Source organism: Curtobacterium citreum (assembly GCF_006715175.1).
Lineage (GTDB): Bacteria > Actinomycetota > Actinomycetes > Actinomycetales > Microbacteriaceae > Curtobacterium > Curtobacterium citreum.
In genome coordinates this window covers 337,378-393,457 of record NZ_VFMQ01000001.1, presented here as the reverse complement: position 1 = coordinate 393,457, position 56,080 = coordinate 337,378, and the positions used below count along the sequence as shown (strand labels likewise).

Annotated in this window: 56 protein-coding genes and 4 tRNA genes (2 of these 60 running past the window's edge); 19 read left to right on the top strand and 41 right to left on the bottom strand. The window is 71.6% G+C overall.

The features are described from left to right. Both FB462_RS01995 and FB462_RS01990 read left to right on the top strand, forming a co-directional pair. A protein-coding gene (locus FB462_RS01995; protein ID WP_141859805.1) for a hypothetical protein crosses the window boundary here: on the top strand, positions 1-78 show its 3' portion. It extends 936 nt beyond the left edge of the window; the window shows 78 of its 1,014 coding nt (coding positions 937-1,014); its start codon lies beyond the left edge, outside the window; it ends in the stop codon at positions 76-78. Next, the gene (locus FB462_RS01990; RefSeq protein ID WP_244289125.1) at positions 75-635 is read left to right on the top strand and encodes a GNAT family N-acetyltransferase; all 561 of its coding nucleotides are present in this window, start codon (positions 75-77) and stop codon (positions 633-635) included. The genes FB462_RS01995 and FB462_RS01990 overlap by 4 nt, the downstream gene beginning before the upstream one ends. A 39-nt stretch (positions 636-674) precedes the next feature. Here the strand turns inward: FB462_RS01990 and FB462_RS01985 are convergent, their stop codons facing one another. From FB462_RS01985 to FB462_RS01960, 6 genes are all read right to left on the bottom strand, one after another. Then, positions 675-872 (bottom strand): LacI family DNA-binding transcriptional regulator, encoded by a 198-nt coding sequence (locus FB462_RS01985; protein ID WP_114850657.1) that lies wholly within the window; start codon positions 870-872, stop codon positions 675-677. A gap of 3 nt (positions 873-875) precedes the next feature. After that, entirely contained in the window at positions 876-1,904 is a 1,029-nt protein-coding gene (locus FB462_RS01980) for a LacI family DNA-binding transcriptional regulator (RefSeq protein ID WP_114850656.1), read from the bottom strand. Between the two features lie 35 nt (positions 1,905-1,939). Then, entirely contained in the window at positions 1,940-2,791 is an 852-nt protein-coding gene (locus FB462_RS01975) for a carbohydrate ABC transporter permease (RefSeq protein WP_141859803.1), read from the bottom strand. After that, positions 2,788-3,741 carry a carbohydrate ABC transporter permease gene (locus tag FB462_RS01970; RefSeq protein WP_114850654.1) on the bottom strand — a complete coding sequence of 318 codons (954 nt, stop codon included), beginning with the start codon at positions 3,739-3,741 and terminating at the stop codon, positions 2,788-2,790. Before FB462_RS01970 ends, FB462_RS01975 begins: the two co-directional genes overlap by 4 nt. 107 nt (positions 3,742-3,848) lie before the next feature. Continuing rightward, on the bottom strand, positions 3,849-5,165 hold the full coding sequence (locus tag FB462_RS01965; RefSeq protein WP_141859802.1) for an ABC transporter substrate-binding protein: 1,317 nt from the start codon (positions 5,163-5,165) through the stop codon (positions 3,849-3,851). Between the two features lie 56 nt (positions 5,166-5,221). After that, entirely contained in the window at positions 5,222-7,321 is a 2,100-nt protein-coding gene (locus tag FB462_RS01960; protein WP_141859800.1) for a glycoside hydrolase family 36 protein, read from the bottom strand. Between the two features lie 202 nt (positions 7,322-7,523). On the opposite strand from FB462_RS01960, the gene FB462_RS01955 reads away from it, so the two are divergent. Beyond that, positions 7,524-10,208, top strand: a complete 2,685-nt coding sequence (locus FB462_RS01955; RefSeq protein WP_229666911.1) for a CBM35 domain-containing protein — start codon at positions 7,524-7,526, stop codon at positions 10,206-10,208. 467 nt (positions 10,209-10,675) lie between these two features. Here the strand turns inward: FB462_RS01955 and FB462_RS01950 are convergent, their stop codons facing one another. The 3 genes from FB462_RS01950 to FB462_RS01940 all read right to left on the bottom strand — a co-directional run bounded on the left by FB462_RS01950 (position 10,676) and on the right by FB462_RS01940 (position 12,235). Further along, entirely contained in the window at positions 10,676-11,062 is a 387-nt protein-coding gene (locus tag FB462_RS01950) for a hypothetical protein (RefSeq protein ID WP_141859796.1), read from the bottom strand. A gap of 20 nt (positions 11,063-11,082) precedes the next feature. Further along, on the bottom strand, positions 11,083-11,604 hold the full coding sequence (locus FB462_RS01945; RefSeq protein ID WP_141859793.1) for a hypothetical protein: 522 nt from the start codon (positions 11,602-11,604) through the stop codon (positions 11,083-11,085). Between the two features lie 541 nt (positions 11,605-12,145). Next, positions 12,146-12,235, bottom strand: a tRNA-Ser gene (locus FB462_RS01940). 141 nt (positions 12,236-12,376) lie between these two features. Between FB462_RS01940 and FB462_RS01935 the strand changes: the two genes are divergently transcribed. Together FB462_RS01935 and radA are read left to right on the top strand one after the other, a co-directional pair. After that, a complete protein-coding gene (locus tag FB462_RS01935; RefSeq protein ID WP_167509966.1) occupies positions 12,377-13,402 on the top strand; it encodes an SGNH/GDSL hydrolase family protein in 1,026 nt (341 codons plus the stop codon). A 10-nt stretch (positions 13,403-13,412) separates the two neighbouring features. Then, complete coding sequence (gene radA, locus FB462_RS01930) at positions 13,413-14,774, top strand: DNA repair protein RadA (RefSeq protein ID WP_114850647.1); 1,362 nt, start codon at positions 13,413-13,415, stop codon at positions 14,772-14,774. A 217-nt stretch (positions 14,775-14,991) separates the two neighbouring features. Here radA and FB462_RS01925 read toward each other — a convergent pair whose 3' ends face one another. Further along, positions 14,992-15,375 carry an SseB family protein gene (locus tag FB462_RS01925; protein ID WP_114850646.1) on the bottom strand — a complete coding sequence of 128 codons (384 nt, stop codon included), beginning with the start codon at positions 15,373-15,375 and terminating at the stop codon, positions 14,992-14,994. Between the two features lie 381 nt (positions 15,376-15,756). Here FB462_RS01925 and cspE point away from each other — a divergent pair, with 381 nt between their 5' ends. Continuing rightward, positions 15,757-15,963 (top strand): transcription antiterminator/RNA stability regulator CspE, encoded by a 207-nt coding sequence (gene cspE / locus FB462_RS01920; protein WP_022904520.1) that lies wholly within the window; start codon positions 15,757-15,759, stop codon positions 15,961-15,963. A 231-nt stretch (positions 15,964-16,194) separates the two neighbouring features. Here the strand turns inward: cspE and FB462_RS01915 are convergent, their stop codons facing one another. Together FB462_RS01915 and FB462_RS01910 are read right to left on the bottom strand one after the other, a co-directional pair. Continuing rightward, the gene (locus tag FB462_RS01915) at positions 16,195-16,881 is read right to left on the bottom strand and encodes a hypothetical protein (protein WP_141859791.1); all 687 of its coding nucleotides are present in this window, start codon (positions 16,879-16,881) and stop codon (positions 16,195-16,197) included. A gap of 64 nt (positions 16,882-16,945) precedes the next feature. Then, the gene (locus FB462_RS01910; protein WP_058742237.1) at positions 16,946-17,488 is read right to left on the bottom strand and encodes an amino-acid N-acetyltransferase; all 543 of its coding nucleotides are present in this window, start codon (positions 17,486-17,488) and stop codon (positions 16,946-16,948) included. Positions 17,489-17,612: 124 nt separating this feature from the next. On the opposite strand from FB462_RS01910, the gene FB462_RS01905 reads away from it, so the two are divergent. Beyond that, positions 17,613-18,065, top strand: a complete 453-nt coding sequence (locus FB462_RS01905; protein WP_141859788.1) for an SRPBCC family protein — start codon at positions 17,613-17,615, stop codon at positions 18,063-18,065. Positions 18,066-18,177: 112 nt separating this feature from the next. Then, a complete protein-coding gene (locus FB462_RS01900; protein WP_141859786.1) occupies positions 18,178-18,981 on the top strand; it encodes a hypothetical protein in 804 nt (267 codons plus the stop codon). Positions 18,982-19,288: 307 nt separating this feature from the next. Here FB462_RS01900 and FB462_RS01895 read toward each other — a convergent pair whose 3' ends face one another. Then, positions 19,289-21,808: an ATP-dependent Clp protease ATP-binding subunit gene (locus FB462_RS01895; protein WP_141859784.1), complete on the bottom strand. Its 2,520-nt coding sequence runs from the start codon at positions 21,806-21,808 to the stop codon at positions 19,289-19,291. A 145-nt stretch (positions 21,809-21,953) separates the two neighbouring features. Between FB462_RS01895 and FB462_RS01890 the strand changes: the two genes are divergently transcribed. Continuing rightward, entirely contained in the window at positions 21,954-22,889 is a 936-nt protein-coding gene (locus FB462_RS01890) for an NAD(+)/NADH kinase (protein WP_141859782.1), read from the top strand. A 156-nt stretch (positions 22,890-23,045) separates the two neighbouring features. On the opposite strand, the gene FB462_RS01885 is transcribed toward FB462_RS01890, so the two are convergent. The 23 genes from FB462_RS01885 to tilS form a co-directional block, all read right to left on the bottom strand. Beyond that, positions 23,046-24,116: a sigma-70 family RNA polymerase sigma factor gene (locus tag FB462_RS01885; RefSeq protein ID WP_141859780.1), complete on the bottom strand. Its 1,071-nt coding sequence runs from the start codon at positions 24,114-24,116 to the stop codon at positions 23,046-23,048. A gap of 346 nt (positions 24,117-24,462) precedes the next feature. Continuing rightward, entirely contained in the window at positions 24,463-24,594 is a 132-nt protein-coding gene (locus FB462_RS17775; RefSeq protein ID WP_257222155.1) for a hypothetical protein, read from the bottom strand. A 63-nt stretch (positions 24,595-24,657) separates the two neighbouring features. Then, a complete protein-coding gene (locus FB462_RS17770) occupies positions 24,658-24,789 on the bottom strand; it encodes a hypothetical protein (protein WP_259550538.1) in 132 nt (43 codons plus the stop codon). Between the two features lie 42 nt (positions 24,790-24,831). After that, positions 24,832-25,035 carry a hypothetical protein gene (locus tag FB462_RS01880; RefSeq protein ID WP_058742233.1) on the bottom strand — a complete coding sequence of 68 codons (204 nt, stop codon included), beginning with the start codon at positions 25,033-25,035 and terminating at the stop codon, positions 24,832-24,834. A gap of 91 nt (positions 25,036-25,126) precedes the next feature. Beyond that, the gene (gene lysS / locus FB462_RS01875) at positions 25,127-26,629 is read right to left on the bottom strand and encodes a lysine--tRNA ligase (RefSeq protein ID WP_141859778.1); all 1,503 of its coding nucleotides are present in this window, start codon (positions 26,627-26,629) and stop codon (positions 25,127-25,129) included. A gap of 139 nt (positions 26,630-26,768) precedes the next feature. Further along, entirely contained in the window at positions 26,769-27,443 is a 675-nt protein-coding gene (locus FB462_RS01870) for a class F sortase (protein WP_141859776.1), read from the bottom strand. Then, positions 27,440-28,567, bottom strand: coding sequence for a non-hydrolyzing UDP-N-acetylglucosamine 2-epimerase (wecB, locus tag FB462_RS01865; RefSeq protein ID WP_229666910.1), 1,128 nt, complete (start codon positions 28,565-28,567; stop codon positions 27,440-27,442). The genes FB462_RS01870 and wecB overlap by 4 nt, the downstream gene beginning before the upstream one ends. Continuing rightward, positions 28,564-30,321: a glycan biosynthesis hexose transferase WsfD gene (wsfD, locus tag FB462_RS01860; protein ID WP_141859773.1), complete on the bottom strand. Its 1,758-nt coding sequence runs from the start codon at positions 30,319-30,321 to the stop codon at positions 28,564-28,566. The genes wecB and wsfD overlap by 4 nt, the downstream gene beginning before the upstream one ends. Further along, positions 30,314-31,162, bottom strand: coding sequence for a septum formation family protein (locus FB462_RS01855; protein ID WP_141859771.1), 849 nt, complete (start codon positions 31,160-31,162; stop codon positions 30,314-30,316). Before FB462_RS01855 ends, wsfD begins: the two co-directional genes overlap by 8 nt. Beyond that, positions 31,162-31,845 carry an exosortase S gene (xrtS, locus tag FB462_RS01850; protein WP_141859769.1) on the bottom strand — a complete coding sequence of 228 codons (684 nt, stop codon included), beginning with the start codon at positions 31,843-31,845 and terminating at the stop codon, positions 31,162-31,164. The genes FB462_RS01855 and xrtS overlap by 1 nt, the downstream gene beginning before the upstream one ends. 1 nt (position 31,846) lies before the next feature. Continuing rightward, entirely contained in the window at positions 31,847-33,205 is a 1,359-nt protein-coding gene (locus FB462_RS01845) for an XrtP-associated glycosyltransferase (protein ID WP_141859767.1), read from the bottom strand. 266 nt (positions 33,206-33,471) lie between these two features. Then, positions 33,472-33,657 carry a hypothetical protein gene (locus tag FB462_RS01840; protein WP_058742264.1) on the bottom strand — a complete coding sequence of 62 codons (186 nt, stop codon included), beginning with the start codon at positions 33,655-33,657 and terminating at the stop codon, positions 33,472-33,474. After that, complete coding sequence (locus FB462_RS01835) at positions 33,657-34,850, bottom strand: PVV-CTERM domain-containing choice-of-anchor G protein (protein ID WP_141859765.1); 1,194 nt, start codon at positions 34,848-34,850, stop codon at positions 33,657-33,659. The genes FB462_RS01840 and FB462_RS01835 overlap by 1 nt, the downstream gene beginning before the upstream one ends. Positions 34,851-35,046: 196 nt before the next feature. Continuing rightward, positions 35,047-35,739, bottom strand: coding sequence for a Rossmann-like and DUF2520 domain-containing protein (locus tag FB462_RS01830; protein WP_229666909.1), 693 nt, complete (start codon positions 35,737-35,739; stop codon positions 35,047-35,049). Beyond that, positions 35,736-37,466 carry a PH domain-containing protein gene (locus tag FB462_RS01825; RefSeq protein ID WP_141859763.1) on the bottom strand — a complete coding sequence of 577 codons (1,731 nt, stop codon included), beginning with the start codon at positions 37,464-37,466 and terminating at the stop codon, positions 35,736-35,738. Before FB462_RS01825 ends, FB462_RS01830 begins: the two co-directional genes overlap by 4 nt. 8 nt (positions 37,467-37,474) lie before the next feature. Next, complete coding sequence (locus tag FB462_RS01820) at positions 37,475-37,996, bottom strand: PH domain-containing protein (RefSeq protein WP_058742270.1); 522 nt, start codon at positions 37,994-37,996, stop codon at positions 37,475-37,477. A 22-nt stretch (positions 37,997-38,018) separates the two neighbouring features. Next, on the bottom strand, positions 38,019-38,507 hold the full coding sequence (locus FB462_RS01815; protein WP_141859761.1) for a DUF3180 domain-containing protein: 489 nt from the start codon (positions 38,505-38,507) through the stop codon (positions 38,019-38,021). Continuing rightward, entirely contained in the window at positions 38,504-39,079 is a 576-nt protein-coding gene (folK, locus tag FB462_RS01810; RefSeq protein ID WP_141859759.1) for a 2-amino-4-hydroxy-6-hydroxymethyldihydropteridine diphosphokinase, read from the bottom strand. The genes FB462_RS01815 and folK overlap by 4 nt, the downstream gene beginning before the upstream one ends. Further along, positions 39,076-39,465, bottom strand: coding sequence for a dihydroneopterin aldolase (gene folB, locus FB462_RS01805; RefSeq protein WP_141859758.1), 390 nt, complete (start codon positions 39,463-39,465; stop codon positions 39,076-39,078). The genes folK and folB overlap by 4 nt, the downstream gene beginning before the upstream one ends. Then, positions 39,462-40,463, bottom strand: a complete 1,002-nt coding sequence (gene folP / locus FB462_RS01800) for a dihydropteroate synthase (protein WP_229666908.1) — start codon at positions 40,461-40,463, stop codon at positions 39,462-39,464. Before folP ends, folB begins: the two co-directional genes overlap by 4 nt. A gap of 6 nt (positions 40,464-40,469) precedes the next feature. Continuing rightward, positions 40,470-42,458: an ATP-dependent zinc metalloprotease FtsH gene (gene ftsH, locus FB462_RS01795; RefSeq protein WP_058742467.1), complete on the bottom strand. Its 1,989-nt coding sequence runs from the start codon at positions 42,456-42,458 to the stop codon at positions 40,470-40,472. A gap of 147 nt (positions 42,459-42,605) precedes the next feature. Then, positions 42,606-43,157, bottom strand: a complete 552-nt coding sequence (gene hpt / locus FB462_RS01790; RefSeq protein ID WP_058742466.1) for a hypoxanthine phosphoribosyltransferase — start codon at positions 43,155-43,157, stop codon at positions 42,606-42,608. Positions 43,158-43,173: 16 nt separating this feature from the next. After that, positions 43,174-44,196, bottom strand: coding sequence for a tRNA lysidine(34) synthetase TilS (tilS, locus tag FB462_RS01785; RefSeq protein ID WP_114850630.1), 1,023 nt, complete (start codon positions 44,194-44,196; stop codon positions 43,174-43,176). 64 nt (positions 44,197-44,260) lie between these two features. Here tilS and FB462_RS01780 point away from each other — a divergent pair, with 64 nt between their 5' ends. Continuing rightward, on the top strand, positions 44,261-44,752 hold the full coding sequence (locus tag FB462_RS01780) for an inorganic diphosphatase (RefSeq protein WP_058742464.1): 492 nt from the start codon (positions 44,261-44,263) through the stop codon (positions 44,750-44,752). A gap of 80 nt (positions 44,753-44,832) precedes the next feature. On the opposite strand, the gene FB462_RS01775 is transcribed toward FB462_RS01780, so the two are convergent. Further along, positions 44,833-46,290, bottom strand: coding sequence for a C40 family peptidase (locus FB462_RS01775; protein WP_114850629.1), 1,458 nt, complete (start codon positions 46,288-46,290; stop codon positions 44,833-44,835). A 28-nt stretch (positions 46,291-46,318) separates the two neighbouring features. Further along, positions 46,319-47,623, bottom strand: a complete 1,305-nt coding sequence (locus FB462_RS01770; protein WP_141859757.1) for a M23 family metallopeptidase — start codon at positions 47,621-47,623, stop codon at positions 46,319-46,321. 256 nt (positions 47,624-47,879) lie between these two features. On the opposite strand from FB462_RS01770, the gene FB462_RS01765 reads away from it, so the two are divergent. From FB462_RS01765 to FB462_RS01755, 3 genes are all read left to right on the top strand, one after another. Next, positions 47,880-47,952: transfer RNA gene (locus FB462_RS01765), tRNA-Glu, on the top strand. A 57-nt stretch (positions 47,953-48,009) separates the two neighbouring features. Beyond that, positions 48,010-48,086, top strand: a tRNA-Asp gene (locus tag FB462_RS01760). Between the two features lies 1 nt (position 48,087). Next, positions 48,088-48,160: transfer RNA gene (locus FB462_RS01755), tRNA-Phe, on the top strand. Positions 48,161-48,333: 173 nt separating this feature from the next. Here FB462_RS01755 and FB462_RS01750 read toward each other — a convergent pair. Further along, entirely contained in the window at positions 48,334-49,344 is a 1,011-nt protein-coding gene (locus FB462_RS01750) for an aldo/keto reductase family protein (protein WP_058741621.1), read from the bottom strand. Between the two features lie 124 nt (positions 49,345-49,468). Here FB462_RS01750 and FB462_RS01745 point away from each other — a divergent pair, with 124 nt between their 5' ends. Then, positions 49,469-50,464, top strand: coding sequence for an SDR family oxidoreductase (locus FB462_RS01745; RefSeq protein ID WP_141859756.1), 996 nt, complete (start codon positions 49,469-49,471; stop codon positions 50,462-50,464). Positions 50,465-50,546: 82 nt separating this feature from the next. Here the strand turns inward: FB462_RS01745 and rocD are convergent, their stop codons facing one another. Both rocD and ddaH read right to left on the bottom strand, forming a co-directional pair. Continuing rightward, the gene (gene rocD, locus FB462_RS01740) at positions 50,547-51,767 is read right to left on the bottom strand and encodes an ornithine--oxo-acid transaminase (protein ID WP_114850626.1); all 1,221 of its coding nucleotides are present in this window, start codon (positions 51,765-51,767) and stop codon (positions 50,547-50,549) included. Further along, on the bottom strand, positions 51,767-52,657 hold the full coding sequence (ddaH, locus tag FB462_RS01735; RefSeq protein ID WP_114850625.1) for a dimethylargininase: 891 nt from the start codon (positions 52,655-52,657) through the stop codon (positions 51,767-51,769). Before ddaH ends, rocD begins: the two co-directional genes overlap by 1 nt. Positions 52,658-52,892: 235 nt before the next feature. On the opposite strand from ddaH, the gene FB462_RS01730 reads away from it, so the two are divergent. The 5 genes from FB462_RS01730 to FB462_RS01710 all read left to right on the top strand — a co-directional run. Continuing rightward, positions 52,893-53,330, top strand: a complete 438-nt coding sequence (locus FB462_RS01730; protein ID WP_058741615.1) for an Lrp/AsnC family transcriptional regulator — start codon at positions 52,893-52,895, stop codon at positions 53,328-53,330. A gap of 10 nt (positions 53,331-53,340) precedes the next feature. Further along, a complete protein-coding gene (locus FB462_RS01725) occupies positions 53,341-53,724 on the top strand; it encodes a hypothetical protein (protein ID WP_141859755.1) in 384 nt (127 codons plus the stop codon). Between the two features lie 3 nt (positions 53,725-53,727). Next, a complete protein-coding gene (locus tag FB462_RS01720) occupies positions 53,728-54,558 on the top strand; it encodes a nitroreductase family protein (RefSeq protein WP_141859754.1) in 831 nt (276 codons plus the stop codon). After that, positions 54,555-55,337, top strand: a complete 783-nt coding sequence (locus FB462_RS01715) for a YqjF family protein (protein ID WP_141859752.1) — start codon at positions 54,555-54,557, stop codon at positions 55,335-55,337. The genes FB462_RS01720 and FB462_RS01715 overlap by 4 nt, the downstream gene beginning before the upstream one ends. A gap of 85 nt (positions 55,338-55,422) precedes the next feature. Next, positions 55,423-56,080, top strand: the 5' portion of a protein-coding gene (locus FB462_RS01710) for a phosphatidylserine decarboxylase family protein (protein WP_167509965.1). Its footprint extends 617 nt past the window's final position; only the first 658 of its 1,275 coding nucleotides appear in the window; the start codon lies at positions 55,423-55,425; the stop codon falls past the right edge of the window.

Below are 56,080 nucleotides of genomic sequence, written 5' to 3'. Positions count from 1 at the left end.
CTCGGGGACGGGGACGAGTACACGGACGAGCTCGACGGGAACCGGTGCCCGGTCACGGGGGCGGTGTGCGGTCCGTGACCGCGCCGAGCGTCGCGCTGCTCCCGGTGGACCTGGCGCACCCGGTCGGTCGGTCATGGCTCGTCGCTTTCCTGACCACGAACCGCTTCCCGTTCCACGTCACGTCGGCCCCGACGCGCAACGAGGTCGAGCGGCGCGTCGCGGACGGGGACTTCTCGGGTCCGGCGCACGCCCTGTTCCGTGTCGAGGCCGACGGCGCGGCAGTGGGGATGGTCGCCCTGGACGACCTGGACGACGGCGCACCGTTGATCGACGTGCGGCTCGCGGAGCGGGCCCGAGGGCGGGGGCTCGGCGTGCCGGTCGTCCGCGCACTCGCCGACACCGTGTTCACGGGGTACCCCGACGTCGATCGGCTCGAGGCGCAGACCCGGGACGACAACGTCGCGATGCGGAAGGTCCTGGTCCGGTGCGGGTGGGTCCAGGAGGCGCAGTACCGGCGGGCGTGGCCCGTCGAGGGCTCGGCGCCGAGGGACTCGGTGGCGTACGGGCTGTTGCGGGAGGACCACCGGACTGGGCGGGTGACGCCGTTCCTCGGACGGTCCGACGCGGGCGAGTGAGTCGGACTGGTCGGAACGCCCCCTGAGACCGACGTCCGTTCAGCGCCGCGGCCGTCGACCGAGTCGGACGGCCTCGGGGCTGCGTTCGTAGCCGAGGTAGCTGATCACGGCCAGGATCCGGGTCCGCATCGCGGGCCGGACGGTCTCCGGACAGTTCAGCACCCGGGACACCGTCTGGTGCGAGACCCCTGCGGCTGCTACGACGTCGTAGATCGTCGGCCGCTCCGACGACGGCATCGGTCAGTCCCGCGGCGCCGCGTCGCGCGGTGCCGCGGTGCTCTCGCGGATCAGGACGGGCGGGTCGACGGTGTCGAGCGCGAGCGGCGCGGCCCCGGTCAGGAGGGCGTCGAGCTGGGCCATGCCGTGCCGGCCGAGCTCGGCGAAGTCCTGGCGGGCCGTCGTCAGGGACGGCAGGAACATCGCCGCGAGCGGGTGGTCGTCGAACCCGGCGACGCTGACGTCGTCGGGGACGCGCTTGCCCGCGTCGTGGAGTCCGCGGATCAGGCCCATGGCGGTCTCGTCGTTGCCGCAGAGCACCGCGGTGACGTCGGACTCCCCGGCGATGGCGACACCGACCTCGTACGCCGAACGCGGGTCCCACGAGACGTCGCGGATCTCGGGCACGGCGATCCCGGCTTCGTTCAGGGCGTGCCGCCACCCGGACGTACGCCCGTCCTCCTTGCCCGACGGCGGGACCCGCACGTGGTGGACGGTGCGGTGGCCGAGACCGAGCAGGTGCCGGGTCAGCGCCGCGGCCGCGTGCGACTCGTCGAGCACGGCCTGCGGGACACCGCTCTCGGGGACACCGGAGAGCGCGACGACGGGGATGTGCGGTTGGAGCGCGGCGAGGGCCGCGACGCCGGGCGGATCGAACTTCAGGACGACGACGCCGGCGGGTGACTGCCGCAGCACAGCGTCCGTCGCCGCGGCCACGTCGTCCTGCTCCGCCGTCTCGACCACGACGATGAAGCTCAGGAACCCGGCCGCGCGCGCGGACTCCTCGACGCCGCGGATCGCCTCGGCGTAGCCGTACCGGGACGTGTTCCCGGCGACGATCCCGATGACGTTCGATCGGCGGGAGGCCAGGGTCTGCGCTGCGGCGCTCGGGCGGTACCCGAGCTCGGCGATCGCGTCGAGGACGCGCGACCGACGACCTTCGCTGACCTTGGCCGCTCCGGTGAGGACGCGGGACACCGTCGGCACGGAGACGCCGGCGAGCTGGGCGACGTCGCTGATGGTGACGGGTTTGTCGCGGCGCGGCGGGGTCATGGTCCCCTCACGATACGACCTGCCGACGATGACGCTCACTTCACCGCTCCGCTGGTGATCCCGGCGATGATCTTCCGCTGCATCACCACGAACGTGACGAGCAGCGGCAGGCTCATCAGGATGATGTAGGCGAAGATCAGGTGCCAGTTCTGCAGGTAGAGCCCGCTCGAGGCGACCTGGTACAGGTTCAGCGGCAGGGTGTCGAGCCGGCCGCCGACGACGAACAGCGCGTAGAAGACGTCGTTCCAGATGTACAGGCAGATCAGGATCGTCGCGGTCGCCAGGGTCGGGCCGAGCAGCGGCAGGATGATCCGCACGAAGACCCGGACCGGTCCGGCACCGTCGACGCGGGCGGCTTCCTCCAGCTCGGCGGGGATGGTCCTGACGAAGCCGGTGACGAAGAAGATCACCGTCGACAGGTACATGCCCATGTAGACGCCGATCATGCCGACCGCGGTGCCCGCGAGGCCGAGCTGGCGGAGCAGCAGCACGATCGTCACGACGGCCGGGGGCAGCACGATGCCGCTGATGCCGAGCGCGTACACGACCGAGATGAGTCGGCCCTTCCGGCGGGCGAGCACCCACGACGCCATCGCCCCGAGGACCAGGACGCCCAGGACCGACGGGACCATGACGAGCATGCTGCCGAGGAACGCGGGGACCATCCGGCCCTGGGTGAGGACGGTGCCGAAGTTCTGCAGCAGCTGCCAGTGTGACGGCAGGGAGAGGTTCGGGTTCAGTGCCTCGGCCTGGTCCTTGCCCGCGGTGACGACGACCATCCAGAACGGCACCCCGAGCAGCGCGACGACGAGCAGTACGACCACGACCGGTTGCAGCCAGCGACTGACCGGACGACGGCGGCGGAAGGCGGGATTCGCGACGGTCATGAGAGCACGTCCTCTCGCTTGCGCAGGAAGAAGATGACGGGGAACGCCAGCAGCGTGACCATCACGAAGAGCGACAGGCTCATCGTGGTGGCCTGCGCGAACAGTCCCTGCCCGAAGGTCCGGAAGATGAAGATGTTGAGCAGCTCGGTGGTGCCGCCGGGTCCGCCGGCGGTGGTGGCCTGGACGATGTCGAAGCCGTTCATCGACCCGAGCAGGGCGGTGGCGACGTTGAACGTCACCGCGGGGGCGAGCAGCGGGAAGCGGATGGACCGGAAGGTGCTCCACCAGCCGGACCCGTCGATGCGCGCGGCTTCCAGGACGTCGCCGGGGATGGTCTTGAGTCCGGCGAGGTAGATGAGCATCGACAGGCCCATCCACTTCCAGGCGTGGATGATCGCGACGACGAGCAGCGTCCAGGTGGTGCTGCCGAGCCAGGCGATCGTGACCTCGTGGCCGGTGAGGAAGCCGAGGATGGCGTTGAGCCCGCCGGCCGGCTTGAGCAGGGCCTGGAAGATGTACCCGACGGCGAGGGCGGACATCACGACCGGCACGAAGAACGCAGTGCGGGCGATCCGGTTGATCCGGGTGTCCGCCTCGAGCACCAGGGCCAGGACGAGGCCGAAGAGGTTCTGGAACACGGCGACGAGGACGGCGTAGACCAGCGTCGTGCGGAGGTCGGTGAGCAGGGTGCCGTTCTGGAACAGCGCGGCGAAGTTGTCGCCGCCGACGAAGGCGATGTCGCTGTGGAAGCTCGACCAGTTCGTGAACGCGTAGACGAAGTTGAACAGCGTCGGGATGAAGAAGAACACGACCAGGACCGCGAGGGCCGGGACGAGGAACCACAGCGGGTGGTCGCTGCGGCGCGGCCGACCGGCGGTCGGCGGATCGGCGGAGAGGGTCGGGACCGGCCGGGACGGCCGGGTCCGACCGGGGGTGAGCTGTGCGGTCATGGGGTCCTCGTGGTGCTGATGGCGCGTTGATCGAGTGAGCGGCTGACGGACGGGAGGCACGGTGCGGGGCCGCCACGCGCCTCCCGTCCGGTGTCGGCCGACTGGGTTCAGAAGCCCGCGGCGCCCTGCGCCTTGGCGAGCTGCGCGAACTGCTGCTGCGTCGCCTGGGTGACCTGGTCCGGGGTCTTGGTGCCCTGGATCATGTCGGCGAGGTAGAGGTACAGGTCGGGGTTCGCGATGGCCTCGGCCTGCATCGAACCGACCGACGACGGCACGGCTGCAGCTGCGTCCTCGAGGGCGGTCGGGACGGTCGAGGGCGTGTCGACGCCCTTCTCGATCGAGACGGTCGACTGGTCCTTCACGAAGTCGGCGTAGCCCTTCCCCATCCAGTACGACAGGAACTGGCGGGCGGCGGCCTCCTGCTTGTCGTTGCCGGACTTGAACGCGACGAGCGCGTTGCTCTGGTCGGGGATGAACGTGCCGGTGTTGCCGGAGGGCGAGATCGGGAAGAAGCCGATCTTCTGGTCGAGCTCGTCGGTCTTCGCCAGGGTCTGCAGCTGGTTGAAGAACGAGTTGACCTGGATCACCATGCCCGCGTCACCGGCGAGGAGCGCCTTGCCCTGGTCCTCGAACGTGGCGGTCTTGATGTCGCTGTTGAACATGCCCTGTTTGATCAGGTCGTCGTACTCGTCGACAGCCTTCTGGACGGTGGCGTCGGTGAACTGCTCCTTCCCGGTGTTGATCTGCTTCCAGAGACCGTCCTTCGCTGCGTCGGCGAGCTGGACCTGCACCCACCACTGGGTGGCCCACTTGTCGCCGCCCATCTCGTAGAACGGGGTGACGCCCTTGCTCTTGAGGGTCTTCGCATCGGCGAGGAACTCGTCCCAGTTCTTCGGCGTCGAGGTGATCCCGGCCTTCGCGAGGACCTCCTTGTTGTAGTAGACGCCCTCGACGGCCGGCGTGCTGACGAGCGCCGCGTAGCGGGTGCCGTCGAGCTTGCCGGTGATGTCGGCGAGGTTCGCGGTGTACTTCGACGTCCACGGCGCGCCCTCGAGCGACTGGAGGTTCTGCTTCGCGTTGAGCGAGGTGAGCTCCGACGCGGTGGGTTGCCAGAACGCCAGGTCCGGCTTGTCGCCCGTCGCGACCTTGGTCTGGACGCCCTGCTCGTAGGGGTCCGGGATGGTGACGACCTTGACGGTCGCGCCGGTGGCCTTCTCGAACCCGCTGATCACCGAGTCGGCGGTCTTGTTCGAGTTCTGCGCGGCCCAGATCGTGAGCGTGGTGCCCTTCAGGTCGGCGGTCTGCGACGGCCAGGTGACCGAGCCGGAGCCGGTCGTGGTGCCGGATCCGGGGTCGCTGCAGCCGGTGAGGAGCGCTGCCGCCACGGCGGCGACGGCGACGGCGCCCTTCCATGCGTGCTTCATGTTCGTCCTTGGTGTGAGGTGTTCGTCGAGTGGGGGTGCTGCGAGGTGTTCGTGTCTCACGCCGACGGCGCCGTCGGAGTGAGGGAGAAGGTCCGAGCCGTCGGGGTGGTGACGGTGGTGCGGACCGACAGGGTGCCGGTGTCGGCGTCCCACGCGGCCTGCCATCCGGGCAGGTCGCGCGGGAAGATCGTGGAGACGGAGCAGGCGTGGCCGGCGAGCGTCGGGAAGTGCAGGACGGTCTCGTCCGGGCCGTCTCCCCGGTCCCAGACGGAGACGACCGTGCGGGACGGGGTGTGCCGGGCGGCCGCGACCCAGCGGTCGGTCCACCCGGGCAGGCCGAGGGGCCAGGACGGCTCCGCGTCGGTGAGGTCCCGGTGGAGGGACCGCGCGGCGTCGACTGCCTCGCGGACCCGGGCCGTCTGGTCGTCCGTCATGCCGTCCAGGTGCCCGGACAGGTAGAACCGTCCGGCGAGCCCGGTGACCAGGGTGAAGACGTTCTGCTCGTCGGACAGGTCCGGCTGCGGGTAGGCCCAGTTCGCCGCCTGCTCGGGCAGCACCGACAGGCTCGCGGATGCTGCGATGGGCGGGTACAGCAGCGGGTCCTGCTGGTCCGACGTCGACTGGAGCTGCGTCCGCGCGAGCACGGCGGGGTCCGCGCGCATCGCGCCGGACGCGCAGTTCTCGAGCACCAGGTCCGGGTGGCGCGCGAGCACGCCCTCGAGCCAGGTGAGGTGCGCCCGGTTGTGTTCGAGCAGTCCGGCGCCGACGCTGTCCGTCGCCCGGTCGGTGCCCGGACCGCCGTCGATGTTGTAGTCCAGCTTGAAGAAGCCGATGCCGAACTCCGCGACCAGGCGGTCCACGACGGCGTCGAGGTGCGCGCGGGCCGCGGGGTGCCGGAGGTCGAGATGGTACCGGTCGTGCTCCTCGACACGATGGCCACGGCGCTGCAGGAACGCCTCGGGTGGCAGGCGGTCGGCGACCGGGCTGCCGACCCCGACCACCTCGGGCTCGAGCCACAGGCCCGGCGTCATGCCGGCGTCCCGGATCGCCTCGACGACCTCGCGGAGCCCGTTCGGGAAGCGGGTGCGCGACGGCTCCCACGCTCCGACGGTGTCCCACCAGTCCGCGGTGTCCGAGTACCAGCCGGCATCGATGCAGAACGTGTCCACGCCGACACGGCCGGCCGCGGCCACGAGGGGCAGGAGCTTGTCGGTGGTGGGATCGCCGTCGAGGGTGTTCATGTAGTCGTTGAAGACGATCGTCGGCACCGTGTTCTCGGCGTGCGGCAGACGGTTCCGCCGCCGGGCTGCGGCCATCGCAGCCGCCGCGGTCGGCAGGTCCCGGCCCAGCGCCACGGTCGCCGGCACCGTCGTGAACGTGTCACCGGGCTCCAGCGACACCGACCACTGGTGGTCGCGGTCCGTCGGCCCGGACACCGCGACGTAGCAGTCGGAGACGTGCTCGCCGACCTCCCACCGCCAGGGACCGTTGTGCTCGACCTCCCACAACCAGGTCAGGCCCGGCGCCGTCAGGCCCGCGACGGGCAGGTGCCCACCGGTCGACCAGGTCCCCGCCGCCGTGCGGGTGACGGCGGACCGGGGCGTGTGGCCCGTGAGTTCCTCGTGGAGTTCCGGCAGGAGGACACCGCGGAGCGGTCGGGTGGTCCAGCGCCCCTCGCCGAGCCAGTCGTTCACACCCTCGATGAGGGACCAGTCCGAGGGGAGCAGTGGGCGCTCGGCACCCGCGTCCCGCCCGAGACCGCTCGCCCAGCTCGTGACCGAGGTGAGCAGGACGGCCTCGGCACCGGCGTTCCGGACCGTGGACACGCACCGCACCGCACCGTCGACCGCGCGGAGCGTCACGTCGACCTCGACGGCCGGCGTGGTGCCCTCCGTGCCGAGGTGTACCACGAGGGTGTCGGCAGCCGGCTCGTCGTGCGAGCGGTACCGCAGTGCGGCGCCGATCGACGTCTGCACGAGTCGGTCGTTGGAGAGTGTGTGCCCGGAGCCGACGGCGAGCACCTCGACGAGGGGCACGTCGTCGCCGAGGCACGCGTCGGCACCTCGGCCGACGAACCGCGTCACCCTCAGGGGACGGTCCTCGTCGTGTCGGAACGCCAGGTGGACGCCCTGCGGGGTCCAGTCGAACTGCGGCAACGCTGCCTCCTCGTCGTGGGGCCCGACGGTGGGCCGTGAGGCGATGATAGCGGTTTCAGTGCGTGATGCAAGAGCAATTGTGAAATCGCTATCTCGACTTGAGCGGCCAGACGATCGCGGTCTTCACCTCTTGTTGAAATCGCTTTCACGACCTAGGGTTCCGATCGTCCCGACTCAGGGGCCCAGTACGAAGGAGTACGAAGTGCCACGTCCTGTCACTCCCGGTCGCCGTCGCGCGCCCGGGTTCGCCGCGGCCGTCTCGGTCGCCGCCCTCACCGCCCTCGGACTCGTCGGGATCGCACCCACGGCGTCCGCTGCCACCGTCGACCACCTCGGCGTCGCGTTCGGATCGTCCACCGGAGCCGTCCGCGGTGGAGCCGGCGGCACGCTCTACGGTCTCGGCGACCTGGGCAACCCGACCCAGGCGCTCGTCGACGGAGCGCACGTCACGAACACGTCGCAGAAGCCGCCGGGAGGCGCACAGCACCCGACCGGCGACGCGCTCCGTGTCGAACCGTCGTTCTTCGCCGGCGCTGGGAAGGACGAGTACGTCTACATGCAGGACCATTACCCGGACTTCCCCTACAACGGCGGCAACCGCCCCGGCGACGCGAACAACGACGGCGTGTGGGACTACCTGCCGATCGTCAAGCAGGAAGCCGAGACGATCGCCACGCAGTCGGCGCACCCGAAGCAGTACGTCTTCATCCCGTTCAACGAGCCCGACCTGGACTGGTACACGAACTGGACGAACGACAAGTCGCAGTTCCTGTCCGACTGGTCCGCCGTGTACACGACCATCCAGCAGGTCTGGACGGCGCACGGACTCGGCCACGCGAAGATCGGCGCGATGGGTGACTCGTCGTTCCACGCGGACCGCACGACCGACTTCCTGACCTACGCCAAGGCGCAGAACCAGCTGCCGGACGTCACGATCTGGCACGAGCTGAACCCCGGCAGCCTCGCGAACTTCCGGACGAACATGTCGACGTACCGCGGCATCCTGTCGAACCTCGGCCTGTCGGCGATCCCGGTGAACATCACGGAGTACGGCAACCCGCGCGACATGGGCGTGCCCGGACAGCTCGTCCAGTGGATCTCGATGTTCGAGGACCAGAAGGTCGACGCCCAGACCGCGTACTGGAACTACGCCGGCAACCTCAACGACAACTCCTCCCGCACGAACAGCGCGAACGGCGGCTGGTGGCTGTACAAGTGGTACGGCGACCTGACCGGCACGACCGCGACCGTCACCCCGCCGCAGCCGAACACGACCGACACGCTGCAGGGTGTGGCGTCGATCGACACGACCGCGAAGAAGGCCACGGTCCTGCTCGGAGGCGGAACGAACGACGTCTCGGTCGACCTGACCGGCCTGTCGAGCAGCGTCTTCGGCAGCTCCGTCGACGTCACGGTGCGCGCGGACCGGCTCAACGGCAAGGAGGGGCTCTCCCAGCAGCCGCCCGTCATCGTCTCGCAGCGCGCGACCGTGTCGAACGGCACGCTCAGCGTCACGGTCCCGAACAGTGACCGTTACGCCGCCTACCAGGTCGAGGTCACCCCGGCGCGGGCCAACCGTCCCGCGGTCGACACCTCAGCGGTCAGCACCGTCGAGGCCGAGAACACCACCCTGACCGACGCGACGGTGTACACGCAGGACCCGTCGTCAGTGAACGGCATGGCCTCCGGCGGGAAGGACGTCGGGGCGTTCGACAAGGCCGACAGCGCCGCGACCTGGACGGTGAACGCTCCGACCGCCGGGACCTACCGACTGACCGTGCTCGGCGGCGCGAACGGACAGCCCGGTCAGCACGCGCTGTTCGTCGACGACACGTTCAACCAGCTCGTGAAGTACTCGGCCGACCAGAGCTGGACGTACCGGGGCACCACCTCGGTGCTCGTGCAGCTCGCAGCCGGGTCGCACACGTTCTCGCTCCGGGCGAGCAAGGACGGCACGAACGTCCTGCCCGGTGCCGACATCACGCTCGACCGCTTCACGGTGCAGAACGTCACGATCGGCGACACCGACACCTACCCCGCGGTCGATGCCCGGCTCGCCGGCTCGGCGACGATGACCTACGGGTCGAGCACGTCGGCGGCCAACGGCGGCGCCACCCTGTCCGGCTCCGGCTCGGCGACGTTCTTCGTCTCCACGCTCGAGTCCGGCTACCAGGACGTCAGCGTCGACTCCGTGACCACCGGCGCTTCGGCGCTGACCCTGTCGGTCGGCGGCCGCAACGTGTCCCTCGGCTCGGTCAGCGGTGCGGGCTCCTGGCGCACCACCGTCCGGCTCTGGCTGCCGCAGGGCATCTCGGAGCTGCGGGTCGGGGCGCCGAACGGGGCGACGGTCACCGGCATCACGACCGTCCGCGGGTCGACGCAGCGCGCCGCCGACACCGCCACCGCCAACGCGGTGCGCGTGCAGGGTGAGTCCCTGACGCTCGCCGGGTCCGCCCGTGCCGTCCAGATCCCGGCATCGGCCGGCTCGAACGGCGACGCGGACGCGAACGGGGTCGTCACGAAGCTCGGGTACCTGGGCAACGGCGCAGGCAACACCGCGACCCTGACCCGTCCGTCGTCCCTCGGCGCCGGGGCGTACGTCCTGACCGTGTCGGCGGCGAACGCCGACCAGTCGTCGAACCTCAACTACAACCCGCAGGTCGTCAACCGGTTCCTCGACGTCACGGAGGCCGGCGGTGCGACCACGCGCGGCACGTTCCGCAACGGGTACTCGTGGAACAGCTTCTGGGACACGAGCATCCCGCTCGACCTGACCACGGCGAGCGGATCCCTCACGCTCGGCAACGCCGGCGCCTACGCACCGGACGTCGACGTGGTCACGCTGGCGAAGCTGACCGCGGGGAGCGCGACCACGGTCGCGCGGTGACCGTCGACAGCGGCGCGTGTCGGGACGCGCCGCTGTCGGCCGGAGGCGGAGGGTCCGGGGCGGAACGGCCTCGGGCCCTCCGCCGTTCGCGCGCTCACGCCGCTGCAGAGATCAGCGCGGCCACCGGGCGGTCGGGGAACGCCACGCAGGGATGCCGTCCGGTTCCGTGAGGAAGGACGTCACCTCGACGCTCGCGAGGCTGCCGTCATCGCCGAAGACGGGCAGCACCTAGACCGATCTCCAGCGGCTCGGCCAGAGAAGAGGGCCCGCCGAAGCGGGGGGGTTCCCGTGGCCGATCGTCACGGTCAGCCCTCGCTCCGCCGGGTCCGGCATCGGCGTCATCGGCCAGTCCGACGGCATGTGGTGGTCGGGCACGACCTACCCGCCGCAGTTGACGACCTCGCCGGCGGCGCTGATCGTGACGCACGGAGCACGCGCGGCGATCGGGCCTGCCCCGAAGAGGTCCGTCAGGAGCTCAGGGTCTCGAGGACGACGAGCACTGCCAGGACAACACCCGCGATGGAAGTGCTGACCCCAAGCACTGTGACCGTCTGCGCGAAGGTGTGGACCGCACCCTGCGCGGAGAAGCGGTCGATGGCCGATGCAGCCAGGATCGTCGCGGCCATCGCCACGGGAACAGTTGCCATCCAGATCAGGGCGAGAGCCCGCCGCGCGGCCCAGACACCCGCTGGCTGAGCGTGCAGGACGCCGCGGAGACGCTCAGGGTCGGCCTCCCACGCCGCGTCGATCGGAGCGAGGCGCAGACAGGCGAGGACGCAGGCGATGGTCCGCGCGATGAGGACGACGAGGGCTGCACTCGGCAGGATCCCTGTCAGCCTCGCGGCGGCGCGCACGCTCGAGCTTCGCAAGGCGCTCACTTGTCGAGGAAGTGGCCGAGGTAGACGTACGAGCCGCCCGAGCAGGCTCCTCCGAGCTGGAGCCACTGGTCGGCTCCGAGTTCCGCCGCTCGATGCACCTCGAGGTCCGTGGGCTGCTTGTCGGACCAGTCGCGGCGTTCCGGGTAGTCGGAGGGTGTGCGCGGGACGAAGCCGTCGGCCTCGGCCGCGTCGAACACTCGCTGCGCCTCCGGCACGCACGCCACCGCCCACGATTCGGACGCCTTGAACATGTCCCGGCTCCCGGAGGAGACGAGTCGTGTTCCTGCCGGGAGCGTGATCCCGACCATCTGCTCGACGGCAGAACGCGAGAGCTGGCTGCACTCACCGCTGAGCGGGCTGCAGGTGCTGCCGTCCGCGGTCCGCGAGGGCCCGAGCGCGTGCTGCGCTGCGGTGCCGACGGTGGCGAGCACGCCGATGACGAGCGCTCCGGCCAGGACCAGCAGGCCTGCGAGCGTGACGAGCAGTCGCATCAGGCTCGGACTGCGCACGTCTTGCACTCGGCCACCGTAAGCGGCGGGGTCGCCGCCGACCACGAGCATCGACCTGCATGTGCCCAACGGACCATGGACCGTGCCATGCGCCGCGGATCTCGCTGGTCTACCGATCGACAGTGGTGCGCGTCCCTCGCCGACGGTGCGCACGCACGTTCACGAACCCGAGCACCACGTCCGCGGCGAGAAGAAGCCAACCGAATCCGCTGCCTTGCGCGATGAGCCAGACGGCGCACCCGGTCAGAACCAAGCCGAGGAACACCAGCACAACTGTGACCGCTGTCCAACGCATGCCTCTGAGCCTACGGGCGGGACTCCCTGGTCCTCAGACAGACGCAGGACCAGGTCACTGCAAGGGGTGTGACCCGCACCGCGGCAATGGCCCGCATCGCAACTCTTCGATCGACGACGCTTGCCGCGGCACGGACCGCACCGTCCGCTCAGCGCCGCGGGGGCCGACAAGCGCGTCTCGCGGGGGTCTGCGCCGAGGACGCACCGTCGGCGCTCCCGAAAACAAGAAAACCCCCGCGTGAACGGGGGTTTTCTGTGGCGGTACCGGTGGGATTTGAACCCACGGTGGAGTTGCCCCCACACATGTTTTCGAGACATGATCCTTCGGCCGCTCGGACACGGTACCGGGGAAGAGTTTACACGATCCGGGAGGCGCGTCGAACCACCGCAGCTCGGCCACCCTCCACAGGCGGTGCTGTCCGACCTCCTGTCCACAGTCCAGCTCGGCCGGAGTCGAGGACGAGCCGGCCCGCGTACCGTCCTCGGCATGAGAACGCGCACCATCGTCGCCCTGCTCACCTCGGTCCTCGGCGGACTCGCCGTCGTGGGGGGTGGGCTCTTCGGCGCCCGTGCCGGGGTCCGCGGGCAGCGCGCCGCTGCGCAGCGGGTGGTCGACATGCTGCCCGTGCACGCGGACTGGTGGCGGGAGCGCCTGCAGCACGATGGCCAGCTGACTTACCTGGCGATCGGCGACTCGGCGGCGCAGGGCGTCGGAGCGACGACGCCGGCACGCGGGTACGTGGGGCTCCTGGCACGCCGGATCCGACACCGGTCGCGGATGTCCGTGCGCGTGGTCAACCTCAGCGTCTCGGGGTCGACGACGTGGGGGGCGAAGAACGACCAGCTCCCGAAGCTCCGGAACCACACCCCGGACATCTGCACGGTGTCGATCGGCGCCAACGACATCGCGGACTTCCACCCGGACAAGTTCGAGCGGAACATCCGGGCGATCTACAGCGCGGTGCCCTCCCACGCGATCGTCGCGGAGCTGCCGTGCATGTTCGTGCCGGACCGGGAGCGCAAGGTGGCGGTGGCGAACGAGATCGTCCACCGGGTCGCCGACGAGCTCGGGCTGACCGTGGCACCGCTGCACGTCATCACGAAGCGCGTGGGGCTTCGTCGCACGTTCTTCAACAGCTACGGCGACCTGTTCCACCCGAACGACCGCGGCTACGAGATCTGGGCGAGCGCGTTCGAGCCCGCGGTGGACGCCCGGGTGGACACGGTGGCGGCGATCCGGCAGTACCTGTCCGCGCGAGAGGCCGAGGACCTCGGGCGCGAGGCCGGCGCGGTCGCCACTGCGCGTGCGGAGCAGGACACAGAGCACGCGGCGGAGCTCGACCACAGCGAGCGACCGGGGCGGGTGGAGCGGCTCCGGCATCGGATGACGGGCTCGATCCCGCTGCCGCACCAGCAGGAGAGCGAGAGCGAGAACGAGGGCAGCACCAGCATCAGCTCCCACTCCGACACCGCCCCGGGCCGGCGGACGGGTGATGTCGGCGGAGCGGCCTAGCCTCGACGTCATGGCGCGCACCCAGTCCCTGTACCGCTGCTCGGAGTGCGGGTGGAGCAGCATCAAGTGGGTCGGCCGCTGCGGCGAGTGCCAGGCGTGGGGCACGGTCGAGGACACCACCGCTGCGGCCGCGAGCTCCCGCGGCACCGCTCCGGTCGCCGTCGCCGGAGCACGGGTGGCCCGTCCGATCACCCAGGCGACCGGCACCGCCGTGCAGCGGTGGAACACGGGCATCGGCGAGTTCGACCGCGTCCTCGGCGGCGGCATCGTCCCCGGCGCAGCCGTGCTGCTGTCGGGCGAGCCGGGTGTGGGCAAGTCGACGCTGCTGCTCGAGGTCGCCTCGCGCGCGGCGGCGACGGGGAAGCGCGTCCTCTACGTCAGCGCCGAGGAGTCCGTCGACCAGGTCCGACTCCGCGCCGAGCGCACGAACGCCATGCACGACGAGCTCTACCTGGCGAGCGAGGTCGACCTCGGCGTCATCCTCGGCCAGATCGACCAGGTCCAGCCCGACCTGGTCATCGCGGACTCGGTGCAGACGATCTCGTCGAGCACCGTCGACGGCATCGCGGGCGGGACCTCGCAGGTGCGGGAGGTCGCGTCCACGCTCATCCGGGTGGCGAAGGAGCGGGCGCTGCCGGTTCTGATCGTCGGGCACGTCACGAAGGACGGCACGATCGCGGGGCCGCGGCTCCTCGAGCACCTGGTGGACGTGGTGTGCCACTTCGAGGGCGACCGCCAGACCGCGCTCCGTTTCGTCCGGGCGCTCAAGAACCGCTTCGGTCCGACCGACGAGGTCGGCTGCTTCGACATGGCCGGCGACGGCATCCACGAGGTCCCGGACCCCAGCGGACTGTTCATGTCGCGCAACGGCACGCCGGTGTCCGGCACGTGCGTCACCGTGGCGATGGAGGGGCGTCGGGCCCTGCCGGTCGAGGTGCAGGCCCTCGTGGTGCCGAGCTCCGCACCCCAGCCGCGCCGCGTGGTCAACGGGGTCGACGCGTCCCGGGTCGCGATGCTCCTCGCCGTGCTCGAACGTCGTGCCGGGCTGAAGCTCTCCGACGCCGACGTGTACGTGTCGACGGTCGGCGGCATGAAGCTCACCGAACCGGGCGCCGACCTGGCGATCGCCCTCGCGCTCGCGAGCGCCGCGCGGGACCGCCCGTACCCGCACACGCTCGCGGCGGTCGGCGAGATCAGCCTCGCCGGCGAGATCCGGCCGGCCACGGGGGCGAAGCAACGGGCGAGCGAAGCCGCACGACTCGGCTTCACGACGGTGCTCGGCGCGGGGTCGGAGCACCTCCGCGAAGCGCTCCGGGTGGCCTTCTCGATGACGCAGTCCGCGCGCGAACGCGAGCTCGACCGGGCGTTCTGACCCGGCGCACGCCAGCCCGGCCACCGGAGGAAGCAACCGGCGGGACGGGGGCGATCCGATCCTCCAGGCCGGAGCGGCCGACTGCCGCAACAGCCGACCCTGCCAACCCTGCCAACCCTGCCGACCCTGCCGACCCTGCCGACTGACGCGACTACCGGACCACCGGACCGCCGCGACCGTCGGACCAGCCGCACTGGCAGGACCGACCCCGACCGCGTCAGGCGCGCAGCGCCGCCAGCAGGTCCGCAGGGGTCGACTGCATCGTGTGCGGCCCGGCGATGTCGAAGAACACACCCTCGAGCGAGTCGAGGTGCGCAGCGAGGAACTCCTCGAGCCGGGGCCCGTCGTAGACCATGACCTGCCTGATCTTCTCGTCCGGCACCATCGCCGTGTACGCGTCCGCGGACGAGAACAGCAGCAGGATCCGCTTGTCGGACCCCTCGCGGCCGAAGACGCGCACCTGCATGTCCTTCTTGCCCGTGACGAGCCGCGGCACGATCACGATGTCGTTGCGCAGGGCAAACGCCACCGCTGCCACGTCCTGCTTTGCGAGGGCCTCCTCGAGCTGCTCGCTCCGGAAGCGCTGTTCCTTGTCTGCCATCGCCTCTAGTCCACCACTTCTGCGGCGCTCCCGTGACCGCACCACGCGCCGCTCGGACGGCGCGGGACTGCGGAAAGCGGCGGTGGAACGCTGTCCTCGTGCACAGATGTCGTCACGGGACTCCCGCTGGGGCCGTTCGGCACGGTAGGTTGGTCACAACCGCCTCGGCGGGAGTCCATCGTTCTTCTGGTGCTCTGCACCTTCGAGCGCCAACGGTCACTGACCCTCTCAGGTCGCCTGGCCCCGAACCCGTTCCGCCGGCCCATGCCCGCGGGGCGCATCGATCTGACGACAATCCGTCGGTGGATCGGCGGCAGTACGTGTCGCCTCGCAAGACAGGCAGCGATATCTCGCCTGGCAAGAAAGTAAGGAAACGCCATCATGGCAACTGGCACCGTCAAGTGGTTCAACAACGAAAAGGGCTTCGGCTTCATCGCTCCGGACGACGGCAGCGCCGACGTCTTCGCGCACTTCTCCGCGATCGCTGGCAACGGCTACAAGTCGCTCGAGGAGAACCAGAAGGTGGAGTTCGAGATCACCGAGGGCCGCAAGGGCCCGCAGGCGGAGAACATCTCCGTCATCGGCTGATCACCTCAGCTTCTCGAACGGGCTCGTCGTCTTCGGACGGCGGGCCCGTTCTGCGTTCCCGGGCGGTCACGGTGCTCGCGCCGCCCGCACCGTCGCCGTGCCGCCGCCGCCGCGCACGGAACCACGGAAGCGACGTCGAACCAGCGGAAGCGCCTGGTTCGACGTCGGAAACCTGGTTCGACGCGCAACGCACGCCGCCGACACGCGACGCCACCGCCGGCCGCCAGCGCCTCAGTTCAGGACGAACTGCGCCGACTTCTCCGACTTCAGGTCCCCCACCGCCACCTGCAGGTGGTAACTCGCACCCCCACCGGTGACCGCCGGACGGGACGAGTCGCACGTGGTCGTCGACGAGCGCGTCCGGTCCCACGTGATCGACGGCGTCGTCAGGGTCTGCCCGGCCTTGATCGTGACGTCCTGGTTCGTGCCGTTCGTCTGGCAGTCCTTCGACGACCAGTACTGCTCGTCACCGGAGCTGATCGTCAGCACCTGCTGCGCCGAGCCGAGGTCCATGTGGCAGGCGTCCGAGCCGGTGTTCGTGATCGACATCGCGATCTTCGGGTCCTCGGTGGGGCCGTACACGGTCTTGTCCAGCACGGCGGCGAGCGTGATCTGGTCCGCCGAGCAGGTCGACCCGGATCCGGACGCCGCCGCAGAAGCCGATGCGGACGGCGCAGCAGGAGCGGAAGCAGCAGAGTCGGCTGCGGAACCGGCAGCACCGCCGGTCGAACCCGCTGCCGAACCCGATGCCGACGCCGTCGCCCCGGGCGCCGACGCCGAGGACGCCCCGCTCCCCCGGCCGACCACGATCAGGACGACCACGACGACGATGAGCAGCAGGACCCCGCCGACGAGCGCACGACGGCGCCAGTAGACACCGGACGACTCGGGGCCGACGGGGTGGCGGAACGAGGACATGCGCACAGGGTAGGACGGGATCGCCCCACGCCCGGGACGCGACGCCGAGGCACCGTCGAAAGCGTCAGAGGATCTTCAGCATGCGGGTGTTGCCGAGGGTGTTCGGCTTGACCCGGGCCAGGTCGAGGAACTCGGCGACACCTTCGTCCGACGAGCGCACGAGCTCGGCGTAGACGTCCGGCGACACGACCTGCTCGCCGATCTCCAGGTACCCGTGCTTCGCGAAGAACTCGACCTCGAACGTCAGGCAGAAGATCCGGGCGACGCCGAGCTCGCGGGCGTCGTGCTCGAGCGCCTCGAGCATCCGGTGCCCGACGCGCTTGTGGATCCACCGCTCGTCGAGGGCGAGCGTCCGCACCTCGGCGATGTCGTCCCAGAACACGGCGAGGGCGCCGCACCCGATCGGCACACCGTCGGGACCCTCGGCGATCCGGAACTGCTGGATCGACCCGTACAGCGCGACGTTCTCCTTGCCGAGCAGGATGCGCCGGTCGACGTACGGCGCGATGAGCCGCTGGATGTGCGGCACGTCCGACGCGAGCGCCGGTCGCACGCGGATCCCGTGCTCGTCCCGTTCGTCGAACGCGTGCTTGGCGTGTCCAGTCATCCGTTCGAGCATAGAACGCCCGCCGCCAGCCCGCCGCCCGAGCAGGGGGACACCGCCCTGGAGGCCGCCCAGCCGTCCGCGCCTACCGTCCCAGGTGTACCCAGGACCGAACGAAGGAGCGAGCATGCCCCAGATCATCGAGACCGTCGACGTCAGCGTCCCCGTCCGCCAGGCCTACGACCAGTGGACCCGGTTCGAGGAGTTCCCCACCTTCCTCGACGAGGTCGAGAAGATCGTCCAGGTCGACGACAAGACCACCGACTGGACCGTCAAGGTGGCCGGCCAGGAGCGCGACTTCCGCGCCGTCATCACCGAGCAGCACCCGGACGAGCGCGTCGCGTGGACCGTCAAGGACGGCGACGTCGAGCACGCCGGCGTGGTCACCTTCCACAAGCTGTCGGACAGCGAAACGCGGGTCACGGCGCAGATCGACTGGGAGCCCACGGGCCTGCTCGAGAAGCTCGGCTCCGCCGTCGGCGTCGGCGGGCACGCAGTCAAGAAGGACCTGCAGAACTTCAAGGAGCGCGTCGAGAACGCGCCGACCGAGCCCGGCTGGCGCGGCGACGTCCAGGCCTGAGACGGTCCGGACCCACTGACGGACGGGAGGCGCGGTGCCGGCTGGCACCGCGCCTTCCGTCGGTCCGTGGTCGCGCCGGGTCCACGCACCCGGCGGTGGCAGAGTGGGCACCATGAAGCTCCTGCGCACCGCACTCACCGGCACGGTCATCGCGAGCGCGGGCAGCGTGGCCCTCGGGGCGGCTGCCGCGCGGCGACTCCTCCGTCCCGCGCCGTTCACCCCGCCGGAGTCCGAGCTCGTGTACGCCGACGAGCGGGACGTCCCGGGCACCGAACCCGACGGTGTCGCCGAGACGCACGTGGTGCACGTCCACGGCCAGTCGATCGGTCCGCAGCAGGTCCTCCGTGGTCTGCGGGTCTGGCGGTCGCTCGGTGCCTCGAACCAGGTCGTCGACACGACGGACCTACCACTCCGCTCCCTCGACCCGGCCGCCGTCGACCGGATCGCCGCCGCGGCCCACGCCGCCCGGGCCCGCGGTGCCCAGCGCGTCGTGCTGCAGGGCTGGTCCGCCGGGGCCCTCGCCGCATCCGCCGCCGCGGCCCGCACGCCCGTGGACGGCATCGTCGGCGTGGCCCCGCTGCTCGACGTCCGCTCGGCGCTCCGCGGAGCGGTCACGGCCGCACGCTTCCCGGCCGCCGTCGGCACGGTCGCCGTGCGGGTGGCCACGACCCCCGGGCTCAGCCGTCTGGCGGGCGTCCCGTACCCGCTGACCGCGACCCGGTGGCAGGACGACGGGACGCCGACGCTCGTGCTGCACTCAGCGGCGGACGCCCTCGTCGCCGCAGACGACGTCGCCCGCCTGGCGGCACGGGGTGCCCGTGTCGAGACCTTCCGCGACGCCCGGCACACCCTGGAGTGGAACGAGGACCCGGACCGCTGGGAGGGTGCCGTCCGCGCGTTCGCCGCGGGGCTCTGACCCCGTCCGCGCACACGCAAGTGGCCCCGGTCCGAAGGACCGGGGCCACTGACGTCCGACCTGTTGGGGGGAACCAGCCGGACATCGTGCACGAGGCGTTGGGGGGAACCCTCGCACGTCCACGATGCTACCCCCGGACGGGGGTCCGGTCCGGCGCGAGCCGGATCACGCACATCGGAACCACGAACGGACGGGCGCGCCCCGCTGAGTGGCAACGCGAAGCGTTGCGCGGGGCGCGCCGACTGAGCCTGCGAAGGAGGGCGGTGCCAGCTGGCACCGCGCCTCCCGTCCGTGTTCCGGTCCGGTCCTAGGACTCGATCTCGCCCTGCGGGGTCTCCGGCGCCTTCTCGAGCGTCGGCGCCCCGGCGAGGACCTCCTCGCGACCCGGCTGCCGCCCGGTCTCGAACTGGAACGTCCCCTCGGCGAAGTCGACCTTCACGTGGTCGCCGGCGTTGAGCTCACCCTGCAGGATGTGCTCGGACAGCTGGTCCTCGACCTCGTGCTGCATCGCGCGACGGAGCGGCCGGGCACCGAGTGCCGGGTCGAAGCCGACCTTGATGAGCTGCTCCTTGGCGGCGAGCGTGAGCTCCACCGTCATGTCGCGGTCGAGCAGGCGGTCCGCCAGGCGCTTCACGAACAGGTCCACGATCTGCAGCAGCTCGGACTGCGAGAGCTGCGGGAACACGATCGTGTCGTCGACGCGGTTCAGGAACTCGGGCTTGAAGTGCTTCTTGAGCTCCTCGTTCACCTTCGAGCGCATGCGGTCGTAGCCGACGGCCGAGTCACCCTCGACCTGGAAGCCCACCGGGCCACCGGCGATGCCCTGCGAACCGAGGTTCGTGGTCATGATGATGACGGTGTTCTTGAAGTCGACCACGCGGCCCTGACCATCGGTCAGGCGACCCTCTTCGAGGACCTGCAGCAGCGAGTTGAAGATGTCCGGGTGGGCCTTCTCGATCTCGTCGAACAGGACCACGGAGAACGGCTTGCGACGCACCTTCTCGGTCAGCTGGCCGCCCTCCTCGAAGCCGACGAACCCGGGAGGGGCACCGAACAGCCGCGAGACGGTGTGCTTCTCGCCGAACTCCGACATGTCGAGCGAGATCAGTGCGCCCTCGTCGTCGAACAGGAACTCCGCGAGGGCCTTGGCGAGCTCGGTCTTCCCGACGCCCGTGGGGCCGGCGAAGATGAACGAGCCGGAGGGACGGTTCGGGTCCTTCAGGCCGGCACGGGTGCGGCGGATCGTCTTGGAGAGGGCCGAGATGGCCTCTTCCTGGCCGATGACGCGCTCGTGCAGGGCCTTCTCCATGAAGACGAGACGCGAGGTCTCCTCTTCCGTGAGCTTGAAGACCGGGATGCCCGTGGCCTGCGCCAGGACCTCGGCGATGATGCCCTCGTCGACGGTGCCGGACGCGGCGACGTCACCCGCACGCCACTGCTTCTCGAGGCGGAGACGCTCGCCGAGGAGCTTCTTCTCCTCGTCGCGCAGGCTCGCGGCCTTCTCGAAGTCCTGCTCCTCGATCGCGGCTTCCTTCGACCCGCGGACCGTCGAGATCTTCTCGTCGAACTCGCGGAGCTCCGGCGGCGCCGACAGGATCGACAGGCGGAGACGTGCACCGGCCTCGTCGATCAGGTCGATGGCCTTGTCCGGCAGGAAGCGGTCCTGCACGTAGCGGTCCGCCAGGTTCGCCGCGGCGACGATCGCACCGTCGGTGATGGACACCTTGTGGAACGCCTCGTACTTGTCGCGGAGGCCCTTGAGGATGTTGATCGCGTGCGGCAGCGACGGCTCGTTCACCTGCACCGGCTGGAAGCGACGCTCGAGTGCGGCGTCCTTCTCGAAGTGCTTGCGGTACTCGTCGAGCGTGGTCGCACCGACCGTCTGCAGCTCACCGCGGGCGAGGAGCGGCTTGAGGATCGACGCGGCGTCGATCGCGCCCTCGGCAGCGCCGGCACCGACGAGCGTGTGGATCTCGTCGATGAAGACGATGATGTCGCCGCGGGTGCGGATCTCCTTCGTGACCTTCTTCAGGCGCTCCTCGAAGTCACCGCGGTAGCGGGACCCGGCGATGAGCGACCCGAGGTCGAGCGAGTAGAGCTGCTTGTCCTTCAGCGTCTCCGGAACGTCGCCCTTGACGATCGCCTGGGCGAGGCCCTCGACGACCGCGGTCTTGCCGACGCCCGGCTCACCGATCAGGACGGGGTTGTTCTTGGAGCGGCGGGAGAGGATCTGCATGACCCGCTCCATCTCCTTCTCGCGCCCGATGACCGGGTCGAGCTTGCCGTCGCGCGCGGCCTGGGTCAGGTTCCGACCGAACTGGTCGAGGACCTGCGACCCCTGCTGGGCGTTCTGCTGCGTCTCGCCGCCGACGGCGACCGCTTCCTTGCCCTGGTAGCCGGACAGGAGCTGGATGACCTGCTGGCGGACGCGGTTGAGGTCCGCGCCGAGCTTGACGAGCACCTGTGCTGCGACGCCCTCGCCCTCGCGGATGAGGCCGAGCAGGATGTGCTCGGTGCCGATGTAGTTGTGGCCGAGCTGCAGCGCCTCGCGCAGGGACAGCTCGAGCACCTTCTTGGCGCGCGGCGTGAACGGGATGTGCCCGGTCGGCTGCTGCTGCCCCTGCCCGATGATGTCCTGGACCTGCTCGCGGACGGCATCGAGCGAGATGCCGAGCGACTCCAGCGCCTTGGCGGCGACGCCCTCGCCCTCGTGGATGAGGCCGAGGAGGATGTGCTCGGTGCCGATGTAGTTGTGGTTGAGCATCTTCGCTTCTTCTTGAGCGAGGACGACAACACGACGGGCTCGGTCGGTGAATCTCTCGAACATGTGCTCTCCCTTGCCGGGCTCGTGGGAGCTCGGTGACGTACATCGAGACTAACCAGCGGACCCCCGGAGGGCTGCCCCTGTTCGCCGTGGGCGTGACCTCGCTTCGCCCAGTGGGCAGGCGGGGTGTGGTGGGTACCCTCGGGGCATGGAGCAGCCCGTCGTCGGCCTCGTCGTCCACCCCACCAAGAACGTGCAGGAGTCCGTCGCGACCCTGCAGCGGTGGAACGCCTCCGGACAGGGGCGGCTCGTCGCACGCCGCTCGGACGCGCAGCGCCTGGGCGGCGGGGTGGACGTGGTCGACGAGGACGACTTCACCGAGCAGATCGACCTCGTCGTGGCGCTCGGCGGGGACGGCACGATGCTCGGGGCGATGCGCCTCGTGGCCAAGCGCCCGGTGCCGGTGCTCGGCGTCAACTACGGCAACGTCGGGTTCCTCGTCGAGATCGAGCCGCCGGAGCTCGAGGCGGCGCTCGACCGGCTGTCCGCCGGCGAGTACCAGCTCGAGCCGCACCACGCGCTCGAGGCCCGGCTGTCCTGGAGCGGTGCACGGACCGACTACCTGGCGTTCAACGACCTCACCGTGGTGCGACGCCCCGGCGCCGGCCAGGTCTCCGCCGACCTGAGCGTCGGCGGGCTCGGCTACGGCTACTACCGCGCGGACGCCATCGTCGCCGCCACCCCGGCGGGGTCCACCGCGTACAACTACGCGGCCGGCGGTCCCGTGCTCTCCCCCGCGCTCTCCGGCTCCGTCGTGACCCCGGTGGCGCCGATGGCCGGGATCGACCGCGCCGTGGTGCTCGCCGCGCGGGAGCGCTACCGACTCGACATCGCCGAGGGCACGAGGAGCGCCGCACTCGAGGTCGACGGACTCGTCGTCGGCGAGGTCGCGACCGGGGCGCAGATCGACGTCCGGCTGCGGAAGGACGCCGCGAGCGTGGTCCGCCTGGACGCCGAGCGGCACGGACGCACCGGTCGGGTGAAGCTCAGCCTGCTCGACCTGCCCGTCCGCCCGGACCAGCTCATCGAGCTCATCCCCCAGGACCTGCGGCAGCGGCTGAACCGCGACCTCGAGGACGGCTGACGACCGGACGGCGGCCAGGACCCGTCGGCAGACAGACGAGTGGCCCGCCCAGGCAATGCCTGGACGGGCCGTCCCATCACCCCACCGGACCGCCTTCCCACAGGACGGCCCGGTTCCCCGTGCCGGCACTGACGCGCCGGCCGAAGCCTGCTGACCTCAGTCGGTCAGGTACAGCTGCATGTCCTGGCTCACGGCCTTCGCGAACAGGCGCAGCTTCGCACGGGACTCGACGCGGCTGACCGCCTGTCGGGTCGTGTGCACGATCTTCGAGATCTCGTCGAGCGTCATCGGCTTGTCGTCGTCCAGGCCGTAGCGCATCCGGATGACGTTCGCCTCGTCGCTCGGCAGCTCCGCGACGATCGAACGGATGTCGCGGTGCAGGAGCGTCGTCTCGGTGAGCTCGTTCGGGCTCGCGGCGTCCTCGTCCTCGATGAAGTCGCCGAGCTCGCTGTCGTCCGAGTCGCCGACCACGGTGTGGATCGAGACCGGCTCGTGCGAGCGGCCCTTCAGGTCGAGGAGCTCCTCGGTGCTCATGCTGAGCTCCGCGGCGACCTCGTCGGGCATCGGCGCACGGCCGAGGTCGACGGTCAGGTCGCGCTCGGTGCGCGAGATCTTGTTGATGAGCTCGACGGTGTGCACCGGGATGCGGATCGTCCGGGCCTTGTCGGCGAGACCACGCGAGATGGCCTGGCGGATCCACCAGGTGGCGTACGTCGAGAACTTGTAGCCCTGCGTGAAGTCGAACTTCTCGACGGCACGCACGAGGCCGAGGTTGCCCTCCTGGATGACGTCCATGAACGGCAGGCCGCGCTGCGAGTACCGCTTCGCGATGCTCACGACGAGGCGGAGGTTCGAGGTGATCATGCGCTCCTTGGCGCGCTCACCGTCGCGGACGAGCCAGCGCAGCTCGCGCTGCAGGGACTTGTCGATGCCCGGCTCCTTGGCGAGCTTCTCCTCGGCGAACAGGCCGACCTCGATGCGGCGGGCGATGTCCGCCTCTTCCTCGGCGGTGAGGAGCGAGAGGCGGCCGATGTGGCGCAGGTAGTCACCGACCTGGTCGACCGAGGCGCCGCGGACACCCGCGAGCTGCTCGTCGGCTTCGACCTCGGTGTCGAGCGTGGTGGTCTCCACCGCAGCGTCCGCGGTCTTCGCTGCTGCAGCCTTCTTGGTGCGGCGCGCGGTGGTGCCAGTGGTCGTCGTCTTCGGTGTTGCGGTCGCGATCGTCATGGTGACTCTCCCTGCGGTTCGACGGTGATGGCCTCGGTGGGGGGTGTTGACGAGTAAAGCGGTCCCGAGGTGTACCCCACAAACCGATCGGATCGATTCCCAGGGAACCTCGTGCTTCACCGCCGGAACTGTCCCCCACGGGGTACGTCCTGGTCGACAGCATGGTCCGCCTCGATGCCCGGGCGCAAGGGGATGTCGCCGTGTTTCCGCTGTTGCAGGGGTGTTTCATCGACGTTGCCGAGGGTGTACCCCGGCCGACCGCGTCCCGTGGACACGAAAACGGGGTACGTCGGCCGGGATCGGTTCGATCCGGCGTGACGTACCCCGAAGGAGGACGATCTGGGGCTCACCAGGAGGGCTCGAGCCACCCGTCCCGTCGCTTCGAGACCTCGAGGTCGGCGTCGCGGTCGAACTCGTCGTACTCGCTCTCGATGTCGCCGACGAGGCTGCGACCGGTGAAGACGTGCGTGGTGGACATGCCGACGATGCTCACGCCGCCGGGCGACGGCGCGGTGAACGGCCGGTGGCCGGGAGCGGACGGTCAGACGTCCACGTCGTCCTCGTCGAGGTCGTCGAGGTCGTCCTCGTCCTCCAGCCAGGACGCGTCGCGGACCGCGTCGGGCAGCACCGAGTGTCCGAAGGCGTCCTCGGCGTCGAGCTCTGCGGGATCCACCGCGTCAGTGCACCACCGACGGGTGAACGCGGGGTGAAGCGGCTACTCGGCCGAGGTCGGTGCCGGGGCGGGACGGCCGTGCTCGCGCTCGAAGCGGGCGCGCTCCTCGGCCTCGACCTTCGCGTAGGCCGCGCGCTCCGTCCGGTCGGCCCGCATGATCGCGCGCATGACGAACCAGAAGATGAGGCCGACGACGATCGTCGGCGTCACGGCGAAGATGATCCCGGTCACGACTCCCTGCGGCACCCGGCGATCATAACCCGGCCGACCGTGGGAGGCGCCGTGCGGGGCGGACCCGCACCGCGCCTCCAGGCCGGGTGGGACGTGACCGGTCCGCCTACTTGACCAGCGGGAACAGGATCGTCTCGCGGATGCCGAGCCCGGTGATCGCCATCAGGAGGCGGTCGATGCCCATACCCATGCCGCCCGACGGGGGCATGGCGTGCTCGAGGGCACGGAGGAACTCCTCGTCGACGCGCATCGCCTCGGGGTCGCCGCCCGCGGCGAGCTTCGCCTGCTCGACGAAGCGCTCACGCTGCACGACCGGGTCGACGAGCTCCGAGTAGGCCGTCGCGAGCTCGAAGCCGCGGACGTACAGGTCCCACTTCTCGACCACGCCGGGACGGGTGCGGTGCTGCCGCGTGAGGGGCGAGGTGTCGACCGGGAAGTTCATCACGAACGTCGGGGCGTACAGCTCGTCCCCGTTGAAGTGCTCCCACAGCTCCTCGACGTACTTGCCGTGCGTGGCGTGCGCGACTTCGACGCCCTCGGCGTCGGCGAGCGCCTGCAGCTCCGACAGCGGGGTCTCCGGAGTGATCTCGTGACCCGACGCCTCGGACAGGGACTCGTACATGTCCATGCGCGCCCAGTCGCCACCGAGGTCGTAGTCGGAACCGTCCGGCAGCGTGACGACGAGCGAGCCGCCCGTGACGGCCTTCGCGGCGTTCTGGACGAGCTCCTGCGTCAGGTCGGCCATCTGCTCGTAGTTGCCGTACGCCTGGTAGGCCTCGACCATCGCGAACTCGGGCGAGTGCGACGAGTCGGCGCCCTCGTTCCGGAAGTTGCGGTTGATCTCGAAGACGCGGTCGATGCCGCCGACGACCGCCCGCTTGAGGAACAGCTCGGGCGCGATGCGCAGGTACAGCTCGGTGTCGAACGCGTTCGAGTGCGTGACGAACGGGCGTGCGGAGGCGCCACCGTGCTGCGTCTGGAGCATCGGGGTCTCGACCTCGAGGTACTCGTGGCCGGTGAAGGTGCTGCGCAGGGACGCCATCACCGCGGCACGGGCACGGACGGTCGCGCGGGCCTGGTCGCGGACGATGAGGTCGAGGTACCGCTGACGGACCCGGGTCTCCTCGTTGAGCTCGTTGTGCAGGTTCGGCAGGGGCAAGATCGCCTTGGCCGCCATCGCCCAGTCGTCGACCATGATCGACAGCTCGCCGCGGCGCGAGGAGATCACGCGGCCGTGCACGAAGACGTGGTCGCCGAGGTCGACGAACTCCTTCCAGCGGGCCAGGGACTCGTCGCCGACCTCGGCCAGCGAGACCATGGCCTGGATGCGGGAGCCGTCGCCGGACTGCAGGGACGCGAAGCAGAGCTTGCCGGTGTTGCGGGAGAACACGATGCGGCCGGCGATGCCGACGACGTCCTGGGTCTCCTCGCCGGTCTCCAGGTGGGCGTACTGCTCACGGACCGCGGGGATCGTCGTCGTGATCGGGAGCTCGGCGGGGTAGGCGTCGATCCCGGCGTCGAGGAGCTTCGTCCGCTTGTCGAGCCGGACCTGTCGCTGCTCGCTGGTCTCCTCGGCGGACAGGGCTTCTGCGGCGGTCTCTTCGCTCATTGCTGGTGCGGCTCCGATGGGGTCGTGGGGGACGCTCCGATGGTACCCGGCGCTTCGCGCTCGGACGGGCGCCCGTCGGCGCGGGCGGCCGCACGGCGGGGCGGGCGGCCGCACGGCGGGGCGCGGGCGCTCGCCCTCGTCAGGGGGCCAGGCGCGCCTCGACCACGAAGTTGTCGCGGGACGGGCCGCCGTCCGGTCGTTCCAGGCAGGTGATGACCACGAGCCGCCCCGGGACGTCCGCCCACACCGTGGCGTCGCCGCTGATCGACGGCTTCGGCACCGTCCTGGTCCCGGTCACGACGTACCGTGCCCCCGCGACCTCGACGGCGTCGCCGACCCCCACCCGGGACGTGCCCGACGCCGTGTCGTACAGCGCGTTGCCCGGACCGACCCCGCCGCCGCGCAGGGAGTGCATCGCGACGAAGACCGTGCCGCGCTCCGGTGTCCGGACGCCGGTGCCGAGGTCCCGGATCCAGAACGCGTCCGTGAAGGTCGGCGGCTGGACCTCGTGGTCGACCGTGACGAGTGACCGCAGCGGGACGTCGAGCCCCACGGCCGGCACCCGGAACGCGTCGCCGTCCGCGGCCCGGACGGCCATCCGGCGCACGGCGGCCGGGGACGGTGCGAGTCCGGGGGCGGCGTCGACGCGGTTGCCCCGGAGGTCGGGGAGCGACGGGGTCGCCGGCGGACGCTCCCCCTGCTGGACGATCCCGACGACGCCGACCACGACGAGCACGCCGGCGACCAGGAGTGCAGCCGTCGTCGCGAGCCGCCGACCACGTCCCGGTCCGCCCGGGCCGCCGGGGCGGGTCATGCGGCGCGGTCCCCGAGCACGGCGCGCACCACCTCGTGCACCCGTTCCGCGGCGCGTCCGTCGCCGTAGGGGTTCACCGCGCGGCCCATCGCTCGGTACCGGTCGTCGTCGTCGAGGAGCGCGGCCAGTTCGGCCCGGACGACCGCGCGGTCGGTGCCGATCAGCCGCGAGGCGCCGGCCTCCAGCGCCTCGGGGCGCTCGGTGGTGTCCCGCGTCACGAGGACGGGGGTGCCGAGCGTGGGTGCCTCTTCCTGCACGCCGCCGGAGTCGGTCACGATGCAGTGCGCGACCTGCATCGCCCGGCAGAACGTCGGGTAGTCGAGGGGCGCGTCGACGAGGACGTGGTCGAGACCGGCGAACGCGGGCTCGATCGCCGCGCGGACGATCGGGTTCGGGTGCAGCGGCGCCCAGACGAACACGTCGTCGCGGTCGCGGACGGTGTCGGCGATGCCCGCGGCCGTGTCGGTGAGTCCGCTCTCCCACGACTCGCGGCGGTGACCCGTGACGAGCACCAGACGGCGTCCGGCGTCGAGCGCGGCCTGCACGGGCGCCGGGAGCGCCGGAGGCGTCGCGTCGAGGGTGTGCAGGAGCGCGTCGATCACGGTGTTGCCCGTCACGTGCACGGCCGCGGCGTCGGCGCCCTCGGCGAGCAGGCGATCGGCGGCACGCTGCGTCGGGGCGAAGTGGACCGAGGCGAGTTGCCCGATGACCCGGCGGTTCGCCTCCTCCGGCCAGGGCGACCACAGGTCCGCCGACCGCAGCCCGGCCTCGAGGTGTGCGACCTCGACGTGCGCGTAGTGGGCGGCGAGCGCCGTCACCGCGGCGGCCGAGGTGTCCCCGTGCACGAGCACCAGGTCCGGGCGACGTCGGGCGATGACCGCGCCGACCGCCGTCATCGTCCGGGTGGCGAGGGCGGTGAGGTCCTGCCCGAGCACCGCGACGTCGAGCCGCTCGTCCGGGTCGAAGCCGAAGGTCGCGTACACGGGCTCGAGGAGTCCGGCGTGCTGGCCGGTGTCGACGACCGTCGTGTCGATCGAGCGGTCGGCGCGAAGTCGTCGCACGACGGGGGCGACCTTGATGGCCTCCGGACGCGTCCCGAAGACGACCATGACGTGCGGGTTCACCGGTGACCTCCCGGTCCGGTCGGTCGGAGCGACGAGACGTGCCGGGGCTCCTGGTGGGTGGTGCGCCGGACCGGGCCGGTCCGACGCCGTGCGCCGCGGGCTGACCCACTGCGCGGGGTGGCGATCCGCCGGGCGAGGAGCGCGGCGGACAGCGGGATGCTGACGAGCAGGAGCATGTTCAGCAGGTCGGTGACCAGCAGGTGCTTGTAGATCTCCGACGCCCCCTCGGAGAGCATCACGGCCCAGAACTGCGCCCAGGTCGCGACCGCGGTCACGACGACCGTCGCCCCGAAGGCCGCGGCACGGTCGCCGAGCTGCCGCCGCCGGAACGCGAGGCCGAGGCCGAGCGCGAGGGCGACGATCTGCAGCAGGACGATCGCGGACGGCACGGTCCCGAGGAGCGCCGACACGACCACGACGACGGGGAACCGGTGCTCCTGTTGCCACGGCTCGGCACCGACGTCCGGCGGGTACGCACCGACGTAGCCGAGCACCGGCTGCGTCATCGCCTCGAGCCCGCGGTCGGCCATCCCGACCAGTCGGGCCGGGTGCGTCACGTAGAACAGGGCGATCCGGCCCTGGGAGACCTCCTCGGTGAACCGCGGGAAGTCCGGCCGGTGGACGGCCGCGTTCTCCGACGCCACCGTCGTGCCGCTGCTCGACGCCCAGTCGGCGGGCAGGCCGAACCAGCGGAGGTCGCCCTCGGGGTCCGGGCTGTGCGGGAGCATCTCGACGAAGACCGCGTTGTAGGTGTTGAGCAGCGTGAAGTGCCGCGGCTGGATCGCCGCGTACCCGACGGCGACCCCGGCGAGGGCGACCACGAGCGAGGCCCCGAGGAGACGGGGGACGACGCGGCCGCGGGGACGCGGGCGCCCGGCGCGCGGGTCCGGGTCGCCCCGCCGGCGGCGCGCCTGCGCGACCGGGTTGCCCCGTCCCCGGCGCGCCGGCAGCGGACGCCAGAGCAGCGCGAGTGCCGCGGCGGGCAGGAGGGCGACCATCTGGGTCTTCGCGGTGATCGTGAACACCGTCGCGAGCGAGAAGAGCAGCATCCCCAGCCACGTCGGGTCGCCCCGCCGCCACATCGCCAGCAGGCAGACGACCATGGCCAGGACCCCGAGGAAGCAGGCTGCCTCGGAGTACGGGGACACGAAGAACCGCGCGAAGACGCCGTCGCCGACGACCGCGACGACGAGGGCCGCGGCGATCAGCCGGAAGAGCGCACGTCCGGGCAGGAACGCCACGAAGAGCGCGACGAGCACCCCGAACACGAGCACGCAGACGATGCCGACGGCGCGGGTGTCGATGCCGGCGCCCCAGCCGAACAGCGGCGTCAGCACGACGGCCGGCCACACGAGCAGCATCTGGGACGACACGTAGGGTTCGCCGGACCCGCCTGCACCGCACGCCTCGCCCGCCCAGCGGTGCGGTACCCACTGCGTGAAGACGTACTGCGTGCTCGCGGCGTAGTCGTACGGGGCGGTGTTCGCGACCCCGAACGCGCACATCAGCCGCTGGCCGTCCCCCTGGTCCCCCATCCCGACGACGGTCGGGACGAACAGGTGCAGGAGCAGCACCGCGACGGCGAGGCACCCCGCGACGACGGCCGTGGCCCATCGGCCCCGCGGGTCCTCGGCCGGCCCACCCGGGGCGATCCACCGCCAGACGAGGAGCAGCCAGGCACTCGCGGCCCGCCGCGAGCCCCGGGTCGCCGGTGCCGACGGGGTGGCGACCGGGGCGGGGGCCGTGTCAACCACGGCTGGTCGGGAGGAACGCTCCCGTGGTGAGTCCGGCACGACTGTCTCCTCCGACGGCGCAGTGCAGTGAGTGGGTCCCGTTGGTCTGCTGCACGGCCACGCCGGTGACGAACGTGGTCGGGTAGTCCCCGACGAAGGGGGAGCACATCCGCTCGACGTCCTGCTGCGTCGGGTCCCCGGTCGTGACGTCGAGCCAGGCGTTCACGTCCTGGCTGCTGTGCGGTGCCGAGCAGGGCACGGCCGTCCCGAACGGCTCCCACGTGCCGTCCGGACGCGCCTGCTGCCGGTAGCACTGCCGGACGTCGGCGGACGAGCGGGTGGGGAGCACGCCCTCGAGCGAGCGGGTCACGGTGCGCGGTCCGCCACCGGTGCCGACGAGTCCCACGGCGCATGTGACCGCGCGGTCGCCGTCCGCCCACTCGGCAGCGGTCGGCCAGTACGCCCAGGTGGCGAGCGGGACGACTCCGTCGCGTTCCGCGGCCCCGACGAACGCCCGCGCCTGCTCGTACCCGCACAGCCGGCTCGTCAGCCGCTGCAGGACCTGCTGCGTCGGACGCTCCCGCTGGTCGGCCGGGGATCCGGTCAGCTCGGTGGTCGCGGACACCTGCAGCGTGTGCTCGTCGTCGCAGTCGACCGCGGGGGCGCCCAGGCTGACCGCGGTGACCTCGGCGAGGTAGCGGAGGTCGAAGCAGGTGCCGACAGGCGCCGGGGTCGAGGCGGCCGGCGGCTGACGGTCGAGCACCCCGCACCCCGCGGTGGCGGCGACGACCACGACGGCGGTGACCGCCCCGACGGCACGACCGAAGGTGCGGACCGTCGACGCTCCGAGCACCCGGCGCATCAGGCCCGCCGCCGCCCGGCGCGACGCACCCCGACGCCGGCGCCCGCGCCCGCCGCGTGTTCCGTGCCCGCGCGACGGGGCCCACCGTCGGCACGCCGTGCCCGGCCGTCGGCACGACGGGCCCCGGGACCGCGCGTCCGGTCCGGCGCGGTCCCCCGGCGCCGACCCCGGACCGACACGACGACCTGCAGCAGCACCGCCCCGGCGAACCCGAAGATCACGAACAGCGACCCGACGTACTCGTGCACGACGTCGAAGCCCGCCGTGCCCCAGCGCTGCAGCGCCACCGACGACCCGACGTACCGGATGACGTTGCAGGCCACGGCGATCGCCAGCGCCCCGAGGAGCGCGACGGCGGCTCGGCGGAACGGCACCGAGCCGAGCAGCATGAGCACGCCGCCGAGCGCGAGCAGCGGCACGAGCAGCACCACGGTCGAGCACATCGGCGTGATCTGGATGCCGTGCACGTCCTGCGTGCCGATGCCGAAGTAGATGACGTCGACGGCCGCGTTGGACCGTCCGTCCGTGAACTGTCCGACGACCCAGGCCGTGACCTCGGCCTCGACCACGCGGAAGGTCGGCTGGACGACGAGGAGCGCCGCGGCGAGCGCGAGGAGCAGCAGTCCGACGGCGCGGCGGGGGCCCGCGGACGAGACGACGGGGGCGGTGACGGCGTGCGACACGTCAGGCCTCCTTGGCGACGAACAGGTGGTCGGTCTCCGCGTTGCGACGGGTCTTCGCCCAGCCGTTGCGGGAGGTCAGGATGCGGGTGAAGGCCCGCGGCACGCAGACGTAGCTCTGGTACATGTAGATCCAGTAGCCGAGCGCCCACCCGAGCGTGGTGCCGATCCCCGTCCGCTCCCCGATGTGCCGGCGGTAGATGAGCGGCCACAGTGCGAACGGCGCGATGCCGGTGATGACGACGAGCGGCAGGAGCCACCAGGCCTCGGCGAACCAGGCCCAGAACGAGCCCTCGGAGACCGACCCCTGCGCGACCATCGCGACGAACACGGTCGGCCAGAGCAGGACACCGGCCATCTGCAGGTAGGGCTGGACCAGGAAGTAGCTCGCCTCGAGCGCCCCGGCGTTGGTGACGTGCGGCGAGGTGAAGATCCGCAGGAGGTACCGCGCGCACTGCATGCCGCCCTGGCACCACCGCGTGCGCTGCGTGAGCAGGCGTCGGGTGCCGGGGAGGGCCTCTTGTTCGACGTGCGTGTCGTGGAGGTACACGTTCCGGAACCCGGCGAGCATCACGTGCACGCCGAGCTCGTAGTCCTCGAGCAGCGATCCGTGCCACGGCGTCCGCTCGCCCTGCGCGATGGCATCGAGGGCGCTGAGCCGGGTGAACTGCCCGTTGCCGCCGAGCCCGACGGAGAGCGTCCGGCCGCGCAGGCACTGCATCGCGGCGATGGTCGTGCGGAACTCGATGTCCTGCATGCGGATCAGGTACCGGGACCACCAGCGGCCGAGCCGCCCCGGGGCCGCGCCGGCGGGGTCGCGGTCGTCGCGGTTCGACATCCACACCGCTGCCTGGCACGCGCCGGTCGCGGGGTTGCCGAACGCGTGGCGGCCGGCGGCCTGCCGGAGGGCGTTCTCGGCGAGGATCCCGTCCGCGTCGACGACCACGACGACGACCGCAGAACGGTCCGTCCCGGCCGGCAGCCACGCGTCGAGCTGGGCGTAGGCGGCGTTCAGCGCGTCGCCCTTGCCGGTGCGCGCGGTCGGACGGCGGCGCTGCACGAGGTGCACGTGCGGGTCGACCGCCGCCCGCTCGGCGATGATCGCCGCGGACCGGTCGTCGCTGTCGTCGTCGATGACCCAGACGTGCATCGCCGGGAACCGAGAGCGCATCCGTTCGATGGTCGCGCCGATCACGACCTCCTCGTCGCGGCAGGGCACGAACGCGTGCCAGGTGAACGCGTCGGCGTTGCCCTCGCGGTCCGGGCGGCGCCGGAGGAACGGCACGAGGATGGCGAGGACGTAGGCCAGGAAGACCACGAGCAGGACGAAGGCGAGGATCTGCGCGGACTCGGTTGCGGTCACGGTGGACGGCTCCAGGGGGTTCGAGTCCCGTGGCACCGCGTCGTGCTGCCGACGCGGTGCCACGGGAGGGGTCGACCGTGGTGAGGGGTCGACCGCAGGTGCCGGACGGGTCAGGGGCCCGTCGGCGAGGGCCGGTGGCCGCCCGAGGGAGGGCGACCACCGGTGGGGACCGCAGGGCACGCTGTCGTGCGACGGTTCCCCCGAGGGGTGCGGCACCGTCCCGACACGGTGTCGCACCCGAGCGGTGCGGCGGTGGTCCCGGCGCGCTACCCGAGCGGGCCCGAACGCTGCTGGCGTCGTCGGTAGAGCGTCCGGATGCCGATGAAGGCCACGATCGCGATGCCCACCGCCAGCAGGAGGAACGGGCCGAAGGTGGTCTGCGACCCGGCGACGACCGCGCCGCCGGTCAGCACCGCGGGGCCGACGATCCCGCTGCCGCTGCCGGTGTACATCAGCGCGCGACCGCGAGGGCCTGACGACGACGGACCACCGTGAGGGCGAACGCCGCGGCGACGAGCAGACCGACACCGCCCGCGATCCCGGCCGAGGCGGGGTTCACGATCGGGACGGCGGCACGGCCGGCGTTCGGACCGACGGTCGCCGAGGCGATGTCGACCGTGGTGAGCGCTCCGGCGTTCAGCAAGCCGACGCGGAGTGCCGTCTCGGTGAAGGCACCGTCGGCGCCGTTCGTCTTGACGTTGACGTTGAGCTGCGCCAGGGCGTCGATCGCGGTGCCGAGTGCCGGCTGCACGGTGTTCGTGAGCGTGGCGAGGAGGCCGGGGACCAACGACAGGTTCCCGATGCCGGGGAGTGCGTTGACGGTGCTCGTCACCTTGGCGACGACCGCGGCCGGCACGTACTGCAGCAGGTTGGTCCCGGCCGGCAGCTGGTTGAGGTCGCTCACCCCCGCCGCGGCGAGGATGTCGGCCAGCGTGACCTGCACCGTGCCGTCCGCGTTGATCGGGTTCGTCCCGCCCAGGACGAACAGCGGCGCGAGGGCGGTCCGCAGGGACGCGAGCGTCGGCGAGAGCACCGTCCCGCCGACCGTCAGGTCCAGCGTCGACAGGGTGTACTGCCCGCTCTGGTTGCCACTGACGTCCTGCGTGGCCGACGCGGCGAGCGCGCCGATGCGGGCGTCGAGGCTGACCGGCGCCGTGGCCGAACCGACGCGGAGCTGCGCGTTGCTGTTCGCGGCCGGAGCGCCGAGCGTGGACGGCGTGACCGTCACACCGGCACCGAGCAGGCTGGGTGCCTGACTGACCGCGCCGGAGAACGCCGCGGAGGACCCGTCCGCGTTCGCGACCGCGTACTGCCCGACCGCACCGAGCTGGATGATGCCGTTGTTGCCGAACAGGTTCACGCCACCGCTCTGCAGCCCCACGGACTGCAGGGCCGTGGCGTCGAGCGGGGTGTTCGCGACGACGTCCGCCGAACCGTCCGCGTTGACGGCCGATGCACCGCGGAGCGACGCGATCGAGTCGAGGGTGCCGGTGGTGAGCAGCGTGGTCGACACGAGCCGGCCGTTCGCCTGGGAGACCACGGGCGCTGCCTGCGCCGCGGTGGGGATGAGGAGGGTGAGCGCGACTCCGAGAGCGGTCGCCGAGGCGACCCCTGCGGAGGTCGCGGCAAGGGTGTGCCGCGTCATGGGGGAAACTCCATCTGATCTCTGGGTGAGGACCCGCCTGGTGAGAGCGAGCCGTGCGGATCCGCCTGGTGAGGACGGGTCCCGACCCGCTTCCGCTGGTGAGACGGAGCTGAGCCGATCTCGACGCTAGCAGGATGCACAGGGAGAGCACGACCCCCGGTCCGTGCCCCTCTTCGGGGGTCGACGGTCGGGTCCGCTACAGGGCGGCCTGTCCGTCGGCCGCCGCGAGCGCGTTGTCGACCGCTGACCGCACCAACGCACCGAGTACCCGGCCCGGCTGCTCGACGCCGATCCCGGAGAGCGTGCCGGCGGACTGGTCGACGATCGCGGTCGAGAACGACACCGCCGCACGCACGGCGTCGGCGTACGCGGGCCGGTCCTGCTCCGCGACGACGAAGGGCTCCGCTCCCATCTCGACGACCAGGGCCTGCGCGATCGGGAGCACGGGCGCCGGCGCGGTGACGGCGCAGTACGCGTCGCGGAGGCGCGTCAGGTCGACGCTCGTGCCCGTGAACGCCATCGCCGGGTGGATCGCGAGGGGGATCGCGCCGGCCGCGAGCGCCGGTGCGAGCACACCGACGCCGTGGTCCGGGCTGGTGTGCACGACGAGCTGCCCGGGCTGCCAGATCCCCGCGTCGGCGAGCCCCCGCACGAGTTCCGCCAGCTGGTCGTCGGGGACCGCGAGCAGGACGAGTTCGCTCCGCTCGACCAGGTCCGGGGTCGCCAGGACCGGGGCGCCCGGGAGCATCGCCTCGGCGCGGTCGCGTCCCGCGTCCGACACGGCCGTCACCCCGACGACCGCGTGCTCCGCGTTCGCGAGCGCTGCGCCGAGGACCGGTCCCACCTTCCCCGCGCCGACGACGCCGACCCCGAGTCGTCCCGCCCTCACCGTGCGGCTCCCGGTGTCGGGACGTCGTCCCAGCCGGGAGGCGCGGTGCGGCTCCCCGGGAACGCGTCGCCGGACGGGGTGGTCGCGCTGGTGCCCGACGTGGCGGGGCCGCGCCGTGCCTCCCGTTCGCGCCAGCGGTGTGAGGTGTCCGCCGCGGCCGCCTCGACCGCGCGGTGCGCGGTCTCCGACCACAGGCGCTGCGCGTCGCGCGCGTCGAGCGCGCCGACGCGCGCCGAGACCGGCCCGTGCACGGTGTGCACGTGTGCCGAGGCGAGCCGCAGCCAGCGCTCGAGGGGCCCCTGCTCGACCTTGACGCTCTGCACGCGGGGCAGCGGCACGATCACGAGCGACCGCCACACCGCACCGAGCCGGAGCAGCACCGCGCCCGGCACGAACCGGTAGCCGTTGCGGCGGAAGGACAGCGGGCGGAGCCACGCGCCCCGTCGGGGCGAGTGCACGAAGCCGCCGCGGTCGCCGGTCGTCGTGAGGCTCTCGTCGACGACGTCCACGGCCTCGGACGCGCCCTCGCGGAGTGCCGCGCGGGACGCCGACGGTCCGGCCACTGCCGTGCCGACGAGCCCGGGCAGGATGATGTCGAGGACCTGACGGACGTCCTCGGCCCGGCCCACCGGCAGCACGATCGACGATGCCTGCTGGTTGTTCGACGCACCGTTCCCGGCGTTCGTCGCCCGGTTGATGCGCACGTCCCACCACCCGAACGGCCGCCACAGCAGGGGCTGCGCCACGCTGACGGCGTGGATGCGTCCCGGCGGGAGCGTCTCGTTCGACGTGGAGACGAGCCCGAAGCCGATCCGGATGCCGTCTCGGGTGTCCGCGATCGTGTACTGCAGCGACCGGGAGAACTTCCGGACGTAGTACCCGCCCGCACCGATGACGGCGGGCAACAGGCCGAACAGGATCCCGTACTCGCCGGTGAGCGCGACGCTGACGATCATCGCGGCGACCGCCAGCAGGATGAACACCGTCGTGCCGGACAGCAGCATCGAGGCGATCAGCCGACCGGGGTGCACCTTCACGACGCGGGTTGCGTGCACGGCGCCCGGGTCGAGCTCGGGCGAGAACAGCTCCTCGACGCGGTCCTGCAGCGGGCCGTACGACGTGCGCTCCACCGCAGGGTCGTCGTCCTTCGCGCCGGAGGCGAGCACGAGGATGCGGGAGCGCAGGTCGTCCGCGGCCCGGGCCCCGAGGTACGCGAGCTGCACGTTCGCGTCGTTGCCGGCCTGGGCGATCTCGAGCTTCGCCGTGCCGACGATCCGCGGGATGATCGGCCGCGAGATGTTGATGCCCTGGATCCGGTCGAGCCGGGCCCGGCGGTTCGTGCGGAACAGGACGCCCGACCGCACCTCGACGATCTCGCCCGTGACACGGAACTCGTGCATCCGCCACGACAGGTAGAAGAGCCCGATCAGCACGATCAGCAGCACCACGATCCCGAGCAGCACCCACCCGACGGCGCCGTGCTCCCACACGTAGCGGACCGGGTCGCCGTCGTCCTGGGGACCTGCGCCGGGGATGACGAACTCGAGCAGCTGGTCGCGGAGGTTGTTCAGCACGTACCCGAGCACGACGATGAGCACGATGCCGCCCTTGAGGAGCGGTGTCAGCGGGTGCAGGCGGTGCCACTCGCCGTCGGTCAGGGGCGCTGCGGCGGCGGCGTCGCCCTTCGTGGGCGGTGCCGGTGGCGGTGGTCCGGGTCGGAAGGTCACGGTGCCCCCTACAGCCCGGCGCGACGGGTCTCGGCGAGCTCGACGAGCCGGTCGCGCAGCGCGTCGGCGTCGGCAGCGGGGATGCCCGGGATGCGGACGTTCGTCGAGGCGGCCGCCGTCACGAACTTCAGCTCGCTCAGGCCGAGCACGCGGTCGAGCGGGCCGCGGTTCACGTCGACGAGCTGCATCCGGCCGTACGGTACCGCGGTGAAGCGCTGCCACATCAGGCCGCGTCGGAGCACCAGGTCGTCGTCGCGCAGGGCGTACCCGATCGCACGGACCCGACGGGGCGTGAGGACCGCCGTCACGAGGGCGACCACGGCCACGACGATCGCGATGAGGCTCCACACCGTGCCGGCGGTCTGCCCGAAGCCGTCGTTCAGCACCGCGAACAGCACGCAGCCGGCGGTGAGCACGAGCCCGACGAGCACCGTGCTGACGAGTTCGGTCCAGACGAGCTTCGGCGACACCCGCGTCCACGTGGTCCCGGTCAGGCCGAGGCCCGGCTCGTCGAGTCGTTCCAGCGGCATCACGGCCTCCTGCGGTCGTCGGTCAGTTCGCCGTCGTGCCGCCCCTCGGCAGGTCGTCGTCGTCGTCACCCGGGGGTGGCGCGATGCACATGCGCTCGGCGACGATCGCGCACACCACGAGCACGGCACCGCCCCCGACCGCCACGGCGTTCGGCAGGACCGAGCCTAGCGGCGGCAGCGCGGAACGGGTCAGGACGTACACCAGGAGCCCCGCACCGAAGCCGCCGAACAGCGCGCCCGCGATGCTCGACGCCTTCGCGAGGACCACGACGCGCGTCGCGTAGAGCGGGTCGACGTTGCGCTGCCGGGACGCCCCGTCGCGTGCGTGCCGCCGCACCGGGCGGGCCATCAGCACGACGGCGACGCCGATCAGGGCGAGGGTCGCACCGAGCGGGGTGGACAGGAACAGCGTCGGCGCCTGGCGCGAGGCCAGGACCGCGTCGAGCGCGAACCCGGCGACGGCCGCCACGAGCGCGACGCTGACGAGGGTGGAGGCGCGGGTCGGCTTCACGCGGTCGGCTCCGGTGCGAGCGGCTCCGACCGGGAGGCGCGGGTCGGACGGGAGGCGCGGGTCGGCTCGTCGAACAGGCGCGGCTCGTCGACGCGCTCGGTGTCGTCGCCGACCGCTGCGAGCAGGTCGGCCACCGGTCCGACACCCGGCAGCACGGCGTCCGGGTCGGCGTCGAGCCACGGCGCGAGCACGAACGCCCGTTCCCCGGCGCGCGGGTGCGGCACCGTCAGGGTGGTCGTGTCGAGCACGAGGTCGTCGATCGCCACGACGTCGAGGTCGAGCGTCCGGTCGCCCCAGCGCACCTCGCGGGTGCGGCCGTGCTCGTCCTCGATCCCGTGCAGCGCGTCGAGGAGCTCCTGCGGGCCGAGGTCCGTGTCGACCACGACGACGCCGTTCCGGTACCGCGGCTTCGTCGTGTCGAGGCCGTCCAGGGTCAGCGCGACCGACTCGACCTCGCGGCTCGACGCGACCGGGCGGACGCCGGGCAGGTCGGCGATGGCCCGGGCGGCGGCGCGCAGGGTGCTCCCGCGGTCGCCGAGGTTCGCGCCGAGGGCGATGACCGCCCGGCTCACTCTTCTTCCTCGGACGGGACGGCACCGCCGCGGGTCCGCCGGATCGTGATCGACACGTCGCTGAACGGCACCGTGATCGGCGCCTGCGGCTTGTGCACGGTGACCTCGGTCGCCAGGGCCGCGCGGTGCGTCAGGACCGCGGCGGCGATGCGCTCGGCGACCGTCTCGATCAGGTCCACCGGGTCGCGTTCGATCTCGGCGACGACCTGCTCGGCGAGCACGCCGTAGTGCACGGTGTCGGCGAGGTCGTCGCTGCCGGAGGCCGTGCTCGCGTCGACCTCGACCGCGACGTCGACGACGAAGTCCTGGCCGTCCTGGCGCTCGTGGTCGAAGACGCCGTGGTGGCCCCGGGCGCGGACCCCGGTCAGTCGGATGGTGTCCCTCATGTACGTGCTGCCCTCCAGGCATCCCAGACGTCGAGCACGGCACGCGTCGGTGCCGGGTCGTGCACGCGGACCCCCCACGCGCCGCGTTCGGCGGCGAGGAGGCTGATCGCGGCGGTGGCGAGGTCGCGGTCCCGCGGCGGGGCACCGGCAGCGCTGCCGACCCCGTCCAGGAACCGCTTGCGGGAGGCGGCGACGAGCACCGGCAACCCGATCGAGGCGAAGCGTTCGTAGCCGGCCAGGATCTCCCAGTTCTGGACGCCCTGCTTGGCGAAGCCGAGGCCGGGGTCGATCACGACCTGCTCCTGCCGGACCCCGAGCACGATGAGCTCGGCGACGCGCAGCTCGACCTCGCGGCGGACCTCGTCGACGGCGTGCGCGTACTCGGCGTTCCGGTACATGCGGTCGCTGTGGCCGCGCCAGTGCATCACGACGAAGCCGACGCCGGTGTCCCGCACGACCCGCACCATGTCGTCGTCGGCGAGCCCGCCCGAGACGTCGTTGACGATCACGGCGCCGGCCTCGACCGCGCGCTCGGCGGTCGCGGCGTTCATCGTGTCGACGCTCACCGCGATGCCCTCGGACACGAGCTGGCGGACGACGGGCAGCACGCGCTGCTGCTCGACGTCCACGGGGACCCGCTCGGCGCCCGGTCGGGTCGACTCCCCGCCGACGTCGACCAGGTCGGCACCGTCCGCGACGAGCTGCCGGGCGTGGGCCACGGCGGCGTCGTACGCCTGGTGCAGCCCGCCGTCGCTGAACGAGTCGGGCGTGACGTTGAGGATGCCCATCACGCGCGTGCCGTCGGCGACCGTCCGTCCGGCCGCGGTCCGGTCGGCGCGCGTCGACGCGGTGACGATCTCGGGCACCGGAGCCGGCGCCCGGAGGTCGATCGCGACCGTCGGGGGCTCGGCGGCGGCCGCGCGGGCGGCGAGCTCGACGTCGCGCGCCGAGCTCGCCTCGGCGAGTCGGCGCGCGCGCCTCGTCGGCAGGTCGGTCATGCCGGCCTAGGCGGGGGCGATACCGGGGTTGCCGAACGGCCGACGGCGGGGCTTCGACGGCGACTCGGTGTCGCCCTGCTCCGCCGCGGTCGAGGCGGCCTTGCCCGGGAACTCGATCGCCGGCAGGTTCGAGACCGGCCGCTTGTCGCTCGAGAGCCACTGCGGGCGCTCGGGCAGCTTGCGGACGTCCTTGAAGATCTCGACGAGCTCCGGCGCGTCCAGCGTCTCCTTGTCGAGGAGCTCGCCGGCCAGGCGGTCGAGGATGTCGCGGTTCGCGTTGAGCACCTGGTAGGCCTCGTCGTGCGCGGCCTCGAGCAGCGCGCGGGTCTCGGCGTCGACGGTCTCGGCGATGTTCTCCGAGTAGTCGCGACCGCCGTTGCCGCCCATGTCGCGACCGACGAACGGCTCGCTCGACCCGGAGCCGAGCTTGACCGACCCGACCGCACGGCTCATGCCGTACTCGGTGACCATCTTGCGCGCGGTCGACGTGGCCTTCTCGATGTCGTTCGAGGCGCCGGTCGTCGGGTCGTGGAAGACGATCTCCTCGGCCACGCGGCCACCCATGGCGTACGTCAGCTGGTCGAGCAGCTCGTTGCGCGTCACGGAGTACTTGTCCTCGAGCGGGAGCACCATCGTGTAGCCGAGGGCGCGGCCGCGCGGCAGGATCGTGATCTTCGTGACCGGGTCGGTGTGCCGCATCGCCGCAGCCGCCAGGGCGTGGCCGCCCTCGTGGTAGGCGGTGATGAGCTTCTCCTGGTCGGACATGATCCGGGTGCGGCGCTGCGGGCCGGCCATCACGCGGTCGACGGCCTCGTCCAGGGCGCGGTTGTCGATGAGCTGCGCGTTCGAGCGGGCGGTCAGGAGCGCGGCCTCGTTGAGGACGTTCGCCAGGTCGGCGCCGGTGAACCCGGGCGTCTTGCGGGCGAGGAGCTCCAGGTCGACGCTCGCGGCGAGCGGCTTGCCCTTCGCGTGCACCTCGAGGATCTGCTTGCGCCCAGCGAGCGAGGGCGCGTCGACACCGATCTGGCGGTCGAAGCGGCCGGGGCGCAGGAGCGCGGGGTCCAGCACGTCGGGACGGTTCGTCGCGGCGATGAGGATGACGTTCGTCTTGCCGTCGAAGCCGTCCATCTCGACGAGCAGCTGGTTGAGCGTCTGCTCGCGCTCGTCGTTGCCGCCACCGATGCCGGCGCCGCGGTGGCGACCGACGGCGTCGATCTCGTCGATGAAGACGATCGCCGGGGCGTTCTGCTTCGCCTGGTCGAACAGGTCGCGGACGCGGCTGGCACCGACGCCGACGAACATCTCGACGAAGTCCGAACCGGAGATCGAGTAGAACGGCACACCGGCCTCACCCGCGACGGCGCGGGCGAGCAGGGTCTTGCCGGTCCCGGGAGGGCCGTACAGCAGCACGCCCTTCGGGATCTTCGCGCCGACGGCCTGGAACTTGGCCGGCTCCTGCAGGAACTCCTTGATCTCGTGGAGCTCCTCGATCGCCTCGTCCGAGCCGGCGACGTCCGCGAAGGAGACCTGCGGGTTCTCCTTGTTGTTCATCTTCGCGCGGGACTTGCCGAACTGCATGACCTTCGAGCCGCCGCCCTGGGCGCTCGAGAGCAGGAACCAGAAGAGGGCACCGATGATGAGGAAGGGCAGGATGATGCCGAGGAGCGACAGGAACCAGTTCCCCTGCTGCACGGTGTCGTTGTAGCCCTTGGGGAGGTTGGCGTCGTTGACGGCCTGGATGACCTCTTCGCCACGCGGCGTGGAGTAGTAGAACTGCTCCTTCGCGTTGCCGTCCTTGAGGGTGAGGTCCACGCGCTGCTCGGTGGAGTTCACCACCACGGAGGAGACCTTGCCGTCCGAGAGCTGCTCGAGACCCTTCTGGGTGTCGATCTGCTGGGTGCCGGACTGGCTGATCACGGCCCAGCCGATCCAGATCCCCACGATCGCGATCAGCACGTAGATGTACGGCCCGCGGAGGATGCGCTTGAAGTCCATGTGATCCGGGCACGGAGGCCCGACACCTTTCTCTGCCGGAGTTGCGTGGTCGTCAGCATACGGCCGCGACTCTGTGGCGGGGATGGGTGTCCTCTGCGGGCGAACTCCACACGCTCGACGAGTCGGCCGAGCGGGCCGACCGGACCGTCAGGAGTAGACGTGCGGCGCGAGCACGCCGATGCCGCGCAGGTTGCGGTAGCGCTCGTCGAAGTCCAGGCCGTACCCGACCACGAAGGCGTCCGGGATCTCGAAGCCGGCGTACTTCACGTCGACCTCGACCTTGGCGGCCTCGGGCTTGCGCAGCAGTGCGACGATCTCGACGCTCGCGGCCCCGCGGGACTCCAGGTTCTGCTTGAGCCACGAGAGCGTCAGGCCGGAGTCGATGATGTCCTCGACGATGATGACGTCGCGGCCGTGCAGGTCGGTGTCGAGGTCCTTGAGGATCCGCACCACACCGGACGACTTCGTGCCGGAGCCGTACGACGACACCGCCATCCAGTCCATGCGCGCCTGCATCTTGAGGTGCCGGGAGAAGTCGGCCATCACCATGACGGCGCCCTTCAGCACGCCGACGAGCAGCGGGTCCTTGCCCGCGTAGTCACGGTCGACCGCCGCGGCGAGGTCGGCGAGCTTCGCGTCGATCTGCTCGGGGGTGAAGAGCACTTCGGACAGGTCTGCCTGGACGTCGGAGAGTTCCACCGGTCCAGGGTAACCGTCACGGCGCGGCGCTGAACGCCAGCCGGTCGCCCTCCCGAGCGGCCTGCACCCCGGGCAGGTCGATCGGTCCCTGTCCACGCCAGTCGGTGACGAGCCGGCAGACCTCGAGCGTCTGGGTGCGCGACAGCGTGACGCCGAACTCCCCCTCGACCGCCAGCCGGACGAGTCGCTGCCGGAGCGCGGGCGGGTTCGCGAGGAGCCCCGACACCGACAGCGAGATGCCCGCCTCGGCGTGCTCGGCGAGGTCCTCCGCGAGCTCCTCGGCGAAGTGGTCGAGCGCTGCCGCGTCCTCGCGGAGCTGGTCGGCCGTTCGGGCGAGCGCCTCGGGCACCCCCGCGCCGAGCTCCCGCTCGAGGGCCGGCAGGAGCGTGTTCCGCACCCGCACCCGGGTGAACGCGGGGTCGTCGTTCTGCGGGTCGTCCCACGGGGCCAGTCCGGCGGCGACGCAGGCCTGGCGGGTGGTGTGCCGACGCACCGCGAGGAGCGGCCGGCCGTAGGCCGGTCCCTCCGCCCGCCGCACCAGCGGGGCCATGCCGGACAGGGCGTCCGGCCCGCTGCCGCGCAGCAGGCCGAGCAGCACGGTCTCGGCCTGGTCGTCGAGCGTGTGCCCGAACAGCACCAGGGGCGACCCGGTGGCGGTCGCGACGAGCGCGACGGCCGCGTGGCGCGCCTCCCGTGCGGCCGCTTCCGGACCACCGTCGGACCCGACCGCGACCCGACGGACGGTCACCGGCTCGAGTCCCAGCGACGACGCCTGCCGGGAGGCACGGGTCGCCACCGCCTCGCTGCCCGCCTGGAGCGCGTGGTCGACCACCACGGCGCCGGCCCGCAGGGCCTGCTTCGGCGCCTCGAACGCGGTCGCGGCCGCGAGGGCGAGGGAGTCCGCACCGCCGCTCAGCGCGACGGTCACGAGGTCACCGTCGCGCACGATCCCGTCCTGTCGGGCCTGCGCGAGCAGCCCGCGGACGGCGCGACGGGTCTCGGCGACGGCGGGGTCGAGCCGGGGGCGCGGAGCGTTCACCCGGTAACGTTAGCCGCGCTTTCGGAACCACCGACAGCCCGATCGACAAACCAGGAGTGCAGACATGGCCGCGTACGACGTCGTCGTCGAGATCCCCAAGGGCAGCCGCAACAAGTACGAGGTCGACCACGAGACCGGTCGCGTGTACCTCGACCGCGTGCTCTTCACGTCGTTCGTCTACCCGACCGACTACGGCTTCTTCGAGAAGACCCTGGCCGACGACGGCGACCCGGTGGACGCGCTCCTCCTGCTCGAGTACCCGACCTTCCCGGGTGTCGGCGTCAAGGTCCGCCCCGTCGGCGTCTTCAAGATGAGCGACGAGGCCGGCAACGACGCGAAGGTGCTGGTCGTCCCGGCGAAGGACCCGCGCTGGGCCCACGTCCAGGACATCGCGGACGTCCCGGAGCAGACCAAGGCCGAGATCGCGCACTTCTTCGAGCGCTACAAGGACCTCGAGCCGAACAAGTGGGTCAAGGCCGAGGGCTGGGGCGACGCCGCCGAGGCCGAGGCGATCGTGCAGGCCGGCCAGGCCGCGTACGTGCCCGCCGGTCACTGACCGCCCGACACCGACGACGACGCCCGCTCTCCGATCAGGAGGGCGGGCGTCGTCGTTCGTGTCGGGGTCTGCGCTCGGGCTCAGAGCGAGCCGGTCGGACGGGCGACGTACGGCAGGAGCTGGCTCGGGGTCCAGATCGCCCGCTCGAGCACGCCGCGCTGCGGGTTCGCGGCCTCGACCATCATCCCGCCGCCGGTGTAGATCGAGTCGTGGTAGGCGCCGCTCACCGAGCCGTTGCTCGAGTAGAACAGGATGTCGCCGGGCTGCCGCTGCGACAGCGGGACGAGCCGACCGATCGACTGGAAGTGGTTGTACTGCCAGACGACGTTGTGGCCGCCGGTCGCGACGCCCTGGGAGCCGTAGGCCATCATCACCAGGCCGGAGCAGTCCCAGACGTTCGGGCCCGCGCCGCCGAAGACGTAGGCGTCGCCGATCTGCGCGCGAGCGTAGGCGATGGCGCCGGCGGCCTTGGACGGGCTGCTCTGCACCGGGGTCGGCGCGGGAGCGGGAGCCGGGGCGGGCTTCGGCGCGGGAGCGGGCTTGGGGGCCGGTGCCGGAGCGGGGTTGCTCGGCTGGCTCGTGCTCGGCTGGTTCGAGCTGGGCTGGTTGCTGCTGGGCTGGTTGCTGCTGGGCTGGTTCGCGCTGGGCTGGTTGCTGCTCGGCTGGTTCGCGCTCGGCTGGTTCGCGCTGGGGCTCGTGCCGCCGGACGGGGTGTTCGACGACGGGCTGTTCGACGTGTTCGAGCCGCTCGACCGGCCACCGGTGGTCTCCGCCGCGAGCTGCGTCTCGGAGCGCTGCGCCTGCTGCGCGTTCCAGTACGCCGTCTCGACGTCGACGCTCGTGCCCTTCAGGAACGCGAGCTGTGCGAGCACCTCGGCCTGCTTCGACTGCTCCTGCTGCACGCGGGTCTGGGCGGAGCTCGCCGCGGAGTTCGCCGCGTCGAGGGCCCGCTCGGACGCCGCCGTCGCCTTCGCGAGCGCGGTCGTGGCCGAGGACTGCTGCGCGGCGAGGGCGTCGACCGTGTTCTGGTCGGCCTGGGCCTGCGCGAGCGCCGTCGCCGACCGCTCGGACAGCTGCGACATGGTGCCGACGCGGTACAGCAGGTCCTTCGAGTCCGACGAGTCGACGAGCATCGAGGTCGAGATGTTGCCGCCACCCGTGCGCGACAGCTCGACCATCAGCCCGGCGACCTGGCCCGCGGACTCCTTCGCCCGCTGCGCCGCGCGCTTCGACTGCGCCGTCAGGTCGTCGAGGGTGTCCTTCGCCTGCTGCTGCTCGGACGCTGCCACGGCGTACGCCTGCCCGGCTTGCATCTCGACCACCTGTGCCGCGTCCGCCGTGTCCTGCAGCGACTGCAGCCGACTCGACAGCTCGTCGACGGTCTGCTGCGCGTCGGCCGCGTCCGCCTTCGCCGCACGGACGTCGTCCCAGCTCGGCGTGGACGGCGCCGCGTGCGCGGGACCGACCACGACGATCGACAGGCCGATGCCGAGTGCTGCGACCATCGCGGTGCAGCCGGTGCGGGTGGCGGACTTCATGGTCAGTGCCTCTCGACGGCGCGCTCGTTCATACCGAGATCCCCCGCGCGGCCATGAAGGGGACCGGGTCGACGGCGGAGCCGTTCACCCGGGTCTCGAAGTGCAGGTGGCACCCGGTCGACCAACCGGTGGAGCCGATCTTCGCGATCTGCTGGCCGGCGGAGACGTGCTGCCCGACGGACACCAGGATGCCGCCGTCGACGATGTGCCCGTACGCGGTGGAGATCCCGCCGCCGTTGTCGAGCACGACCTCGTTGCCGTAGCCGCCGCCGTTGGCCGCGAACGTCACCGTGCCGTCGTGTGCGGCGTAGATCGGCGAGTAGCAGCCGGGCGCCAGGTCGACCCCGGCGTGCAGGGCGTGGGCGTGCGTGTAGGGGTCGACGCGCCAGCCGAACGGGCTGGTCTGGTAGCCGCCGGCGGGCCGGACCCAGCCGGACGAGGTCGGCGCACCGCCGCCGGAGCCGCCGGACCCGTTGCCCGAGCTGCCGCCCTGGTTCGCCGCGGCCTGCGCGGCTGCCGCCTGCCGGGCCTGCTCGGCTGCGATCGCCGCGAGCCGGGCCTTCTCGGCCGCGACGCCCTTCTGGTAGTCCGCCTCGACGTTCTGCTCGTTCGTCGTCAGGAGCGTCAGCTGCGCCTCGAGCCGCGTCTTGTTGTCGTTCTGGGCGTCGACCGCGGTCTGTGCGTCGTCCGAGGCCTGCTGCGCCTGCTTCGCCTTCGCCTGTGCTTCCTCGGCCAGGGCGCCGAGGGCCTGCTTCGCCGACTGCGCCTTGTCCGCCAGGCCCTGGGCGACGCCGCGGTCCTGGGTCGCCTGTGCGTAGATGCCGTCGGCCTGCTCGGTGAGCTTCGACATCGCGCCGAGCTCGTAGAGCAGGTCGCTCGACGAGGACGGGTGCGTGAAGATGTCCGTCGTCACGTCGTCGCCGCTCGCCCGACCGAGCTGGGCGGCGAGCTGGCCGGCCTGCGCCTCGGACTGCTTCGCGGTGCGCTCGGCCTCGTCCGCCTGGGACTGCAGCGTCTGGTGGGTGAGGGTCGCCTCGTCGAACTTCGTCTGCGCCGTCTGGTAGGCGGTGCCGGCGGCCTCGGCTTCCTTCTGGGCGGCGGACGCTTTGGTGGTGAGGTCGGCGAGGAGTCCCTTGATCTCGGTGACCTTCGCCTGCTGGGCGGCCTGCGATGCCTTCGCGGCCTGGACGTCGTCCCAGCTGGGGTAGCTCGTCGCGGACGCCGAGCTCGCGGGCGCCAGGGCGCCGAGCGCGCCGGCTGCGAGCGCGACGGCGACCGCGGCGGCGAGGACGCGGCGGCGGGGCGGGCGGGAGAACAGGGGTGCAGTCGTCATGAGTCTCGATTTCGTAACAGCGCGGCATGGCTCACGCACGTAACACTGTCAACAGACGCAACAGTAACAACAGGGGTCGCAGCAGGGACACCCCCGTGCGAGGGTGCCTGGCCGTCGACGATGCTCGCACTCCCCCGTTGGTCGGACCCGTCTCCACAGCGCGACACGCCGGGGATGCACGTTCCGGGGCACTCGATTTGTGCATCGCCCGGGGCATCCGTATGCTTGTCCATCGGTAGCGCACGGCGCAGCTTGCGGCCCTATCGTTTAGTGGCCTAGGACACCGCCCTTTCACGGCGGCAGCACGGGTTCGAATCCCGTTGGGGTCACTCCACGTGAGTGAGCAAGCAACCGAGCAACACCGAGAAGTACCCACAAGTACACATGGCCCTGTAGCGCAGTTGGTTAGCGTGCCGCCCTGTCACGGCGGAGGTCGCGGGTTCAAGTCCCGTCAGGGTCGCCACGGCTGGATAGCTCAGTTGGTAGAGCGTTCGACTGAAAATCGAAAGGTCCACGGATCGATGCCGTGTCCAGCCACGGTGAAGAGCCCCTCACGAGAGTGAGGGGCTCTTTTGCGTTCCCGGGGGCGTGCTCGAGGCTCGGCCTCGCAGCTCGGCGTGCCGCCGCACAACCGGAAACACGCCGCGCCGCGCAGTTCCGCGGTGTCGCGTGCTTCCGGTCGTGCTGAGCGCCGGAGACCCGCCGCTGGCCTAGGCCTCGCGGGTCTTCGGGCTGCTGTCGTTCGTCTTCGCCGGGTCGCGTTCGACGACCGAACCGAGGGCGTCGTCGATCCGGGACATCAGCTCCGCGGGGATCGTGACCCCGGCAGCGCCCGCGTTGTCGTGCACCTGCTCCGGCCGCGAGGCGCCGATGATGGCCGACGCGACGTTCTGGTTCTGCAGCACCCAGGCGACCGCGAGCTGCGCCATCGACAGGCTGAGCTCGTCCGCGATCGGCTTGAGCTCCTGCACCGCGGTCAGGACCTCGTCGTTCATGAAGCGCTCGATCATCTTCGCGCCGCCCTTGTCGTCCGTGGCGCGCGAGCCCTCCGGCAGCGGCTGCCCGGGCTGGTACTTGCCCGTCAGGACGCCCTGGGCGATCGGGGACCAGACGATCTGCGAGATGCCGAGCTCCTCGGACGTCGGGACGACCTCGCCCTCGATCACCCGCCAGAGCGCCGAGTACTGCGGCTGGTTCGAGATGAGCTGGAAGCCGAGGTCCTTCGCGAGGGCGTGCCCGGCGCGCAGCTGCTCGGCGGTCCACTCCGAGACGCCGACGTACAGGACCTTGCCCTGCCGGACGACGTCCGCGAAGGCCTGCATGGTCTCCTCGAGCGGGGTCTCGTGGTCGTACCGGTGCGCCTGGTACAGGTCGACGTAGTCGGTCTGCAGCCGCTCGAGGGAGCCGTCGATCGACTCGAGGATGTGCTTCCGGCTCAGGCCGGTGTCGTTGTGGCCCTTCGGACCCGTCGGCCCGAAGACCTTCGTGGCGATCTCCAGGGACTGCCGGCGCTCCCCCTTCAGGGCCTCGCCGAGGACGGTCTCGGCGCCGGTGTTCGCGTAGACGTCCGCGGTGTCGAAGGTCGAGATGCCGACGTCCAGGGCGGCCCGGACGCAGGCGATCGCCGCGTCGTTCTCGACCTGAGAGGCGTGGGTGAGCCAGTTGCCGTACGTGATCTCGGACACCTTGAGGCCCGAGTCGCCGAGGTAGCGGTACTCCATGTGCGTGTCACTCCTGTCGTGGAGCGCGTCGGTGCGCCCCGACCCGTGACGGTACGCGGCGGCCGAGGGGCAGGATCGCAGGAGCGCGGTGCACAGCGGCACCGCCGGGAGCGAAGGAGCATCCATGTCGGGACCGAGCGTGCTGTTCATCGGCGGCAGCGGCATCATCAGCGCCGCGTGCGTCCGCGAAGCCGTCGAGCAGGGGTTCGACGTGACCGTGCTCAACCGGGGCGAGACGGACAAGCGGCCGATCCCGGAGGCCGTGACGCGCCTCCAGGCCGACGTGTCGGACCGCACCGCGCTGGAAGGCGCGATCGGCGACCGACGGTGGGACGTCGTCGTCGACTTCGTGGCGTTCACGCCGGACCAGGTGCAGCGCGACGTCGAGGTCTTCACCGGGCGGACGCGGCAGTACGTCTTCATCTCGTCGGCCTCGGCGTACCAGACGCCCGCCACGCACCTGCCGATCACCGAGTCGACGCCGCTGAAGAACCCGTTCTGGCAGTACTCGCGGGACAAGATCGCGTGCGAGGACCTGCTCGTCGAGGCGTACCGCGAGGACGACTTCCCGATGACGATCATCCGCCCGTCGCACACCTACGACGAGACCCTCGTGCCGTTCTCGGGCGGGTGGACGGTCCTCGGGCGGATGCGTGCGGGCAAGCCGGTCGTGGTGTGCGGCGACGGCAGCTCGCTGTGGACGATCACGCACGCACGGGACTTCGCCGTCGGGTTCGTCGGGCTGCTCGACCGCGCCGAGGCGATCGGCGAGGCGTTCCACATCACGGGCGACGAGGCCCCGACCTGGGACCGGATCGCGCACGAGTTCGCGGCCGCTGCCGGGGTCGAGGACCTGGAGATCGTGCACGTGCCGTCCGATGCGATCGACGCGCTCGACGCGGACTGGGGTGCGAGCCTGCTCGGCGACAAGGCGAACACCTCGGTGTTCGACAACACGAAGGTGCAGACGCTGGTGCCGGAGTTCGCGCAGACGACGTCGATCCGGCAGGGTGCGCGCGAGATCGTCGCGTGGTTCGACGCGGACCCGTCGCGACAGGTGACGGACGAGCGGCTCGACGGCCTGATGGATCAGCTGGTGGAGCGCTGGCGGGTGCGCTGACGCCGGGACACCCGGAACGACGGACGGGAGGCACGTGGCGGATCCGCCACGTGCCTCCCGTCCGTCGGGTGGTCGCGTCGCGTCAGCGCGCGGCCAGCACCTCGCCGAGGGTCCCGATCGCGAGCCGGACCTCGTCGTCGGTGACGACGAGCGGCGGCGCGAAGCGGATGGTCGACCCGTGGGTGTCCTTCACGAGCACACCGCGGTCGGCCAGGTCGTGCGCGATCTCCTTGCCGGTGCCGAGCGCGGGGTCGATGTCGATCCCCGCCCAGAGCCCGGCCACGCGGTGCGCCACGACCCCGCGACCGGCGAGGTCGTCGAGCAGACCGCGCAGCAGCGGTTCGCCGGCGAGCGCCCGCTCCTGGAACGTGCCCTCGCCGAGCATCGCCACGACCTCGGTGCCGACGGCCGCCGCGAGCGGGTTGCCGCCGAACGTCGAGCCGTGCTCGCCCGGACGCAGGACGCCCAGGACGTCCCGGGAGCCGACGACCGCGGACACCGGGACGATGCCGCCGCCGAGCGCCTTGCCGAGGGTGACCAGGTCCGGCCGCACCCCGACGCGCTCGACGGCGAGGGTGTGCCCGGTGCGTCCGAGCCCGGACTGGATCTCGTCGGCGACGAACAGGGCGCCGAACTCGTCGCAGACCGCGCGCACGGCCGGCAGGTAGTCGGCGGGCGGGATGACGACCCCGCCCTCGCCCTGGATCGGCTCGAGCAGCACGGCGACGACGGTCTCGTCCATCGCCGCACGGAGGGCGGCCGCGTCGCCGTACGGCACCGTGCGGAAGCCGGGCGTGTACGGGCCGAAGTCGTTGCGGGCGTCGGGGTCGTCCGAGAACGAGACGATCGTCGTGGTGCGGCCGTGGAAGTTCCCGGACGCGACGACGATCGTGGCCTGTCCGGCCGGGACGCCCTTGACGCGGTAGCCCCAGGCGCGCGCGACCTTGATCGCCGACTCGACGGCCTCGGCCCCGGTGTTCATCGGGAGCACGAGCTCGGTACCGGTCAGTTCGGCGAGCGCCGACGCGAACGGGCCGAGCCGGTCGTTCACGAAGGCACGGCTCGTCAGGGTCACCCGGTCGAGCTGGGCCCGGGCGGCGTCGAGCAGCCGCGGGTTGCCGTGGCCGAAGTTCACCGCGGAGTACGCGGCGAGCCCGTCCAGGTAGCGCTTGCCGTCGACGTCCGTCACCCACGCACCGTCGCCGGACGCGATGACGACCGGGAGCGGGCTGTAGTTGTGGGCGAGGGAGCGGTCCTCGACGGCGAGTGCGGCCGAGGTGTTGGTCCCCGTCGCGGTGTGCATCAGGACCGCGCGACGGAGGTGTCGGTACCGACGGGGTGCAGGTCGAGCGTGCAGCACTTCACGCCGCCGCCCCCGAGCAGGAGCTCGGACAGGTCGACGCCGATCGGGTTGTAGCCCTTCTCGCGGAGCTGCTCGGCGAAGGTCGTGGCGCGCGACGCGATCACGACGTTGTAGCCGTCCGAGTACGAGTTCAGGCCGAGGATCGCCGCGTCCTCCTCGGTCGCGATGATCGCGTCGGGGAAGCGCTCGCGCAGGATCGCCAGCGAGGGCTCGTCGAACGCGCTCTCCAGGTACGCGATGTTCGAGCGGCCGGAGGCATCCGGCACCGGGTCGAGGATCGCGATCGCGGTGTCCAGGTGGTAGAAGTTCGGGTTCACGAGCTTCAGCGTGATGACCTGTCGGCCGGAGACCTTCGCGATCTCCTCGTGCGAGCTGCTGTCCGAACGGAAGCCCGTGCCGGCGAGGATGACGTCGTCGATGAGCAGGAAGTCCCCCTCGCCTTCGTTCGTCTCGACGGGCTCGGCGACGCGCAGGCCGGCGTCGCGGAACCAGTCCATGTACGCGGGGCCCTCGGGCTGGCGCTCGGGGTACTGGAACTTCGCGCCGTACGCGACACCGTCGAGCACGAAGCCGCCGTTCGCCGCGTAGACCATGTCCGGCAGGCCCTCGATCGGCTCGATGTACGAGATGTCGAAGCCGAGCTGCTCGTAGACGTCGACGAGGGACTGCCACTGCTCGACGGCCTTCGACGTGTCGGTCGGCTCCTCCGGGTGCATCCACGGGTTGATCCGGTAGCTGACCGTGTAGTGCGTCGGCTTGCACATCAGGATCGTGCGCTTCGTGGCGACACGGGCCGGTGCTGCCTGCGGTTCGGTTGCGGTGTTCGACATCAGTCCTCCTGGGACCGGGGCCCGAGCCTGCCAGGAACCACCACGGGTGAAGCACTCCGGCGAGACGCAGGCTCACTCACCGCAGCGGACCAGGTCGACGCCGGCTCGATCCTTGCACGAACCGTCCGATCGGTGCAGCAACGGTTCGATCACGCCCTGGCACCCGTTCGGGTGACGCACGATTCCTGCGTCGGACCCACCGGACTCGCAAGAACCGCGCGTACGATTGACGAACATGGATACGCTCGACCACCGCATCCTGGACCAGCTCCGGGAGAACGCCCGCGCCGGGTACGGCGACATCGGGTCGGTGGTCGGACTCTCGGCCTCCGCCGTGAAGCGCCGGGTGGACCGGCTCGTCGCGGACGGGGTGATCCAGGGCTTCACGATCAAGGTCGACCCCGCGGTGGAGGACCGCGGGACCGAGGCCTGGGTCGAGCTCTACTGCCGCGGCACGGTCTCCCCCGACGAGCTCCGCACGCTGCTCGACACCGTGCCCGAGGTCGTCGACGCCGGGACCGTCACGGGCAGCGCCGACGCCGTGGTGCACATGCGGTCGCGGGACCTGTCGGCCCTCGAGCTGGCGCTCGACCGCGTCCGCCTCGCACCGCAGGTCGACCACACCCGCAGTGCGATCGTCCTCTCGAAGCTCGTCAGCCGCGAGTCCGCGTAGGGTCGCGTCCGTGGGACGCGGGACGACGGCCGGGAGGCACGGGGCTGCGTCCGGCACGTCACCGGCGGCCCGCCACCTGGTCACCGCTGCGTCGGTCGCCTACCTCGCCAACTGCCTGTGGGGCACGGCGGTCGCCGTCCGCGTCATCCGGACGAAGAAGCTCCGCGTCGTCCACCACGGCCTGTTCGTCGTCACGGCGACCCTGACCGGCGTCGCCGCGACGACCCCGGTGTGGACCCGGGACCGCTCGGCGCTGTTCCTGCTCTCGGCACTCGTCCCGCTCGCCGTCGCCCCGCGCACGAACCCGCGCTCGCGAGCACACTGGAGAGTCGCGGTCGCCGCGGCACCGTCCTACCTGGGGGCGCTGCTCGCACGCGGGCGACCAGGAGGGTGATCCGTGGAGCTGTTCGAGGCGATCCGCCGCCGGCGCACGACGAACGGGGCGTTCCTGCCCGACCCGGTGTCCGAGGAGCACCAGCGGCTGCTCATGGAGCTCGCCGGACGGGCCCCCTCGCAGCTGAACAGTCAGCCGTGGCGGTTCGTCCTGGTCGAGGAGCGCCCGACGATCGAGCGCATCGCCGAGATCAGCGGCCGCTCGATGACCCGCACGATGGCCGAGGGGACGTTCTTCGAGCGGTACCGGCCGTACTTCCGGTTCTCGCAGGCCGAGATGGACGAGCGCCGCGACGGCATGCTCTTCGACAAGCTCCCCGGACCGCTGAAGCCCTTCACGAAGCAGGTGTTCACGAAGCGCGGCCAGTTGCTCATGAACACGCTGCGGGTGCCGCACACCCTGGGTGAGGAGAACCGCCGGCTCGTCGCGGGCTCACCGCTGCTGCTGGGCGTGCTGCTCGACCGGCACGAGTACCGGAAGGAGGAGCTGTCCGGCTTCTACTCGGTGTTCAGCATGGGCGCGGCGATGGAGAACGTCTGGCTCGCGACGACGGAGCTCGGCCTCGGGATCCAGTTCGTGTCGTTCCCGATGGAGACCCCCGGCGCCTGGGCGGAGATCGAGGGGCTCCTGCACGTGCCGGACTCGCTCGAGCTGATGGCCGTCTACCGGATCGGGTACCTGCCTCCTGAACGCCGCCGCCCCGCCATCGACTGGACGTCGAGCGAACGGAAGCGCGCCTCGCAGTACGTGTTCCGCGGGACCTGCGACACCCCGCAGCAGGGGTGGGACGACGTGCCCGTGGCGACCACCGCCGTGGACGGGAGCGACTCGTGACCGCCGGCCGGTCCGCCGGGGCGGAGCCGGGCCTCCAGGCCGTCGCCTCGGTCGCACCGGCCCTGCGGGGGCGACCGTGGATCTCGCAGGACTGGCTCGACGTCGTGTTCGTGCACTGGCGGGTCGACGTGTCGGCGGTCGCACCGCTGCTGCCGGCGGGTGCGCGGCCGGACACGATGGCGCTCGACGGCACCGACGACGGCACGACCACGTGGGTGGGTCTGATCGGCTTCCGGTTCACCGACACCCGCTTCCCGCCGCTCGGACCGCTCGGGCGGGCCGGCAGCGTCGGTGACTTCGTCGAGGTGAACGTCCGCGTCTACACGCGCGACGACCAGGGCCGACGCGGGGTCGCGTTCCTGTCGCTCGACGCGGGGAAGCTCCTGCCGACGGTCGGCGCGCGCGTCGCGACGGCGCTGCCGTACTGGTGGGCGCGCGCCGAGGTGCGGACCGGTGGCGGACGCGTCGGCTACGCGATGCGGCGGCACGGGACGCACCTGCGGTCGCTGTTCGAGGTCGAGGTCGGCGATGCCGTGGCGGAGCCGACCGCCCTCGAGACCTTCCTGACGGCGCGCTGGGGCATGCACGTGCGTCGGGCGGGGGCGACCCGGTACTGGCCGAACGAGCACGAGCCGTGGCCGCTGCACCGGGCGACGCTCCGGACGCTCCGGGACGACCTGGTCGCCGCGGCGGGGCTGCCGTTCGGGCTCACCGGGCTCGAGCCGGACTCGGTGCTGTACTCCCCCGGCGTGACGACCCGGTTCGGCCGGGGCCGCTGACGGGCCGCGCCGCACCGAGCGGACCGCGCAGCGGGGTGCCGCGCGCTGAGCGGGCCGCCCGGTGGGCATGAGTAGCGTCCGACCGGTGAACGACAGCGCGCACCAGCAGGACGTCCGACGCCGGGCGGGGTGGCTCCCGCAGGACCAGTCCGGGCTCGAGGGGTGGCTCCGCGGCCGCCGCGAGCGGCTGGACGAACGCGACCCCGACCGGGTCCTGCACCCGGCCGTCGCCGCGCTGCGGGACCTGGTCGAGGGCGACCCGCTGCTGCGCATGCAGGCGTCCGAGATGATCGCGCAGGTGCCGCAGGGCCGCGCGTACCGGGAACGGCACCTGCGCAGCTTCGACGAGTTGCTCATGCTCGTCGACGACGTCGTGACGACGGCGCCGGAGTACAGCGACGAGCAGATGGTGATGACGCCCCTCGACGGCGTGCTCGACTGGACGAAGGCCACGCCGGCCGGCTTCGCCTTCTACCGGGACCCGCGGGTCAACGCGGCGATCCGCGGCATCCTGCAGGGCTGGTGCACGTTCCTGGACAGCGAGAACTCGCTCCTCGTCCTGGTCGACGAGCCCTCGGGGTGGTTGAACGACTCCGCACGGCGGGCCCTCGGCATGGACCAGTTCGTGCACGACCCCGACGCCGAGCACTGGGGCTTCCCGTCGTGGAACGCGTTCTTCACGCGGGAGTTCAAGGAGGGTGCACGTCCCGTCGCGGCACCGGACGACGACGCCGTCGTGGTCA

What these genes read in the sequence shown, in the direction of transcription:
- FB462_RS01855 (WP_141859771.1), bottom strand. Translation starts at nt 31,162, where the DNA reads ATGCGCCGGGTGCTCGGAGCGTCGACGGTCCGCACCTTCGGTCGTGCC.
- FB462_RS01980 (WP_114850656.1), bottom strand. Translation starts at nt 1,904, where the DNA reads ATGACCCCGCCGCGCCGCGACAAACCCGTCACCATCAGCGACGTCGCC.
- FB462_RS01935 (WP_167509966.1), top strand. Translation starts at nt 12,377, where the DNA reads ATGAGAACGCGCACCATCGTCGCCCTGCTCACCTCGGTCCTCGGCGGA.
- FB462_RS01840 (WP_058742264.1), bottom strand. Translation starts at nt 33,657, where the DNA reads ATGTACACCGGCAGCGGCAGCGGGATCGTCGGCCCCGCGGTGCTGACC.
- FB462_RS01915 (WP_141859791.1), bottom strand. Translation starts at nt 16,881, where the DNA reads ATGTCCTCGTTCCGCCACCCCGTCGGCCCCGAGTCGTCCGGTGTCTAC.
- FB462_RS01970 (WP_114850654.1), bottom strand. Translation starts at nt 3,741, where the DNA reads ATGACCGCACAGCTCACCCCCGGTCGGACCCGGCCGTCCCGGCCGGTC.
- FB462_RS01835 (WP_141859765.1), bottom strand. Translation starts at nt 34,850, where the DNA reads ATGACGCGGCACACCCTTGCCGCGACCTCCGCAGGGGTCGCCTCGGCG.
- FB462_RS01780 (WP_058742464.1), top strand. Translation starts at nt 44,261, where the DNA reads ATGGCCGCGTACGACGTCGTCGTCGAGATCCCCAAGGGCAGCCGCAAC.
- FB462_RS01890 (WP_141859782.1), top strand. Translation starts at nt 21,954, where the DNA reads ATGGAGCAGCCCGTCGTCGGCCTCGTCGTCCACCCCACCAAGAACGTG.
- folP (WP_229666908.1), bottom strand. Translation starts at nt 40,463, where the DNA reads ATGACCGACCTGCCGACGAGGCGCGCGCGCCGACTCGCCGAGGCGAGC.
- FB462_RS01975 (WP_141859803.1), bottom strand. Translation starts at nt 2,791, where the DNA reads ATGACCGTCGCGAATCCCGCCTTCCGCCGCCGTCGTCCGGTCAGTCGC.
- cspE (WP_022904520.1), top strand. Translation starts at nt 15,757, where the DNA reads ATGGCAACTGGCACCGTCAAGTGGTTCAACAACGAAAAGGGCTTCGGC.
- ddaH (WP_114850625.1), bottom strand. Translation starts at nt 52,657, where the DNA reads ATGTCGAACACCGCAACCGAACCGCAGGCAGCACCGGCCCGTGTCGCC.
- FB462_RS01925 (WP_114850646.1), bottom strand. Translation starts at nt 15,375, where the DNA reads ATGGCAGACAAGGAACAGCGCTTCCGGAGCGAGCAGCTCGAGGAGGCC.
- folB (WP_141859758.1), bottom strand. Translation starts at nt 39,465, where the DNA reads ATGAGGGACACCATCCGACTGACCGGGGTCCGCGCCCGGGGCCACCAC.
- FB462_RS01900 (WP_141859786.1), top strand. Translation starts at nt 18,178, where the DNA reads ATGAAGCTCCTGCGCACCGCACTCACCGGCACGGTCATCGCGAGCGCG.
- FB462_RS01895 (WP_141859784.1), bottom strand. Translation starts at nt 21,808, where the DNA reads ATGTTCGAGAGATTCACCGACCGAGCCCGTCGTGTTGTCGTCCTCGCT.
- FB462_RS01985 (WP_114850657.1), bottom strand. Translation starts at nt 872, where the DNA reads ATGCCGTCGTCGGAGCGGCCGACGATCTACGACGTCGTAGCAGCCGCA.
- FB462_RS01745 (WP_141859756.1), top strand. Translation starts at nt 49,469, where the DNA reads ATGTCGGGACCGAGCGTGCTGTTCATCGGCGGCAGCGGCATCATCAGC.
- ftsH (WP_058742467.1), bottom strand. Translation starts at nt 42,458, where the DNA reads ATGGACTTCAAGCGCATCCTCCGCGGGCCGTACATCTACGTGCTGATC.
- FB462_RS01965 (WP_141859802.1), bottom strand. Translation starts at nt 5,165, where the DNA reads ATGAAGCACGCATGGAAGGGCGCCGTCGCCGTCGCCGCCGTGGCGGCA.
- FB462_RS01775 (WP_114850629.1), bottom strand. Translation starts at nt 46,290, where the DNA reads ATGAAGTCCGCCACCCGCACCGGCTGCACCGCGATGGTCGCAGCACTC.
- FB462_RS01820 (WP_058742270.1), bottom strand. Translation starts at nt 37,996, where the DNA reads ATGCCGCTGGAACGACTCGACGAGCCGGGCCTCGGCCTGACCGGGACC.
- FB462_RS17775 (WP_257222155.1), bottom strand. Translation starts at nt 24,594, where the DNA reads ATGTCCACCACGCACGTCTTCACCGGTCGCAGCCTCGTCGGCGACATC.
- FB462_RS01730 (WP_058741615.1), top strand. Translation starts at nt 52,893, where the DNA reads ATGGATACGCTCGACCACCGCATCCTGGACCAGCTCCGGGAGAACGCC.
- rocD (WP_114850626.1), bottom strand. Translation starts at nt 51,767, where the DNA reads ATGCACACCGCGACGGGGACCAACACCTCGGCCGCACTCGCCGTCGAG.
- FB462_RS01910 (WP_058742237.1), bottom strand. Translation starts at nt 17,488, where the DNA reads ATGACTGGACACGCCAAGCACGCGTTCGACGAACGGGACGAGCACGGG.
- FB462_RS01750 (WP_058741621.1), bottom strand. Translation starts at nt 49,344, where the DNA reads ATGGAGTACCGCTACCTCGGCGACTCGGGCCTCAAGGTGTCCGAGATC.
- radA (WP_114850647.1), top strand. Translation starts at nt 13,413, where the DNA reads ATGGCGCGCACCCAGTCCCTGTACCGCTGCTCGGAGTGCGGGTGGAGC.
- FB462_RS01905 (WP_141859788.1), top strand. Translation starts at nt 17,613, where the DNA reads ATGCCCCAGATCATCGAGACCGTCGACGTCAGCGTCCCCGTCCGCCAG.
- FB462_RS01770 (WP_141859757.1), bottom strand. Translation starts at nt 47,623, where the DNA reads ATGACGACTGCACCCCTGTTCTCCCGCCCGCCCCGCCGCCGCGTCCTC.
- lysS (WP_141859778.1), bottom strand. Translation starts at nt 26,629, where the DNA reads ATGAGCGAAGAGACCGCCGCAGAAGCCCTGTCCGCCGAGGAGACCAGC.
- FB462_RS01870 (WP_141859776.1), bottom strand. Translation starts at nt 27,443, where the DNA reads ATGACCCGCCCCGGCGGCCCGGGCGGACCGGGACGTGGTCGGCGGCTC.
- FB462_RS01885 (WP_141859780.1), bottom strand. Translation starts at nt 24,116, where the DNA reads ATGACGATCGCGACCGCAACACCGAAGACGACGACCACTGGCACCACC.